Genomic DNA, 57671 nt, shown 5'->3' with positions numbered 1-57671 from the left:
CGATCACGCCTTTGGGCAGGTACAACGTCACGACAATGAACAGCGCGCCGAGGAAAAACAGCCAGTACTCGGGAAACGCCACGGTGAACCAGCTCTTCATCCCGTTGACTACACCAGCGCCGAGCAGCGGACCGATCAGCGTGCCGCGACCACCCAGCGCCACCCAAACGGCCGCTTCGATGGAGTTGGTCGGCGACATTTCACTCGGGTTGATAATCCCGACTTGCGGCACATACAGCGCGCCGGCCAAACCACACAACACCGCGCTCAACACCCAGACAAACAGCTTGAAACCACGTGGATCGTAGCCACAAAACATCAAGCGGTTTTCCGCATCCCGCAACGCGGTCAGCACCCGGCCGAACTTGCTTTGCGCCAGACGCCAACCGATGAACAAACTCGCCACCAGCAACAACACCGTGGCAAAAAACAACACCGCACGCGTCCCCGGTTCAGTGATGCCAAACCCGAGAATGGTGCGGAAGTTGGTAAAGCCGTTGTTGCCGCCAAACCCGGTTTCGTTGCGGAAAAACAGCAGCATCCCGGCGAAGGTCAGGGCCTGGGTCATGATCGAGAAATACACGCCTTTGATCCGCGAGCGGAAGGCGAAGAAACCGAACACCAGCGCCAGCAGGCCCGGCGCCAACACCACCAGACACATGGCCCAGAGGAAGCTGCTGGTGCCGCTCCAGTACCACGGCAATTCGGTCCACGACAGGAACGTCATGAACGCCGGCAAGCCATCGCCCGAGGCCTGGCGCATCAGGTACATGCCCATGGCGTAACCGCCGAGGGCGAAGAACAGACCGTGACCCAGCGACAAGAGGCCGGCGTAACCCCAGACCAGATCGAGGGCCAGGGCGACGATGGCGTAGCACAGGATTTTGCCCACCAGAGTTAGCGTATAAGCCGAGACATGAAAGGTGCTGTCCTCCGGTAACAACGACAGCAATGGCAACGCCAGCAGCAGAGCGAGGATTACCGCACCGACAGCAATCGTGACCTTGGGGCCGGCCTTTTGTGTGGCCGTGAGCAGCAGAGGCTGATTCATCAGTCGATCACCCGTCCTTTCAGTGCGAAGAGGCCTTGCGGACGTTTCTGGATGAACAGAATGATCAGCGCGAGGATCAGGATTTTGCCCAGCACCGCACCGATCTGCGGTTCGAGAATCTTGTTGGCTATCCCTAAGCCGAAGGCGGCCAATACGCTACCGGCCAATTGACCGACCCCGCCGAGCACCACCACCAGGAATGAGTCGATGATGTAACTCTGACCGAGGTCCGGGCCGACGTTGCCGATCTGGCTCAACGCCACACCGCCGAGGCCGGCGATGCCCGAGCCGAGGCCGAAAGCGAGCATGTCGACGCGCCCGGTCGGTACGCCGCAGCAGGCTGCCATGTTGCGGTTCTGGGTGACGGCGCGCACGTTGAGGCCCAGCCGCGTCTTGTTCAGCAGCAGCCAGGTCAGCACCACCACAAACAAGGCGAACGCGATGATCACGATGCGGTTGTACGGCAGCACCAGATTCGGCAACACCTGAATCCCGCCCGACAACCACGCCGGGTTGGCCACTTCAACGTTCTGCGCGCCGAACACCAGGCGCACCAACTGAATCAGCATCAGGCTGATGCCCCACGTCGCCAGCAGGGTTTCCAATGGGCGGCCGTAGAGGTGACGAATCACCGTGCGCTCCAGCGCCATACCAATCCCGGCGGTGACGAAAAACGCTACCGGCAAAGCAATCAGCGGGTAGAACTCAATGGCTTGCGGGGCGAAGCGCTGGAACATCAGCTGCACCACGTAAGTCGAGTAGGCGCCGAGCATCAGCATCTCGCCGTGAGCCATGTTGATCACGCCGAGCAGGCCGAAGGTGATCGCCAGTCCCAACGCCGCGAGTAGCAGGATCGAACCGAGGGACATACCACTGAACGCCTGCCCGAGCATCTCGCCGATCAGCAGTTTGCGTTTGACCTGGGCCAGGCTGGTTTCGGCGGCGGTGCGCACATTGGCATCGGCTTCGACGCCGGGTTCAAGCAACCCTTCGAGGCGGGTGCGGGCCAGCGGGTCGCCGGTTTCACCGAGCAGACGCACAGCGGCGAGGCGCACGGCCGGGTCGGTGTCGACCAGTTGCAGGTTGGCCAGCGCCAGGCTCAGGGCGGCGTGGACGGTTTCGTCTTTTTCGCCAGCCAGTTGCTGGTCGAGGAATTTCAACTGTGCCGGCTTGGCGCTTTTCTGCAATTGCTGCGCGGCGGCCAAGCGGATTTTGGCGTCGGCGGCGAGCAACTGGTGGCTGGCCAGCGCGGTATCGATCAGACCGCGCAGGCGATTGTTCAGGCGCAGGGTTTTTGGTTGGCCATCGACCGTCAATTCGCCTTGTTGCAGGGCGTTGATCAGTTCGATACGGGCCGGATCGGGCTGCGCGGCCCAGGTTTCCAAGAGTTTTGCTTGTTGCACGGGATTGGCCGCGACGAAGTCTTCGGCGTCGCCGGCGTGGGTGGCCATCGGCAATAACAGCGCGACGGCGAGGATCAAGCGGTAAAGGGCAGTGGGCATAACGAGTGTCCTGTATTGATCGTTCCCACGCTCCGCGTGGGAATGCAGCCCGGGACGCTCCGCGTCCCAAAGCGGACGCAGAGCGTCCGTTGAGGCATTCCCACGCAGAGCGTGGGAACGATCAGGCTAAGCGGGGTGAATCAGTTACTCTTCACCGCATAGTCCGGCTTCTTGTCGTTACCCTGAATGAACGGGCTCCACGGCTGGGCGCGGATCGGCCCTTCGGTCTGCCACACCACGTTGAACTGACCGTCGGCCTGAATCTCGCCGATCATCACCGGTTTGTGCAGGTGGTGGTTGGTCTTGTCCATGGTCAGGGTGTAACCGGACGGCGCGGCAAAGGTCTGGCCGGCCAGGGCTTCGCGGACTTTGTTGACGTCGGTGGACTTGGCTTTTTCCGCCGCTTGCGCCCACATATGGATACCGACATAGGTGGCCTCCATCGGGTCGTTGGTCACCGCTTTGTCAGCGCCCGGCAGGTTGTGTTTCTTGGCGTAGGCTTTCCAGTCGGCGACGAATTTCTTGTTCTGCGGGTTCTCGACCGACTCGAAGTAGTTCCACGCCGCGAGGTTGCCCACCAGCGGTTTGGTGTCGATGCCGCGCAGTTCTTCTTCGCCCACGGAGAACGCCACAACCGGAACGTCGGTGGCTTTCAGGCCCTGGTTGGCCAGCTCTTTATAGAACGGCACGTTGGAGTCGCCATTGACGGTGGAGATGACGGCGGTCTTGCCACCGGCAGAGAATTTTTTGATGTTGGCGACGATGGTTTGATAGTCGCTATGACCGAACGGGGTGTAGACCTCTTCGATGTCCTTGTCCGCCACACCTTTGGAGTGCAGGAACGAGCGCAGAATCTTGTTGGTGGTGCGCGGGTAAACGTAGTCGGTGCCGAGCAGGAAGTAACGCTTGGCGCTGCCGCCTTCTTCACTCATCAGGTATTCCACCGCCGGAATCGCCTGCTGGTTAGGCGCGGCGCCGGTGTAGAACACGTTCGGCGACATCTCTTCGCCTTCGTATTGCACTGGGTAGAACAGCAGACCGTTGAGCTCTTCGAACACCGGCAATACCGACTTACGCGACACCGACGTCCAGCAACCGAACACTACTGCCACCTTGTCCTGAGTCAGCAACTGCCGGCCCTTCTCGGCGAACAACGGCCAGTTCGATGCTGGGTCAACCACCACCGGTTCAAGCATCTTGCCGTTGACGCCGCCCTTGGCGTTGATTTCGTCGATGGTCATCAACGCCATGTCTTTGAGGGATGTTTCGGAGATCGCCATGGTCCCGGACAACGAATGCAGAATACCGACCTTGATGGTCTCGGCGGCCTGGACCGTCCAGGCCATGCCCATCGCGGCAATGCTTGCCGATAGTGTGAAAGCCTTGATCAAACTGCGACGCTTCATTGTGCGATCTCCATGAACGTTAAAGTTTTTTATGGTTGGCAGATGCGGACGACTGAAGGGTCTTTAGCAAGGGCTGTGCCCGGTCGGGGAAGGGCAAGGAAATGTCGTATTAGAGCGGTTGCGGGGTGTGGGCGACGCACCATGAAGGATCGCGTCTGGCGCGTTGGTGCGAGAAGATGCGCCACATTGGGGCGCAGGGCATTACGGACGCCGCAGATCAAATGTGGGAGCGGGCTTGCTCGCGAAAGCGGTGTGTCAGTCACAGTGATGTTGGATGTGCTGCCGTCTTCGCGAGCAAGCCCGCTCCCACAGGGACTACGCCGGGTCGACGTTATCTAGCGCCCGGTTCACCGCCAGCTCCGCCAGCATGATGACCTGCTGAATCGCCATCGCTGTATGGCGCTGCGGGCCGATCAGGTTGTTGGCGAAATCGCTGGCCAGGACACTCGCCGAGGCCAACGATTCACAAGCGTGGGCCAGCAGGCTTTCGGTGCCGGCATCCGGGGCAACCAGGAACAGGGTGCTGGGGCGGCGAGGTTTTTCGGTGTATTGATTTGGTGGATCGGGGACTAATTTCTTCATTTAAATTCTCTGTCCGTGCTGGGGCCACCATTTGCCGTTTCTCACACGGAAAGTGGTGGCAGCTATGTGCAGGGTGAGAAAACCGGGAACAGAGAACCGGCCGGACCGAAGTCCGCCCGCACACAGCCGCCATAGAGCATTGCAGGCAGCGAATAGCTGGCGGCAATTATGGTGATACTGACGGTAGATTCATACATCTCTGTTGCCGGGTTCTCACACCCGATCGCTGAGTGTTCAGCGACAGCCCAAGACTAGAGGGCCCGCGTCCGACGAACAACCTGAAAAACCCGTGGGAAACTTCCGTGTTTTGACACATCCGTTAAACATTCAAAGGCGCAACGCGGAGCGTCCCTGGCGGCATTCTCACGTCTGACACCAAATTCTCGTCCGACACGGATTACCGTAGGAGCTGTGTACATCTGGTAGAGAAGGGGTTAGCGGCGGCGCATCAGGCCGATGAAGAACAAGCCACCAATGGCGGCGGTGGCGACGCCGATGGGCAGGTCTTCCGGGGCGATCAGGGTGCGGGCGGCGACGTCGACCCAGACGAGGAAGAGGCTGCCAAGCAACACGCACACCGGCAGCAACCGTCGATGCTCGGCCCCAACCAAACGCCGGGCAATGTGCGGCACCATCAGCCCGACGAAGCCGATGGAGCCACTGATCGACACCAACACCCCCGTCATCAACGACGCAATCAAAAACACCCGCAACCGCACGGTGCGAGCATTCAGCCCGAGGGTCACAGCCGTCTGTTCGCCGGCCATCAACGCATTCAACGGCCGGGCCATCCCCAGCAACAACACCAGCCCCAGCAACACGCTGGACGCCGGCACCGCAAGCAATTCCCAACGCGCCAGCCCGAGGCCGCCGAGCATCCAGAACATCACCGCCGAACTGGCGCGATGGTCGCCCAGAAACAACAGCAAATTGGCGATCGCCATCATCACGAACGACACCGCCACGCCGCACAACAGCAGCCGATCACTGTCCAGCCGCCCATGACGGTTGGCGATCATCAGCACGATCAACATGCTCAACAACGCGCCGATAAACGCCGCAATCGGCAAGGTCAGCAAGCCTGCGATCTCACCAACATGCAACACCACGATCACTGCACCGAGGGTGGCGCCGGAGGTGACCCCGAGCAAGTGCGGATCAGCCAATGGATTGCGCGTCACCGCTTGCAGCACCGCGCCAATCAACGCCAGACCAGCGCCCACCAGCGCGCCGAGCAACATGCGCGGCACGCGGATCAGCCAGACGATGTGTTCCTGGCCGGCCGTCCAGTCCGGACCACCGAAACCAAAAATCTTGTGCAGCAATATTCGCCACACCACCTCCACCGGCACTCGCGCCGGGCCGAAACCCAGCGACACCACGCATGACACCAGCAACAGCGCACCGAGGGCGATCAGCAACAAGGCATAGCGACGATCGATCATTCGCCGTGGAAACCCTTGGCCAGGGTTTCGACCGCCAGCACGTTATCGATCCCGGGCGTGGCCTGTACGTACGGAATGACGATGAAGCGCTGGTTCTTGATCGCATCCACCGATTGCAGCGCCTGGTTATTGAGCAGGAATTGCTCCTTCTGCTCCGCGGTAACTTCGCCGTAATCGACGATCACGATCACCTGCGGATTGCGCTCGACCACGTTCTCCCAATTGACACGGGTCCAGCTCGCCTCGACGTCGTCGAGAATGTTGCGCCCGCCCGCTGCATCGATCAGCGCCTGAGGCATGCCGAGTCGCCCGGACGTCATGGCCCGGTCTTCACCGCTGTCGTATAGAAATACCCGAGGCTTGTCGGTCGGCAGATCCTTGCGGATGTCGGCGACTTGCGCCTGCATCTGGGCAATCACGGTATTGGCGCGATCCTGCACGTCGAAGATTTTTCCGAGGTTGCGCAGGTCGTTGTAGGTGTCTTCCAGGCTGGCCGGTGGGCGCTTCATGACGAAGGCGCAGGACTCGGTAAGTTCGTAGACGTTGATGCCCAGCGGTTGCAGGGTTTGCGGCGTGAGATCACCGCCCACGCGCATGCCGTAATCCCAACCGGCGAAGAAGAAGTCGACGTTGGCGTTGAGCAGGGTTTCCACCGACGGGTACTTGGCCGCCAGTTCCGGCAGGCCATCAAGGATGGTCTGCATCTGGGGCGTCACCGACTTCCAGCCGGTCACGCCGCTGTAGCCGGCCATCTGCGGTTTGAGACCGAGGGCGAGCATCATCTGGGTCATGTTGATGTCATGGCTGACCGCGTGTTTCGGCGCTTGCTTGAAGGTCACTTCGCGGTTGCAGCTCTGGACGGTCAGCGGGTATTTCGTGGCTTCGGCGAAGGCTTGGGCACTACCCAGCAATAGAGCAACGCAAAGCAGGGAAGGCAAAGTCATGGTTGGGTTATCCAGGTGATTCGTGGGTAGCCGTGCAAGGGATGGTCGTCGATCAGGGCGTCGACGCCGAACACGTTGTGCAAAAGTTGGGCGGTCAGGACTTCTTTGGGTGGGCCGCTGGCGACGATGCGCCCGTGATTGATCACATACAGTCGATCACAGAAGGCCGCCGCCAGATTGAGGTCATGGATGCTCGCCAGCGTGCCGATCTGCAGGCGTTTGACCAGTTGCAACAGCTCCAGCTGATAGCGTGGGTCGAGGTGATTGGTCGGCTCGTCGAGGATCAGCAATTGCGGTTGCTGGGCCAGGGCGCGGGCGAGGATTACCCGCTGTTTTTCACCACCGGAAAGGGTGGCGAAGGCGTGGTCTTCGAAGCCCTTGAGGCCGACCGATTCCAGGGCCTGGCTCGCGAAGTTTCGATCCTCGAGGGTATCGCCATCAAACAGGCCTTTGTGCGGCGTACGGCCCATGGCAACCACTTCATCCACGGTCAGGCCGAAGGCGTCGGGGAACTCCTGCAACACCACCGCGATGCGTTGCGCGCACCAGCGAGAGGATTGCTTCCAGACGTTGTTGTGGTCGAGTTTGACCTCACCGCTTTCCGGTTTGCTGAAACGATAGGCGCACCGCAACAGGCTGGTCTTGCCGCTGCCATTGGGGCCGATCAACCCGACGAACTCACCAGCAGCCACGTGCAATGATGCATCACGCAGCTGGAACTGGTGATGGCAATGGCCGTGGCCCAGGGGTGTCCAGGCGAGGTTGGTGAGGTTCAGCGAGGTCATTTCATTCCCAACGATCGTTCCCACGCTCCGCGTGGGAAGGCATCAATGGACGCTCTGCGTCCGCTTTTGGGACGCGGAGCGTCCCGGGCTGCATTCCCACGCAGAGCGTGGGAACGATCAAATCACACATACGACACAGGACTGGTAGGAGCGAGGCTTGCCCGCGAAGAGGCCCTATGCTTCAGAGATAATCGCCAGAAGTCTATAGATCCCTCTAAAACACGCATCTCACCTGCTTCATGATGAAGCTGAGGTGGATTCAGTTTGCCGGCTAAAGCGCGACAGCAGCAATCGATCCAACACCCAGACCACTCCCAGCGAAGCCCCCACCAACGGAAACATCACCGCCAGCCCGAACATGATGACTATCGCGGTTTTCCATTTCGGCAGGTCGTGACGCAACGGCGGTACACCGAACTTGCCCTGTGGCCGGCGTTTCCACCAGATGACCACACCGCTGACCGCACTGAGCAAAATCATCAGGCAGATCAGCAGCACGATGATCTGATTGAACGGGCCGAACATCTTGCCTTCGTGCAACATCACGCCGACTTCGGTGGCCCGGGCGACGTTGCTGTAATGCTGCCAGCGCACGTCGGCGAGGACGTCGCCGGTGTACTGGTCGACATGCAAGGTGGCGTCGTTGCGCGGGTCGTCGGCGAACACGGCGATAGTGAATACGCCGGTGGCCGTGGTGGGGAAGGTGATGCTGTAGCCGGGTTCGACCTTGCGCTGCACGGCGATGTTTTGCACGTCTTGCAGGCTGATGGTCGGCGCTGCCGGGCCGGCTTTGGTGCTGGTGTGGGCCATGTGTTCGGCGTGGTCGCCGGACATCGGCATCGGCGTATTTTCCATGGCCCACGGCACGGTCTGGCGCGTGGCGCTGTTGAGGCTGCGGGCCTCGACGTCGGATTTGGGCACGTCATTCCACATGGCTACCGGGAAGCGGTTCCAGAGGTCGGCGTATTGCTTGCCCCAGAACCCGGTCCAGGTCATGCCGCTGAGCAGCATCACCAGCAGCAATGCCGCGCCCCAGAACCCGGTCACCGCGTGCAGATCACGCCAGAGCACTCGGCCGCGACTGTTCAAGCGTGGCCAGAGAATCCCGGCGGACTGGCCGCGCGGCCACCACAAAAATACCCCGGAGACCACCAGCACCACGCCCCAACCGGCGGCCAGCTCTACCAACCGATCACCGACGGTGCCGATCATCAATTCGCCGTGAATCGAGCGCGCAATCGCTTGCAGATTCTTCTTCGCGTCTTGCTCGCCAAGGATGTCGCCGTGGTATGGATCGATGAACACGTTCAGTTCATGACCTTCATTGATCACCACAAATTGCGCACTGCGTTCGGCGTTGGCCGGCGGCAGGTACTGTTTGATCTGGCCCTGTGGATACGCCTCTTTCACCCGTTTGAGCAGGTCGTCTGCGGCGACTGTGTGATGAGCGGCGGGGACGTTCAGCAGGCTGCCGTACATCAACGGATCGAGTTGCGGTTTGAATAGGTAAATGATGCCGGTCAGGGCCAGCATCACCATGAATGGCGCGACGAACAGGCCGGCATAGAAATGCCAGCGCCAGGCCAGGTTGTAGAAATTCGGTTTGGGGTGTTTCATTTGTGTGCTCCGCCAGGCTTGGGTCTTTTAGTTGTTTGGTAATTGATCGCAGACAAGGGTTGAACACCGGACCCCCTGTGGGAGCGGGCTTGCTCGCGAAGACGGCGGCACAGCCGACATTGATGTCGCCTGACACAACGCTTTCGCGAGCAAGCCCGCTCCCACATGGCCGGTGTTGAGCCTGCTCGCGATGCTTTTAGAAGCTCATATCAACCTTGGTCCAGAGCGTGCGCCCCGGTTCGTTGATGGCTTGCGGATCATTGGTCGGGAAGCCGAAACCGGCGTTGCCGGCCAGGTTCAAGTGTTCGGCGTAAGCCTTGTTAAAGAGGTTGTCGACGCCGCTGCTGACCTTCCAGTTCTTGTTGATCCGGTACGCACCGTTGAGCGAGAACACGCCGAACCCAGAGCTCGTGTCGAAGTCTTTGCCGACCACGTTGCCCTTGTTCCGGTCGATGCGGTTCTGCGCGGCAACCACGCGCCACAAGGCGCCGGCGCTCCAGTTGTCTTCGCTGTAGGTCAGGCCGAAACGGGCATCGAGCGGTGGCATCTGCGGCAGGGCGCTGCCATCGCTGCTGTTCTTGCCCCAGGTGTAGGCCAGGGTCGCGTCGGCTTTCCAGTTGGCCGTTAGCTTGTAGGCCGCGCCGAGTTCGCCGCCCATGATGCGCGCGTCGATGTTCTCGGCTTGCGAGGTCATGCCCATCATCCCCGGCGTGTAGTTGAACAGGATGTAATCGCGCACTTGCCCGACGTAACCCGAGGCCCAGGCTTCGAGGTCTTCGGTCTTGTATTGCAGGCCAAAGTCGAGCTGAGTGGTTTTTTCCGGCTTGATCGAGTCGAAGGCATTCACCGAACCGGCGGGGCCGGACTTGGGCGAAAACAGCTCCCAGTAATCCGGGAAACGCTGGGCGTGACCGAGGCCCGCATACAGCGTGGTCGGGCTGTCGGCCAGGTCATGCTCGTAACGGATGAAACCGCTGGGCAGTGTGTCGGCGCGGGTGTCGTCGGCCGTCGGGTTGGGGCGGGCCATCATCCCGGAGCCGATGGTTTGCCGATAATCCTTGGCCGACGCGCGATCCAGTCGTGCCCCAGTGATCAGCCGATCACGGTCGGCGGCGTACCAGGTCAGTTCGCTGAACACACCGTAGTTGTGGAAGTCGGCGTCCTTGTTGCGCGGTACATCCTTGTAGGCGTCGACGCCCATTGCGCTGCGTTGGCGATGTTCGTTGGTCTGCGCATCCAGGCCACTGATCAGTTGCACATCGGCCCAGCGCCAAGTGGCTTTGATCCGCGCGCCGAGGGTTCGACGGTCGACATTGGAGGCCATGGGGCCGGCCATCATCCCGGTGCCGGACGGCGTGCGCAGGGTGTAGTTGTCCATCACGTGGTCGGCGTAGTTGTAGTAGACCTGCGCCTCGACCTTATCCAGCACTTCACCGATGTTTGACTGTTCGAAGCGCAGGCCCAGGCTTTCGCGCAAGAACTGCGAGCCGTCCATGCCGCGGCCGGCGTAACGGGCTTCGCCATCGCCCTTGCCGGCGGTCAGTTCCAGCAGCGTATCGGCGCTCGGGGTCCAGCCGACAGCGACGTCGCCGTTCCACTTGTCATAGCGCGAGGGCACGGTGTCGTTGTTGCCGTCCTTGTAGTCGTCAGAATGCGCGGTATTGCCGATCACGCGCACGTAACCCAGCGGCCCGCCTGCTGCGGCGTCCACCACTTTGTCGAAGCGGCCGTTGGAACCGGCCAGCACGCTGGCGTTCACCCGGGTGCCGAGTTCGCCGAAGCTTTCCGGCTCACGGTCGAACAGGACGGTGCCGGCCGATGCGCCGGGGCCCCAGAGCACGGTTTGCGGGCCTTTGATGACGGTGAGTTTGTCGTAGGTTTCTGGTGAAATGTACGAAGTTGGCGCGTCCATGCGGCCGGGGCAGGCGCCGAGCATCATGCTGCCGTTGGTGAGGATATTCAGTCGCGAGCCGAACATGCCGCGCAGCACCGGATCGCCATTGGTGCCGCCGTTGCGCACCAGCGCGAAGCCGGGGATGGTCTTCAGATAATCGCCACCGTCGCTGGCCGGGACCGGTTGGCGCGGGTCCTTGGGATTGGTGACGATGGTCAGTGGCGAACTTGGCGCGATGGCGGTGATCACCGTCGGGCTCAGTTCTTCGGTGTGGCCGGTGTGTTCATCGGCCAGCACCATCGGTGTCAGCAGCAAGCCGCAAAGAATGGCGGTGGCGTGCCTGAAGCGAACGCGAGATTCGTTCAGGGCAAAAGAAGCCTGGGCAGCGCCCAAACGTGTGTCAGCAGAAAACCTGGACATGACAATTTCCATCGAACAGTCGTAAACGACACGGCCGGCAGCCTGCGGCTGTCTTCTAAACCGTGTGAAATTGGAAGTGAGTGTTTACGCGACGATGGGCGGTGCGCGGGTGCGGGCGCCGGGGAAGAAGGTTTGCCGGGCGTGGCCCAGGCGGGTGGAGGGGGTGGTGAAGGTGGTGGCTTTGGGCGTGTCGAATGCAATGAAGGCCTGACCGCCAGTGAGCGCCGGGCAATTGAACAGTAGGCTGCAATAGCCGCATTTTTCCCAGAGTGCGTGATGGTCGGCTTTGGGTGGGCAGTGCTCGGCGGCGGGTTGCGCGCCATGCTCCATGGCCGGCATGTCCATCGACATGCTCATGCTCATGGACATTGAGGCGCGTTGATCCATCGGCATCGACTGAGAAATCAGCGGGCCGATAAAGATCATCAGCATGGCGAACAGGCTGATCCAGCTACCGCGCGTCAGGCTCATTGGCTGACGGCGGTGCACGGATGACCGGGTGCCAAGCGGGCGCATGGGCGTTTTCAACGTGGGCGATTACTGAGCGTGCATATGCTCTTGCATGCCGTCAGGCGCCTTTTTCTGCACCGCGACTTCGACCGTCACATCGCCGGATTTTTCGAAGTGCATCGTCAGCGCGAAGCGCTTGCCGTCGCTCAACAGGCTGCGGTCTTTCAGCTCCAGCAGCATTACGTGATAGGCCATCGGTGCGAAGGTGACTTCGCCGCCAGCCGGAATCTCGACGCTTGGCACTTGCTGCATTTTCATCAGGTCGTTTTGCTTCACGTGCTCGTGCAATTCGGCCTTTCCCGAAATTGGTGAGTCAACGCTCAGCAGTCGGTCGGCGGTTTTGCCGTTGTTGTGAATCACGAAATACGCCGCGACGTTGGGCGCGTTGGGCGGCAACTCTTGCGACCACGGATGGGCAATCTCAAGCTCGCCAGCCTTGTATTCGTGAGCATTGGCAAAACAGGCAGGCAGCAGCAACACAGCCAGAACGATGAGTTTGTTCAACATGGCAGTTCTCCAGAACGATTCAAAACGCAGGTCAATTGCGAGAAGGAATCACACCAGAGGGGACGCGCGGGGGTTGAGACTCGGCCATTGCTGGCGCGGTGTAGGGGTGTCGAGCGTGGCCGGCGGCAGGCTTCGATTGGCCTCGAAACGTGCGTAATACAACCGCGGCGTATGCCCCGGCAACGCCACCAATGGCGCAGAGCCCGAACAGCACCAGCAATGCTGCATGTTGGAATGATCGTCGCTCTGCGGAGCTTTCTGCTCGATATCGCCCAGGGAAATCGCTACCAGTTTAGTGCCGTTGGAAGAGCAGAAACTGCCCCACAACAATTGCTCTGCAGGTGATTTCGCCGTCTGCGCCATCGCTCCGGACATTGGCATGGCGAGCATGTTGAACAGCACTGCAAAGCAGGCGATCCAGGCAAATGCGAGCCGTTGTCGGGACATGAGGACAGATCCGGTTGAGTGGGCGATCAGGCGCGGCTATTTAGCCTGATCAGGGGCGATAAGTAAAAAGGCCGCGTGCGGTGTGGTGTCGCAGTGCTTCAGTCAGCAGATCGAGTAGCCGACGTGCGAGCTCAGACTCGCCGTTTTGAAAGAGTGTAGCGACTTCGATTCTTAATGCCTGAGCGAATTGAGCGTCGCGTTGGATTCTTGCCCGAATTGTGTGTTTGACATCTCTGAGCGCCACACGATTGAGGCTCCCATCGCCTGGGTCTTCCTCTTCGCAAGCCTTGAGGTAGTGCCACATATCGATAGGGGGCTGGATAAACTCGGTGATATCGAAACGAGTGAATTTTTCGGGCATTCGGCATTCCCCCGCTACGTAAGTGGTACCCGAAATATAGGAGTTGGGTTGTGAGCCCACAAGTCAGCCGATTTGGATGATGTTGTGCGTTACGTCCGATGGATATGTAGGGTGTTGCACATTTTCTGTAGCAGCTGCCGAAGGCTGCGTAGCAGTCGTGATCCCCATGCGCCACGATCAACCTGACGGACCGTGGTGTTTGATTTTACGACTGCTGCGCAGCCGAACGCAGGCTTCGCCAGCTGCTACAGGTTTTGTGTAAGGGCCGCTAATATCTCATCCACCGCCCCAAACTCCCGCTCCACCCCCGGCAACACTGGCCGCTTCAACACCAGCACCGGCACTCCGCGTTCCCGCGCCACTTCCAGTTTCGGCTCGGTGGCGGTGCTGCCGCTGTTCTTGCTGATCAGCACATCGATCTGCCGCCGTTCGAACAGCTCGCGTTCATCCTCGATCAGAAACGGCCCACGCGCGCCAATCACCTCGCAGCGCTCATTCCCGGGATAAGCGTCCAACGCACGCAACGTCCAGAATTGCTCCGGCGGGATTTCGTGCAGGTGCTGCAATGGCTCGCGACCAAGGGTAAACAGCGGTCGCCGGAACGGTTTCAACGCTTCGATCAATTCGGCCCAGCCGCTGACTTCGCGCCAGTCATCCCCGGCTTGTGGTTGCCAGGCCGGACGCCGCAGGGCCCAGCATGCAATGCCACTCAATTGCGCGGCGGTCGCGGCGTTCTGACTGATTTGGGCCGCGTAGGGATGGGTCGCATCCAGCAGCAGGTCAATGCCTTCATCGCGAATGAACTGCGCCAGACCTTCAGCGCCGCCATAGCCGCCAACCCGAACCTGGCAGTTCAGATCCGTCGGCACGCGACCGACACCGGCCAGGCTATAGATGTGTTCCGGGCCCAGCATCCGGGCGATGGCCAGGGCCTCCGTGACGCCGCCGAGCAACAACACGCGCTTCATGGAAAAACTCCTGCATGGCCGACAATCCCGCCCTGGCGATCGATGGCGAATACTTCGACCTGAACCTGCGCCGGCACCACGCTGCGGGCAAAGTCCAAGGCGTGCTGACACACCGCGTCGCCGAGCGCGATCCCGGCAGCGCTGGCCATGGCCAACGCCTGCTGACTGGTATTGGCTTCGCGGATCATCTGTTGCAACGTCTCATCGGCGCCAACCTCAGCCGCCCATTCGGCCAGTTGCGGCAGGTCGATGCTGGAATGCCGACTGTGCAAATCCATGTGCCCGGCGGCCAGTTTGCTGATCTTGCCGAACCCGCCGCACAGGCTGAGTTTATCCACAGGCACTTTACGCAAGTGCTTGAGCACCGCGCCAACGAAGTCGCCCATTTCGATCAGGGCGATTTCCGGCAAGTCGTAGACCCGGCGCATGGTGTCTTCGCTGGCGTTGCCGGTGCATGCGGCGATGTGCAGGAAACCGTTGGTTTTGGCGACGTCGATGCCCTGGTGGATCGAGGCGATGTAGGCCGCGCAGGAGAATGGCCGGACGATGCCGCTGGTGCCGAGGATCGACAGGCCGCCGAGAATTCCCAGTCGCGGGTTCATGGTTTTCAGTGCCAGGGCTTCGCCGTCCTCGACGTTCACCGTGACCTCGAAGCCGCCCTGATAATCCAGTTCTTCGGCCAGCAGCGTCAGGTGCTCGCTGATCATCTTGCGCGGCACCGGGTTGATCGCCGGTTCGCCGACGTTCAGCACCAGCCCGGGCCGTGTGACGGTGCCCACCCCACGACCGGCGCTGAAGCGAATGCCCGGCTCACTGTGCAGGCGCACCTGGGAAAAGAGCAGGGCGCCGTGGGTCACATCCGGGTCGTCGCCGGCGTCCTTGATCGTTCCGGCTTCGGCGCCGTCGTCTGTCAGCCGACAGAATTCCAGGCGCATTTGCACCCGTTTGCCTTTGGGCAGAATGATCTCGACGGCGTCCTCTTCCACGCCACTGAGCAGCAGGCGTGCCGCCGCGAGGCTGGTGGCGGTGGCGCAGCTGCCGGTGGTCAGGCCGCTGCGCAGCGGGGCGGGTTGTTCGGCGGTTTCGTCACGCATCGAGGGGCTTCGTCACGTCCAGCAACGTAATCGGCAGCGCCTGGCGCCAGGTATCGAACTCGCCCAGCGGTTGCGCCTGGGCGACATGAATGCGGGTCAATTCACCGCCATGCCGCTCGCGCCAGGCCATCAGGGTCACTTCACTTTGCAGGGTAACGGCGTTGGCCACCAGTCGACCGCCGGGTTTGAGTTGCGCCCAGCAAGTATCGAGCACGCCTTCGCGGGTGACGCCGCCACCGATGAAAATGGCGTCCGGGCGTTCCAGCCCATCCAGGGCTTGGGGCGCGCTGCCGCGAATCAATTGCAGGCCGGGGACGCCCAAGACATCGCGGTTGTGTTCGATCAACAACTGCCGACCTTCATCCGCTTCGATGGCCAGTGCCCGGCAACTCGGATGAGCACGCATCCACTCAATTCCAATCGAACCGCTGCCGGCGCCGACGTCCCACAGCAGTTCGCCGGGTGTCGGGGCGAGGCGCGCGAGGGTAATGGCGCGCACATCGCGTTTGGTCAGTTGGCCGTCGTGCTGGAAGGCGGAGTCCGGCAGGCCGGCGAGCCGGGACAGGCGTGGCGTGTTCGGTTCGGCGATGCATTCGATGGCGATCAGGTTCAGATCGGCGATCACCGGCTCATTCCAGTCGTTGGCAACACCCTCGATGCGTCGTTCGGCTTCGCCGCCCAGATGTTCCAGCACGGTGAGGCGACTCGGCCCGAAACCGCGCTCGCGCAGCAATGCAGCGAGCGCCGCCGGAGTCTGGCCGTCATTGCTCAATACCAGCAAGCGCACCCCACTGAACAGATGGGCGTTGAGTGCGGCGATGGGACGGGCGACCACCGACAGTGTCACCACATCCTGCAATGGCCAGCCCAGGCGAGCGGCCGCCAGTGACACGGAAGACGGGGCGGGCAGGATCAGCATTTCTGCGCCGGGCAGGTGTCGCGCAAGGCTGGCGCCGACGCCAAAGAACATCGGGTCGCCGCTGGCCAGCACACAAACCGGCTCGCCACGCAGTGCCAGTAACGGCTCAAGGGTAAACGGACTGGGCCACAACTGGCGTTCGCCGCGAATGCACACCGGCAGCAAATCCAGTTGGCGCTGGCCGCCGATGATCCGCGAGGCGGCCATCAGGGCGCGTCGGGCGTTTTTGCCCAAGCCCTTGAAGCCGTCTTCACCGATTCCCACAACCGTTAGCCAGGGTGTCATGCCGTTCCTTAATCCAGGGTTGATCTTCAAGGGCGGCATGATAACGCGGCTGCCGGTAGCTGACGCGGGTCGGTTGTCGGAGAATGTTTAACCGATAGCGGAAACTTAATGTTGTGCAAAAGCGGTTTGCTTAATGCGTGTTTTTGCTAGTTTGGGTCCAGCTTAAGTCGGGCTTAATGAAAGTTCTGATTTAACGACGAAGCATTTTATTTTTTAATGATTGCCAGGTTGGCAGGAAGAGATATGGATATCAATTCAAACACAGATAACATCCGCAGCAATGCAATCGCTGTGAACAATATGTTGTTCACAGGCATCGAGGGCCAGACTGCAGCCGACAACCATTTTGTAAAGAACTGCGTTCTACTCGCGCAGATCAAGGCGGACGAACTTTACAACAGCAGTACCCAGCCTGCTGAATGGTTTGAACACTTTGCCGGCATTCTCTGGTCATTTGGCTGGAGCCTTGAGGAACAGCCCGTCGTTCGGGTCCAGCGCGAATTTTCCGGAAGCGTGCAGGAGGCATGGCGGAAGTTGGCGGCGCCGTTGCTCACTCGTTCCCAGTTGGCACAAGTTGAAGCAGGACTTGCAGCGCTGGAAAACGATGCGGCGATCCTGAAAAAGTTTACCGCCCTGAGTGGCAAGACGTTCAGCTCGCATATCTTGCCGATCAGTTATAACGCCAGCGGCGAGTTGGTTGTGGTGCTCAGTCACATCCGGTTTATCAAGATGGTCCTCAATACCACCTATCTGTTTTGGCAGATCCATCAGCCGATGTCGCAACTGGATATTCGCGCCAGAAAACTGGTGATCAAGCGCCGGGCGATGGATGCCCATCGAGCGAGCGTTGAGCAGGCCCTTCGCGAGATCCCTTTCAAGCTTGAAGAATACGAACTCTGAACAGCGCCAGGCTGCTTAATGTGTAGCCATGGCGGATTCCGACCGGCAGGCATTTTCATGCGCTCGGGCAAAGCAGGCATAATGGCGACCTTTCGCCCACCACAGCACTGCCAGCCGGTCACCTCCTTTGAACGAACGCCCGATGTCCACCGCTTTACGCCCCTCGGCCTGCCCGGGGTTGCTGCGTATCGTCCAGGCACTGGATGGCGGCATTTGTCGGATCAAATTGAACGGCGGCTCGATCAGCACTGCCCAGGCTGAAGCGGTGGCCCGTGCGGCCGAACGGTTTGCCGGGGGCGTGATCGAGGCGACCAACCGCGCCAACCTGCAGATTCGCGGGATCGGCAGCGAGCAGACGGCACTGATCGACAGCCTGCTCGCCGTCGGATTGGGCCCGCGTACCGCCGCTGGCGACGATGTGCGCAACCTGATGCTCAGCCCGGCCGCCGGGATTGATCGGCATAGGCTGTTTGACACGCGCCCGCTGGCGGAACAGATTCTCGACACCCTGCAAAGCCACGAACGCTTTCACGAGCTCAGCGCCAAGTTTGCCGTGCAACTCGACGGCGGCGAGGCGTTGGCGATGCTCGAACATCCCCATGATCTGTGGTTGTCTGCTGCTGAGCGAGACGGCGAACGGTTGCTGGCATTCGGTCTGGCGGGTTGCCCCACGGACACTCCCGCAGGTTCAGTGTCACTTGAGCAAGGACACGCGTTGGTCGTTGCAGTGCTGGAGTTGTTTCTCGATTTGGCGCGGCCCGATCAAACACGGATGCGTCATGTTCTGGCCGAAATCCCGGCCGTGGATTTTCTCGCTCGCCTGGCCGAGCGTGTGCCCTTGAACCCGATCACCGATTGGCGGCGTTCATTGAGCCCGGACGCTCTGCACATCGGCGTTCATCCGCAGGCTGGAACCGAATATGTCTATATCGGTGCCGTACCTCCTTTGGGACGGCTCGATCCCGTCATGCTCAGAGGCGCGGCGCAACTGGCGCGCGAGTTCGGCGACGGGAGCCTGCGGTTCACCCCATGGCAAAGTCTGTTGCTACCCACTGTTGGAAAAGAACGGGCGCCCGAAGTCATTCGGCGCCTGGAGCAACTGGGCCTGCTGTGTGAACCCGATCAGCCCTTGTCACGGTTGATCGCCTGCACGGGTTCCGCTGGCTGCGGCAAAGGCCTGGCCAATACCAAGAGCGACGCGGTGCAACTGGCCGCGCTGTTGCAACGTCACGATCAAACGGTGCATGTGTGCGGTTGCCAGCGTTCCTGCGCTGCCGCCCATGTGGCGCCGGTCACGTTACTGGCCGTCACCCCCGGTCACTACGATCTCTATTTTCGCGATGCGGGGCAGCCGGGTTTCGGTGCCCTGCACGCACGCAATCTTACTATTGAAGCGGTCGGCGCCTTGCTCGACGCCCGCCCACGGAGTTCCCTTGATGCTTGATTACATCCGCGACGGTCAGGAGATCTATCGCAACTCCTTCGCGATCATTCGCGCCGAGGCCAACCTCGAGCGCATCCCGGCCGATCTGGAGAAACTCGCGGTGCGGGTGATCCACGCCTGCGGCATGGTCGAGGCCATCGACGGGCTGCAATTTTCCGAAGGTGCGGGCAAGGCCGGGCGTGATGCGCTGGCGGCTGGCGCGCCGATTCTGTGCGACGCGCGGATGGTCAGCGAAGGCGTGACCCGCGCGCGTTTGCCCGCCAACAACCCGGTGATTTGCACCCTGCGCGACGACAGCGTTCCGGAGCTTGCCCGTGAGTTGGGCAATACCCGTTCCGCCGCCGCGCTGGAACTGTGGCGCCCGCATCTGGAAGGCAGCGTGGTGGTGATCGGCAATGCGCCGACCGCGCTGTTTTATCTGCTGGAAATGCTCGACGCCGGCGCGCCGAAACCGGCGCTGATCCTCGGCTTCCCGGTGGGTTTTGTCGGCGCCGCCGAATCCAAGGCGATGCTCGCGGCGGACAGCCGTGGCGTGCCTTTCGTCATCATGCAAGGCCGGCTGGGCGGTAGTGCCATGGCCGCCGCCGCCGTCAACGCCCTCGCCACGGAGATCGAATGATGCAGCAACCTGGACGTTTGATTGGCCTGGGCGTCGGCCCCGGTGATCCGGAACTGATTACCGTCAAAGCCTTGCGCCTGCTGCGCGAATCGCCGGTGGTGGCGTACTTCGTCGCCAAGGGCAAAAAGGGCAACGCCTTCGGCATCATCGAAGCGCACCTGCAGGACGCGCAAACCCTGCTGCCGCTGGTTTACCCGGTGACCACTGAAGCGCTACCGGCGCCGTTGTCGTACGAACAAGTGATCAGCGATTTCTATGACACCGCTGGCGAACAACTCGCCGCGCATCTGGACGCTGGCCGTGACGTGGCGGTGATTTGCGAAGGCGATCCGTTCTTCTACGGCTCTTACATGTACCTGCACGATCGTCTGGCCGAACGCTATGAAGCCGAAGTCGTGCCGGGGGTCTGCTCGATGCTCGGCGGTGCGTCGGTACTCGGCGCACCGCTGGTGTATCGCAATCAGAGCCTGTCGGTGTTGTCGGGGGTGTTGCCCCACGAAGACCTCAAGCGGCGACTGGCCGGTGCCGATGCGGCGGTGATCATGAAACTGGGGCGCAACTTTCCCAAGGTCCGGCAGGTGCTCGAAGAACTCGGTCTGGCGCAGCGTGCGCTGTACGTCGAGCGCGCGACCATGGCCAATCAGAAAATCGTGCCGCTGGATCAGGTCGAGCCGATGTCCTCGCCGTATTTCTCGCTGATCATCGTTCCCGGTGAAAGGTGGCAAGGCTGATGGCCCATTCCGCTCCGGCGATTGTCATTCTCGGCAATGGCAGCCTCGCCACCGCGCGCAAAATTCAGCAGGTGTATCCGGATGCACTGATCCATGGATTGGCCGAACGGGTCGATGGCGCGGACCGTGTTTATCACGAGTTCGGCGCGACCCTGCGCGAGCTTTATCAACAGGACGCGCCAATCATCGCGCTGTGCGCCGCCGGGATTGTGATCCGCACCCTGGCGCCGTTGCTGCTGGAAAAAGGTGCTGAGCCACCGGTGCTGGCCGTGGCCGAGGACGGCAGCGCCGTGGTGCCGCTGCTCGGCGGCCTCGGTGGGGTGAATGTCATGGCGCGCGAGATTGCCGCCGGCCTCGACGTCGCGGCGGCGATCACCACCAGCGGTGAATTGCGTTTTGGCACCTGCCTGCTCAATCCACCCGACGGTTATGCCTTGGGCGATCTGGAGTTGGGCAAGCGCTTCGTCTCGGACTTGCTGGCCGGCGAACACGTGCGCATCGAAGGCGCTGCGCCCTGGCTGGCGCAAGCACAGTTGCCGCAAGATCCCGAGGCGCATTTGTCGATCCATGTCGGCAGCGCCGAACGGACGCCGGCCGCCAATGAACTGTTGATCTATCCGCGCAGTGTCTTGCTGGCGGTCAGCGCCAGTGTGGCGCAATTGCCCCAGGCGATTCGCGCGGCGCTGCGTCAGGCCCAAGTCGCCGTTCAATCGCTGGCGTGCTTGTTGGCGCCGGCCACCGAGATGGCCAGCCCGGCGTTGCGCGAGGCGGCGCTTGAGTTGGGTGTGCCGCTGCGTTTTGCGTCGGCTGCAGGCGATGCCAGCGAGTTGGCTCGCGAGGCTATTCCCGGCGCGACGATTATCCCGATCGACGAAAACCTGGCATTGGCAATCGCCGAACAGCCACTGAACGTTGTGCAGATCGGCCAGCCACGCGGTCGACTGGCCGTGATCGGCCTGGGCCCGGGTGCTGCCGAATTGATGGTGCCTGCGGTGAAGGCCGAACTGGCCAGAGCCACTGATGTGCTCGGTTATGAAACCTATGTGCGCATGGCCGGCCTGTTTCGGCCGGATCAAGTGCTGCACTGCACCGACAACCGCGAAGAGATGCAGCGTGCCCGTCACGCCTTCGAACTGGCGGCCCAGGGGCGGTCGGTGATCGTGGTCTCGTCCGGTGATCCCGGCGTGTTCGCCATGGCCGCCGCGGTGCTGGAAGCCTTGCACGAGTCGACTGACCCGGCCTGGCACAGCGTCGATCTGGAGATTCTGCCGGGGGTTTCCGCTTCGCTGGCGACGGCCGCTCAGGCCGGTGCGCCGTTGGGGCATGACTTCTGCGTGATGTCGCTGTCGGACAACCTCAAGCCGTGGTCGATCATCGAAAAGCGCTTGGACCTGGCCGCCGAAGCCGATCTGGCGCTGGCCTTTTACAATCCGATCTCCCGCTCGCGGCCATGGCAGCTGGGCCGTGCGCTGGAGATCGTCGCGCAGCACCGTACCCCTGAAACCCCGGTGGTGCTGGGGCGCGATATCGGTCGGCCCGGCCAAACGCTCCGTGTGATCACCTTGGGCGATCTGACACCCGAGCAGGTGGACATGCGCACGATGGTGCTGATCGGTTCCTCCACCACCTGCGCCTTTGCTCGTGTCGCGGGCGGTACATGGGTCTATACGCCGCGTTGGTACGGCACGAAGCCTGCTTCCTGATCCATAGCGGCCCCGCCCTGGGGCCGCTTATACCAAGACGCTGGCCGGACGGACTCTCTTCCTTTCTTTGTTTATCTAACGTTTAAGTACGTTCTTCATTTTGATAGTGGCATTTCCGATACTGCTGAAAGGTCTCGGCGAATTTTTGTGTGTCCGGTTTTTAATGGGTGCAGTGTATTCGTTATGCCTTTTTTATATGAGAGATTTTTACTGAATATTAATTTTATTCTTGAAATTAATTGATGTGCTTTTGTAGTTTGCAAAATGAATTTCGTTTTTTAAGGTTGTTTTGGGAGTGAATGATTTGGCTGGTTTGCTTCGGGTGTTATGTGCCATGCGAAGCAAATTATTTTTCCAATTACTTGATAAGTTTATACCACAAGGATGTAAATGCATGCGCCAGCTAGAGGGTGGACGAATTGACGGATTCAAGGATTTCTTCAATATTTTCAAATTGGGTGATCTTGAGTCTGCATTGCAAGAGTACAAAGATACGCCGCAGTATGATGCCGCGATCAGGTATTACAACGGATGCATCGTCTGCCTTGCCTCGGACAAGGAACTGGAGCCGGTGGGATTACTCAGGGATGTGCTGGTATCCCTGCAATCCAGATCGAGGCGGCGCCGCTCAACTGAGATCGAGGCTCAGCGTACAACCGAAATGCCTGAAGCGCTTGAGCTGATAGTCGACAAGCTGGACGACTATGCCCTGCGTGCAACGAATAGCCAGAACATATTGAAATCGGGCAGTAGCGAAATCCCCCGACAAATGCATTTCGTATGGCTGGGCGGCGGAATCGGGGCTATCCAGAAAGACTATATCAATATCTGGAAACAGGTGATGGTCCGCGAGGGGTTTACCCTCAATCTGTGGTTTGACCGGGATGCGCTGCTGGCGCATAAAACCAATCAAGTGATTGTCGCCGCAGCGAAAGCGGATGCTCTATCCTCCAGGAATGGACGAGCCGATAACAGTTTTGATCTTGCTGATGACTATGTAGCAAGGGCACGGGTGCTTAAGCAGCAAATGTTTGATCATATCAATGAGTTTCGAGCGGCGGGTAAAAGTGCCGATGAGGCGCGAATTGATCTGCTGGTCAAGGCTTACGGACAGAACGAACAATCACTTCGGGAGTTAAAATACAATAACGAGCGAAGTATAAGTCGTCTGGCCGATGAACACTTTTTGTTGCGCGATCTTCAGGATCCACCCAACGCTTTACCCTTAGCCGAAATTTATCATCGTGAAATCGCCCTTCGAATGAATCTGGCAGCCGCCTCGGATGTAGTGCGCTTTCCAGTGGAATATGTGGAGGGTGGAATTTACAGCGACGTGGATTATTTACCACCGTTTGCCGATAAGTTGGCCGGTATAGAAGTTAATAAGCTGAGTACGCCTGCACGACTCGGCGTTTTGCAATTACTGCTCAATCGCAACCCTCAATGGATGCCGGGACGAGACTCCGATCGATACAAGAGTTATATCGACAGCATTCCGCAGGAGCAAAGGGCTACGCTGGAAGCGTATGCCGGTAGTCAACCGTCGTTGAATGATGTCTTTGTGGCGCCGAAGTCTCTCAATGTCGAGGCCCACGGTGTTCGAGCGGCCATGATCAGAGAGGAACCCAATAACCCGGAGGAAATTGTTGATATAAGACTGAATAATTCTTTCTTGATGTCGCACCCGGGCTCGGAGGCGATGAAAGCGGTACTGGATCGCATACAACTCAGCTACGACATGATGGATACCGCTGAAGCACGACTCTTGAAAGAGGGGGGCTCCTTGGAGCCCGGTGAACTCAGCACAGTTGCTCAAAGCGTCATCGAACAAACCCTTGAGAACTTTTCGTTACCTGAGTCGGAGATGTATCGAGTTGGCAGGTATGCGCAAGCGGTTGTGCAGTATTACGAGGACGGAATCAGCCCCGAATCCGGTGCGACGATTTATATCTCCGGCCCCGCTGTGATGCGAGCGGGAATGACGACATTTGCGGCGGCACATTTCACCCCTGAAGGCGCAAAAAAATGGGCCGGGTTGATTAATTTGAACGAGGGGTTCAACAACGCTACAGAGGAAGAGCAGGATCACAGTTGGCAAGAAAACGCGGGGAGCGATCAATGGCTCGCCAAAGAACTCAGCGACTGGCAGCAAGGCAAACTCACCACTCGTTATCAGGGTAACGTCAATGAGCTGCTCAAGCGTCGAACTATTACATTTGAAAATGGCTGGCCGCTGATTGAAGGCCGTCATGTACTGCTGACCGATATTTTGCAGCATCTGGCCGATGAGCTGGGCGAGCCGTTCATGCGGACGATGAATCGTAGCCATAACGGTGCGGTGACCTTCGACAAGGCTGTACCCCTGAGCTTCGATGACCGCCAATCGATCCTCGCTCAAAGCCCCGATGCGCTGCCGCCTGCATCATTGAGCGATCCGCAGACACAACAGTTGCCTATCGATGAACTCTTGAGCCGACTCGCCAAGGGTAACCTCGAAGTCGCTCAGTTGAGCCCCTTGCAGCGTCTGCTGCTCGGCGCCTTGACCGGTGCGCAGGCATTGGATAATCGCAGCTTCGACACGGTTCGTCCGCAGCTGGATAACCTGGCCAACAGCTTCAGCGAACTAGGCGCGGCGGGCCGCTATGCAACGATCGAACACGCGCTGTATCAACGCCAGGCTCCCGGGTTTCTGGTTGGGCTTGTCAGCCCTCTCGATCATCCGCCAGCGCTTTCCGAAACCGCCCTGGGGCTGAAGAAAAACGCGCTTGAACAACCTTTGACGCTGCGCCAGTGGGGCAAGCAGGTCGCCCGAATCCAGCAGGTGGCGAAACTCGAATACCGTGACCAAATTGTCGAGCGCCTCGGTGTTGTCCTGGACGGTTTTGAAGCGGGCACCATCAAGCTGGTACCACAGGATTTACTGCTTCAGGGCGCCGGTGACAGGGTGGGTGGGCGTTGTTATCCACTGGCCCTGGTGATGGCGGCAGCCTTGTCGGAGGGGAAGGCCGCGGCCAACATTCTGCGCGAGCGATTCTACCTGGGGGTTATCGAGCCGCAAGGGAGTGATTCAGCGCTCTTTCTGCACAGCCTGGAGGCGTTGCGGGACGTGCCGATCAGCGAGGTGGGCAGCGCGCTGGGGCGTTCGGATCTGAGTCAGGTTGTGGATATTCTGCAAGCCAGAACAGCCACCAGTACGCTGATGCTCAACTCCGATAATCACGCCATGCTGGTGGCCAAAACCATTGAGGGCGAGCGCAGCACTTATCACTTTTACGATCCGAACTTCGGTATTTTCGAGTTCGATCAACCGGTCGCATTCAGACTGGCATTGGAGCAGTTTTTCCTCCGGCAAGAGATGGCCAGGCATTACGCGGCCTATGGCGATGCGGCGCGTCCGACCTTCGATCTGATCGAGCTGGAAGGCTCTCGGGTGTCGAGAGTGGCATTGCCTGGCTCAACTCCAGTCTCGCAACTGCTGCAACCCGGCACGTTGGCGGGACAGTCGCAACGCCCTGTCAGGCAGCGTCTGGCCAGTGCCCGCGGACAATCATTGATGAGTAACGCTCGTCTGGGCAGTTGTCTATTGGCGCTGGACAGTCACGGGTGGGGGCAACAGATCGCGCAAGTGACGACCCGCCTTCAGCAGCAGAATCAGTTGGCACCCCACCTTGTACCGTTGTTCGAAACCCTGGAGATCATGCCCGACGGGATGTACCGGATGAGCTTGGTCGACCCTGCAAACCCTGAGCACGTGGTACGAGTCTTCACTGATGACCTGAGACTCTTGCGCATAAAAAACTACCTCTCGGAACGTTTTGCTGCCTTGGCCAATAAATCATCCGTTCCGGGCGATCCTACCGATGTTGGTAGTGTCCATACCCTGAACGCCGGCTTCGCCATACAAGCGCTGATGAACGCGTTGAGGGAACAGGAAGGACCCGATCGGTCCCTGACCCTGGCTGTCCGGTTGCATGCCTATGTCAATTACGCGCAGTTGGTGCATGGCAATGTGGTCGATGTGGCGGGTCTGGTAGGCCTGGTTCGACAGGCACTGGTGGAAGAGAAACTGATTGCCCGTACTGTCGCTCCGGTGGTCAAAGCCGCTGTGGGGCCGAGTGTGGGCGAAGCGAGCGGAGGATTGCTGCAGCTGGCGAATGTCGGGTTCGACATCTACCAGTTGACGACCGCGCAAAACGATGTCGAGCGGGCGCAGTTTGGGACGCAACTGGCTTTCGACTCGGCCAGTCTTGTGTTGTCGGTAGGCGCTTATGCCGCCGGCGTCACAACAGCCGGGGCGTTCCTGGGTGGGGCCGCTGTGATGCTGGCCGGGTTGGCAGTGGGGTTGACGGCACTGGCTCAGGGTTTTGCCGCCATCGCCGAAGAAGCCAAACAGGTCGGGCTGTTTTTTGATGAAGTTGAAAAGGCTTATCGCCAAGCCTATCGATTCGACAGCGCTTTGGCCGCGTGGATACCGCGCTCGTCGTTGATTGTTCAGACGCTGGATCTGAACGCCGGCAAATTGCTGCTCGACAGCCCCAGGCTTTATCCGTTACGCGATCATTTCGGGGTGCCGACCTTTGATGGCGATTACGAGCGGGCGATCGATATTCGTCAAGAACTGGGCCTGCCCGGTCGCATAACCTTCACTCTGCCCGCCGGGCAGGCCATCGTGCTGCCTTGCACACCGCAAACCTGTTATGGCTACGAGTACAAGGCACTGCCTTTCGCTACGCTGCGCCATGACACCGGGTTCGACACGGCTCGGCGTCTGGAGAAAAAGAAAGCGGATGGCGGGCGGTTGTTTCTGTTTTCCTTCTATTCGTTTCCCAGTGAATACATCCTTTATCGCCTGTTCCCGGTCTATCGGCCAACAGTGATCAATGTGCTGCTCGATGCCGTCGAACGCTCGCTGGTAGTGCCTGTTCTTCCCCCGATCTGGCACGGGAAAGTCACTTATCAGATTCAAGGGGCCGGCAAGCACTGTGCATTGGTGCTCAATCCTGGGGCGAATCTGACACTCGAGTCGCCGAGCCTGCAGCTATCGAGTTGGGTGCTGGAGGCCTCTTGGGCCAGGGAGACCGATATTCGGCTGGAGCGTTTCGGGGCATTGTTTATCGGTGACGTTCAGGTGGAATTCGCAGGAAAAGGTCGTCACGAAATCCTGATCCGGATCACGGACAACCAAGTGTTTCAGGTTGAGCGCGGCAAACAGATCCTAACCCTTGTCGAGCAGGATGTGCCACCAGGCATGGATCGACAGACGCTGCAGGAGCATTTGAAGGTTCTGGCGCAAGAGCATCGTCTGGTGATGCCGTATACGCCGGTTCACCACTATCTGATTCCGTTCGAGAAACCGGACGAGCCACGGTATACCACGGCCTGGTACGACGCGAAGGAGGATCGTTTCCTGTATATCCGTAACGAGGAGGTACTGGCCGCCGATGAAGCACTGCTGGGGACGGTGGCAAGCGGCTACGCCTATTTCTACGAACCGCAGAATTACGAAATATGGCAAGTCGACGCGGTAACCGGGCTGCTCAGTCACCGTTATCGGTTGCTGCTCAAAAACACGGCAGCCACCATCACGAGCGTCGAGGCGGATGCGCAGGGGGTGATTCACGTCGTACAGGAAATCGCTCGCGAGAATCAGAGCAGCGATGTACTGGTCTACGTGATCCATGACGGGCAACTGCTGCTGAGTTCGGTCACCCGCGACATGGATCGGACGCTGGAATCGGTCTTCAGTGTCAGCGACACACTGACTGACTGGTCGCAGGTACTGGGCAGCTATTACCCCTTTACGCCAGTCACTGACGAAAGCACCTTTGTCACCGTCGACTGGCAGCCGGCCCCCTTTGTTTCGGTTTGCTGGAAGTTCGAAGCGAACACACGGGACATGGCCTGGGTTCGTGACAGTGACCACTTGATCATCCGTCCCTCCCCAAGACTTCATCATGGCCGCGGATGGGCCGACTCAATCAGCAACATGACTGATCTGACGCTGCTCACACCGATGGACGAGGGCGATGTATTTGTCATCTACGACAGGCAAAAACAGCTTCTATGCCGCAAGTCGCGCACCGTCGTGGAGGGCAAAGGACAGTGGTCCCATACGTGGGTGCAGCCCGAGAAGCTGGAAGATGTCGTGGCTGTTGAAGGTGGGTACGTGGCGCTGACGTCTGATGGTCTGTTCTTCAACGTGACTGGCCAGGGATACCTTGAGTTGGGAGGCTTGAGTGAACCGTGGCTCAAGGATCGTGTGCATTGGTGGTCCGCATTGGAACCGCTTGCCCGGAAACACGCGGCCGAGTGTATTGCCCTTGTCGACTTGACCAACTTCAGTGGCGACGCGAGTTTGTGCGCCTGGTACGTCGGTAATCGGTTGCTGCTGGCTGATCTTGGACATGGAAAGGAGGTGCGCTTACTGAGCGTAACCCCGGATAGCGAGGCGGCCTGGTTGTTCGATGTCTCGAGCGGCGAGGTCTATCGTCAGGCATTTATCGATCCGCAGAAACTGGAGCCTGCATTCGGTCAGGGGACGCGATTGCTCTTGGCGGACGCGTTACCCGCCGCGCTGCGTGAGTGGGCGCCCTGGCAGTTTGTCGAGCTGACGGTAGAAGTGGCGGGACTGCGAGGCACAACGTTCGACGGCGTGATGGTCGAGCTGCGTGATCAAGAACCGGCACGGATTACCGGTGTCACTCGTGAGTGGGTCATTGCTCAGGATGGCCGAATGCACGAGGGCTTCAAACAACTGGTGGACAGCCAGCCTCATACCTCGCTGCTGTCGGTGGAGGAACCCGGTAGCCTGATGTGGTTCGTCGCCGGGACCGAGCGTGTGATTCGGGTGGCAAAGGCTGCAATTCCGGAGTCATTTGAGCTGCTGGGAACGCAACAACAAACCAACGTGTTGCTTCATGAAGACAAGGACGGACTACTGCTGACCTATCCGGGTATGGGGCATGCGGGACCACTCAGTTATGTCCAGCGCGATGCCGAGGTATTGGTCATTGAAGGCCAGATGAAGATCGGCGATGTCCTGCCGCTGATACCGGACGATGTCACGACCTTGATCCTGCGCATGGGGCAAGGAGCGGTGAGTTACCAACTGTCAAAGGCGGCCTGGCTGAGGCTCGAATCGGTCATCCTCGACTGCCGGCATTCGCTGGGCAGCGCGGCGCCGATTCCCGGCAAGTTGATCTGGGAGCTGGATGCCCCTGAAAAGTTGTTGCTGAGCATCGTCCAGGAACACTTGGTGATCATTGATCCGGACAGCGGGCACAATGTGATCTTTCGTGAGGTGTATGCAACGGATGTCAACTTGCGAGGCGAAGTCTTGCTCGGGTTCGAAGGGCATCGACCTTATACCGTTTCAACATTGGTGCAGAGGTTGGTTGCTCGGCAGGGTACGCATGACAGTGCAACTCTTAAAGAGCTGCTGAGCGTGTCGATTGCTGAGTTGGAAACGAGTCTGGTGGTTTAATCACCGGCAGTTGTCTGCGATTACGTCCGGGCCGAAAAAAAGGCTGCAGGTTGATACAACCTGCAGCCTTTTTGCCTGTCGGGTCAGGGAACCAGATAGCCCTTCACCCCGGTAAAAATAATCTGTGCCGCCAGCGCACAAACGAACAACCCCATTAACCGGCTGACAATCTGCAGGCCCTGATCGCCAAGAATCCGTTCTATTCGGCTGGACAGATAAAGCACCACGCCGACGGTGAAACTGGCCAGCGCAATGCTGAGGATGGCCGTCAGCTTGTCATCCCAGTGGGGCTGACTTACGCCCATGACCAGCAGAGCTCCGATGGTACCGGGGCCGACCGTCAGGGGGATGGTCAGCGGGACGATGGTCACGTCCTGTTGCACGTTGTCGGTCTGCACCGCCGACTTGCCTTGAGCCATGCCGAGTGCCGAGATGAACAGCACGCTGCCGGCACCGATACGGAACGCGTCTACGGTAATGCCGAAGACACTGAATATGACCCGCCCGAACAGGTATAGCAAAACGCTGGAAACCAGCGTGGCGACCGCTACTTTCCAGGCCAGGCGTCGCTGCTCCTTGCGCGAATAACCGCGGGTCAGGCTGATGAAGCAGGACAACACGAAGAACGGGCTGTAGAGCACCAGCATCTTCAGGTAAACGCTGAACAACACGTGGAGCATGATTTCGGCTCGTAGCGGCAGATGGGCAGAACGGAGTCTATCAGTCGGTTTAATGTTTGGGGGGATGGCGTGAGGAAACGGGGGGTAAATGTAAGTTGTTGAGGTAGAAGTTTGTTAGTTGACGAAATGTTGATATTAACAAGTTACATGTTCTTGTTTGTCGTTTTTTCTTTCTTTGGTTATTGTTGTTTTGCGGGTTCAAGAGGAGCCTGTTTTAATTAATAAGGAATTGCTAATGAATGTTCATGATGTCGAAGATTGCACTGTAGCCGAATGTATTCATCGTTTGGAAAGTTATGAGCTGGACGGCGCTGAAGTTATGCGCCCTCGCAGTTTTTCGGTGCCGGTTGTCGATGAGCCCGGCAAAGGTTCCATCGTGGGTGAGGGCATCTTGTCCTTTACCGGCAACCTGAGTGAGCAAAATCGGGAAGATGTTCAACACGCCTTTCTATTCGCGAGTCTGGTCGCAAACAAAAAGTACCCGTACGAGTATCAGGGCAAGGAATGGTATTACCAGTTCCTGGAAGTCATGACCAATGCAGGCTGGCTGCCGACCAGTAAGTACTACAACGACATGAATATCAGCGGTAACACCGTACGGATGGATCAATTGGTGCTGGAGATCCTCAGCAGTGTGGTTGCCGGGCTTGCCGTGCCTGGCTCGGCCTCCGTCCTGATGCTGAAGGTGGCAGGCGATGCAATCACCGCATTGAAAAAGCGCGAAACCGCATTGACCCTGTATGAGCGCAACATGCTGGACCACGGTGTGGGTGGTATGGCGGCCGGCACCTGCACCGAAGTCAACGGTGAAGTCACCATGGCATTGGGTACTGTTCGTTTCATCCGCAAGAACACCGAAACGCAAGTGCTGTTCATGGGTTGGGACTCCCGTGAGGTGAAACTGTATCGTGGTGACTCAGTCTTCAGGAAAGTGCCTTCCATTGTCGAGCAAACCCGCGACACGATTCGTACAAAACTTGGCTTGAATGCGAAAACCAAGATCGAAGACTACGAGATCTGATCGAATGTTTTAAAAGGGCGGTCGCTTCTCGGTCGCCCTTTTTTCATTGAGGGTTTGCTATGGCTCAGTTATACAGCTTGTTAACGGTGGGTAACGCCGTTGTTGCTTTGTCGGATATTGAAAAAATATCGGCTTATGATGATGTCGTACATTCAAGTCTGCTGGCGCAATTGGTTGCCAACAAAAAAATCGAAAGAATGAAAGTCGAAAGCTGGTATGACGCTTATGTTGCGGTGCTGGATGATTTCTGGATCCGCAACTTGAAGTTTCGCCAGGACTTTTCTCTCAACGGGCTAAACGCCTCTTCAGCGCTTGAATGGGCCTCGGCCGCAATGGCAAATAGCGGTAGCGAAGATCATGCTCTTGGCGGTTTTTTGGCATATGCGGCGCAATTGCCGTGTTATGTCCCTGCCTTCCAGATATGGCCCGAGCAGCGTTGCGAAGAGGAGATGCAAGAACCTTGTTTACCGCTCAAGGCCGTGCGCCTGCTGGCGATTGTGGGGCAAAGCCCGACCTCGATCAGCAGCATTTATCTCGAATTCAAGACCCGGCAGGAGCTGACCCTGAATCCGTGGTCGCAGCGTTTTGAGGTCGAAGAAGTAGAAGGTCAGGTGTGCGTGCGATACGCACGGGCGAATCTGTCCGAAACCCTTTACGCGTTATCCCGCGAGGCGATTACCCACAAGCTCGGGAATCGATTGGCGGACAACGTGGCGCTGCTGGTCGAGAAGGTCGATATGGGGGAGTGATACGTCCTGCCCGATTGTTGAAACCACTTTCGGGCACCGGACTGCATCGTCAGAACGTCGAAGCCGTACGATTCTGCTGATCACGTTGGGCAACCCAGTGCTCGATCAGGTCGCGCAGTTGTGACAGCTCGACCGGTTTGGCCATGTGCCCGTCCATGCCCGCCTGGCGCGCGCGCTCTTTGTGCTCGGCGAGGATGTGTGCGGTCAACGCCACCACGGGGGTGCGAATCCGCTGGTTGCCGACTTCCCAGGCACGCAGTTGCTGAGTGGCAGAGAAACCGTCGAGGATCGGCATTTCACAGTCCATCAGCACCAGGTCGTAACGCTGGGCTTTCATCGCCAGCAGGGCTTCTTCGCCATTGCTGGCGGTGTCCGGTTGCAGATTGAGTTTGCCCAGCATGCCACGTATGACCTTGGTCGAGATGCTGTTGTCTTCGGCCACCAGAATGCGGAAATCGCTGGGCACCTTGACCGGAAGGGTAGGGCCGGTGGGCAGTTGCTGCGAAACGGAGGGGCCTTTATTGCGCTGGTTCAGCTCGTCCGCCAGCGTGGTCTTGAGTGTATAGCCGGCCACCGGTTTGGCGAGAATTCGCTTGATCCCGCAGTTGCGCGCGATGATTTTGCTCGGGGCGTTGCTGATGCCGGTGAGCATGATCAGCAGAATGTCATGGTTCAGGCTCGGGTCTTCCTTGATCTTGGCCGCGAGCTGCATGCCGGTCATGCCAGGCATGTTCTGATCCAGCAGGACCACGTCGAAGTAATCGCGCAAATGAGCCTTGGTGCGCAGCAGCGCCAAAGCCTCCTTGCCGGACGGCACGGCACTGACATTCAGGCCCCAGGCGCTGCACTGCTGCACCAGCACCTTGCGACAAGTGTCGTTGTCGTCCACGACCAATACGCGTGCGCCTTGCAGCGGACCGTCCAGGTCCGAGGTCGGATGTTCGAGACGGTCCGGGTCCAGCGGCAGGGTCAGCCACAACGTGCTGCCCTGGTTGGCGCCGCTCTTGATGCCGAACTCGCCTTGCATCAAACGGATCAGCTGACGGGCGATGACCAGTCCAAGATTGCCCCCCAGGCTGGTGGCCGAGAGGAAGTGTTTGCTGTGCAGTTCGGCATGCATCAACGCGTCGCGTTCTTCCGCCTCCATGGGCTGGCCGCTGTCTTGCACAGCGATGCGCAGCCGCGGTTTGGCGCTGCGTTCATCCAGGGCGACGACGATCAGGATCTCGCCTTCGTCGGTTTTCTTCAGGGCGTTTTCCAGCAGGCTCAACAGGGTCTGGCGCAGGCGCGTGGGATCTCCGCTGATGACGCGTGGCACCTGCGGCTGGATAAAGCTGATCAGCTCGACGTTCTGCTGTTCAGCCTTGGCGCGGAAGATGCTCAGGCAATCTTCGATCAGGGCGTTGAGGTCGAACTGCACGTCGTCCAGTTCGATCTGCCCGGACTCGAGTTTGGAGATGTCGAGAATTTCGTTGATCAGTGTCAGTAGCTCGTTGCCGGCGCTATGGATGGTCTGCACATAGTCGCGTTGCTTGACCGACAGCGGCGTGCCCAGCAGCAATTCGGTCATGCCCAGCACACCATTCATCGGTGTGCGGATTTCGTGGCTGATCTTCGCCAGAAATTCGGCCTTGGCATTGATTTCGGCGTTGCTGGCGGCCAGGTCGCGACTGACGCTGAAACGGTCTTCGGTGATGCTGCGCTGTCGCTCGCCCAAGGCAATACTCATCAACAGACCACTGATACAGATAAACACCAGCAGAATAATGATCAGGCTTTGTGGCGCGACCAGGGTCAGACCCTGCAGTGCCGGCAGAATAATCAATGTGCCGAGGTTGAACACCACCATGGCCGCCACGAACAGACGCGCCGGGCGATAACCTTTTTGCCAGTGATGGGCGCTGACGAACAACATGCTCAGACCGGCCAGAGCAACCAGCCCATACGTGATCAGGTTCAGCGGCAGTGTGTTGACGAACAGCAACAGCAGGCCGCACACCATGATGAACAGAATGTTCCCCAGCAGCAGCTTGTTCAACGGGTGAGGGCCGAGCGGGGCGAAGAAACGGTAGGCGAACATCAGGCCGCAAGGCGCGGTCATCAGCAAGGCGAGGTAGGCACCGGGTGTTTGCACGACGGACCAGTTCGGTAACCATGGCCGGGCCAGGTTCAGCAGCAACACCAGGCTGAGCATCAGCAGCCCTTCGCACGCTGCCAGCCAGAGGCTGCTGCGCGAGCGGGTGTAGAGGTAACGGGTCAGGTTGTGCAGGATCAGCATCCCGAGGCAGCCGAAGAGCAAGCCATAGATCAGCGTCTGGTACTGAGTGGCCGCGGTCATGACCGCCGATTGCAGCGTGATGTAAGGCCGGAACTGGTGTTCGGAGACCAGCCGCAGGTAGACGTCGAGGGTTCTGTCACTTTGTGGCAGCGGCAACATGAAGTCGCTGCTGGGAAGGGGAGGCTTAACCTGGAGCTGCGCGGTACCGGCATTCAATTGATCGATCAACTGGTCGCCGTCGAGCACATACAGATTGAGGTGCATCAGGTCCGGTGCGAACACTCGCAGCAACTGTTCATGCTTGCCGGGTGCGAGCTTGAAACGCAGCCATAGCGCGCCATCGGGTGCGGCCGCGGTGAGGTGATCAAGTTCAATGGGGCTGAATTGGTTGGTGTAGCGGCTGGAGCGGATGTCGCTCAGCTGCAGGTCGCCCTGTTCGTCGAGCAATACCGCCCATCCACTGCCTTGCGTGGCCTGGGCCGGGAGCATGCAGAGCAAGGTCAGCAGAGTGACGGCGAAGCCTATGGCAATCCTGAGCCAGCGCACGGCGAAATCCCTTCGTAGGTTAATGCCAAAGTATAACTATGCGCGGTGCCGGAATAGTCAGGCAAGGGCCGCAAGCCCTTGCCTGGCCGGATGGATGGCTTATTCCTGATTCTCGCCACGCTCGCGGGCAATGGCGCGGTAGCCAATGTCCTTACGGTAGAAGCAGCCTTCCCAGTCGATTTTAGCCGCCAGTTTGTAAGCCTGCTGCTGTGCTGCATCGACGCTGGTGCCCATGGCGGTTGCGCACAGTACCCGACCACCGGCGGTCACCACCTGACCGTCCTTGAGCGCAGTACCGGCATGGAAGACTTTGCCTTCCAGTGTCGCGGCTGCATCCAGGCCGTTGATGGCAACGCCTTTGGCGTAGTCACCCGGGTACCCGCCAGCGGCCAATACAATACCGACGCTCGGACGTGGATCCCATTGCGCTTCGACCTTGTCCAGCGCTTGCGCCAGGGCCGCTTCGACCAGCAACACCAGGCTCGACTGCAAACGCAGCATCACCGGTTGGGTCTCAGGATCGCCGAAACGGCAGTTGAACTCGATGACTTTTGGGTTACCAGCCTTGTCGATCATCAGGCCGGCATAGAGGAAGCCGGTGTAGACGTTCCCTTCCTCGGCCATGCCCCGCACGGTCGGCCAGATCACCAGGTCCATGACCCGCTGATGGACTTCGGCCGTGACGACCGGGGCCGGGGAGTAAGCGCCCATGCCGCCGGTGTTCGGGCCGGTATCGCCGTCGCCGACACGTTTGTGGTCCTGGCTGGTGGCCATCGGCAATACGTTCTTGCCGTCGACCATGACGATGAAGCTGGCTTCTTCGCCGTCCAGGAACTCTTCGATCACCACGCGTGAACCGGCGTCGCCAAAGGCGTTGCCGGCGAGCATGTCGCGCACCGCGTCTTCGGCTTCGCCCAAGGTCATGGCCACGATCACGCCTTTACCGGCGGCCAGGCCATCGGCCTTGATAACGATCGGTGCGCCTTTTTCACGCAGGTAAGCCAGGGCTGGCTCGATCTCGGTGAAGTTCTGGTAGTCGGCGGTCGGGATCTTGTGGCGCGCCAGGAAGTCTTTGGTAAAGGCTTTCGAACCTTCCAGCTGAGCAGCGCCAGCGGTCGGACCGAAGCAATCCAGGCCACGGGAGCGGAACAGATCGACGACACCGGCGACCAGCGGCACTTCCGGGCCGACGATGGTCAGGGACACGTTCTTCTCGGCAAAGTCCGCCAGCTGCTCAAGAGCCAGCACGTCGATGGCGACGTTCTCGCACTTGGCTTCAATGGCGGTGCCGGCGTTGCCCGGGGCAACGAAAACTTTCTGCACACGCGGATCCTGAGCCACTTTCCAGGCCAGGGCGTGTTCACGGCCACCGCTACCAATGATCAAAACATTCATTTCAAAAACCTCGGATGACGCTAATTCTGTTGAGCGCCGCGGAGGCGCTTTTCTGTGGGAGCTGGCCTGCCGGCGATGCAGACAACTCGGTTTATCAGCTAAACCGAGGGGATGCTATCGCTGGCAGGCCAGCTCCCACAGTTGATCGTGTAGTTAGTGACGGAAGTGGCGCATGCCAGTAAAGACCATGGCGATGCCGGCTTCATCAGCAGCAGCAATCACTTCGTTGTCACGCATCGAGCCACCTGGCTGGATCACCGCAGTGATACCGACCTTGGCCGCGTTGTCGATGCCGTCACGGAACGGGAAGAATGCATCCGATGCCATGACTGCGCCCTGCACTTGCAGGCCGGCGTGTTCTGCCTTGATCGCGGCGATACGCGCGGAGTTCACGCGGCTCATCTGTCCGGCGCCGACACCAATGGTCTGACGGTTCTTGGCGTAGACGATGGCGTTGGATTTAACGTACTTGGCGACTTTCCAGGCGAAGATCAGGTCGTGGATCTCTTGCTCGGTCGGGGCGCGTTTGGTCACGACTTTCAAGTCGTCGGCACCAATCATGCCGATGTCGCGGCTCTGCACCAGCAGACCACCGTTGACGCGCTTGTAGTCCCAGGCCGGAACGCGGTCGGCCGACCACTCGCCGCAGGCCAGCAGGCGTACGTTGGCTTTGGCGGCGACAATTGCGCGTGCTTCAGCGCTGACGCTCGGGGCAATGATCACTTCGACGAACTGACGCTCGACGATGGCTTTGGCAGTTTCTGCATCCAGTTCGCGGTTGAAGGCGATGATGCCGCCGAACGCCGATTCGGTGTCGGTGGCGTAGGCCAGTTCGTAGGCCTGACGGATGCCGCCTTCAGCGTCCGGGCTCACGGCCACGCCGCACGGGTTGGCATGCTTGACGATCACGCAGGCCGGTTTGACGAAGCTCTTCACACATTCCAGCGCGGCGTCGGTGTCGGCCACGTTGTTGTACGACAGCTCTTTGCCTTGCAGCTGGGTGGCGGTGGCGATGCCGACTTCCGCAGGCTTGGCTTCAACGTAGAACGCCGCGCTCTGGTGCGGGTTCTCGCCGTAGCGCATTTCCTGAGCCTTGATGAACTGGCTGTTGAAGGTGCGCGGGAATTCGCTGCGACCGGAGGTCGAGAGGGTTTCAGCCGCCTGGTTCACGGTGCCCATGTAGTTGGCGATCATGCCGTCGTAGGCGGCGGTGTGTTCGAAGGCCTTGAGCATCAGGTCGAAACGCTGAGCGTAGGTCAGGCCGCCGGCCTTGAGGCTTTCCAGGACGTTGGCGTAATCGCTGGCATTCACCACGATGGCCACGTCTTTGTGGTTCTTGGCTGCCGAACGGACCATGGTCGGGCCGCCGATGTCGATGTTTTCGATGGCGGTCGGCAGGTCGCAGCCTGGCTTGTTGATGGTGGCTTCGAACGGGTACAGGTTGACCGCAACCAGATCGATCGGCTTGATGCCGTGCTCATTCATGATGGCGTCGTCGATACCGCGACGACCGAGGATCCCGCCGTGGATTTTCGGGTGCAGGGTTTTCACCCGGCCGTCCATCATTTCTGCGAAACCGGTGTAGTCCGCGACTTCCACTGCGGCAACACCGTTGTCGCGCAGCAGCTTGAACGTTCCGCCGGTGGAGAGGATCTCGACGCCCAGGGCTTCAAGCTCCTTGGCGAATTCAAGGATCCCGGTCTTGTCGGAAACGCTGATCAAGGCGCGGCGGATCGGCAGGCGGGTAGTCTGGTCGGTCATTTCAATTTCCATCAAAAGCAAGGGAAGTCAGCAAAAAAGGCGACCGGTTTTACGCGGGCGCCTTTCTGGTTTGATTGAATGCTTACAGCAAATCGTACTGCTTGAGTTTCTTGCGCAGGGTGCCCCGGTTCAGCCCGAGCAGCTCACTGGCCTTGGTCTGGTTGCCCTTGACGTAGTTCATCACGCATTCGAGCAGGGGAGCCTCGACTTCGGAGAGCACCAGGTTGTACACATCCGTGACGGCAGCGCCCTCAAGGTGGGCGAAATAATTGTGCAGCGCCTTCTCGACATTCCCGCGAAGGGTCTGACCTTCTTCGCTCGGCGTATTGAGGTGCTGTTTCAAATTCACGTTGTCGCTCACGGGTGTTGTTCCACTCACTAAAGTCTCGGTCATCATCGTCATGCGGCCACCCCTTCTCCGTCCCCTGTCAGGCTCTTGTAACGTTCGGCGAAGAAGGCCCGAACGTAGGCGCATTGTGCTTCCGTATCTTCCAAACGATTGAAGTGGGCGCGGAACTCCCTGGCGCCCGGCAAGGTTGCGAGATACCAGCCCACATGCTTGCGAGCTATGCGCACGCCCATGACGTCGCCATAGAAGGCATGCAGCGCAGCCAGATGCTCAAGCAGAATACGTTCCACCTCGATCAGTTCCGGTGCCGGGAGTTTTTCGCCGGTACGCAGATAATGGTCGATTTCACGAAAAATCCATGGCTGCCCCTGGGCAGCCCGACCTACCAACAGGCCATCGGCACCGGTCGCGTCGAGCACGTACCGGGCCTTCTCGGGCGAATCGATATCGCCATTGGCAAACACCGGAATCGACACCGCCTGCTTGATCGCGGCAATGGTGTCGTACTCGGCTTCCCCGGTATACAGATCGGCACGGGTGCGGCCATGTACCGCCAACGCCGTAATGCCTGCCTGCTCGGCAATCTTCGCCACGGTCAGGCCATTCTTGTTCGCCCGGTCCCATCCGGTGCGGATCTTCAAGGTAACCGGCACATCGACCGCGGCCACTACGGCCTGCAGGATCTCGGTCACCAATGCTTCATCTTTCAACAGGGCGGAGCCGGCGGCCTTGTTGCAGACCTTTTTCGCCGGACAGCCCATGTTGATATCAATAATCTGTGCGCCCAGTTCGACGTTGGCCCGGGCTGCATCCGCCAGCATCTGCGCATCTCCGCCGGCGATCTGTACCGAGCGAGGCTCGGGATCGCCTTCGTGGATCATGCGCATCCGCGATTTGCGGGTGTTCCACAAGCTCATGTCGCTGGTGACCATTTCCGAGACTACAAGGCCCGCGCCCAGTCGCTTGCACAGCTGACGAAAGGGCTGATCGGTGACACCCGCCATGGGGGCGAGAATCAAGCCGTTGTGCAATGTATATGGACCGATGCGTACCGCCGACATAGGACTTCCCTGTTGTGGGGCCGGATCATGAGAGTTCGAAAAAGGGTTGGCATGATACCCGCTCTCGATGACTGGATAAAGGCTGAATTGGATAAAATCTGAACAGTTAATTCGTTATCGCCAGCGGTTTGGTTTGAACGTCAAAGTCAGAAAACCGTCGTCAAGCCTGTAACACTCGAGCGTTTCACTCGGGAGAATGGAAGCTCAGGCTGTAGTTCACCGCTTTGGGGCCTGGATCGAGAATGTCCAGCGCGATGTGGATCGGCGTTTGCGGCGGCATTTCCGCCATGCCTTCGAGATCGCCGTTGAGGTACTCGCCGGGCTTGAAGCGACGGCTGGCGATCAGGTGGCCGTTTAGGTCGGCAAAACGCAACTCCAACAGCGGGAAGGGCTGAGAGAAGGGCGCACGATTGTAGATGATGGCATCGACCACCAGCGCGCCGTTGAAGTCCGGGTGGCTGCGGACCACCAGGTTGCTGCTTTTGACTTTTGCGATGTCGACCTTGGACGGCACGGTGCAGCCGATCTGCGGGCACAGTTGCTGGAACCACGGACGGTACTGGTCCTGGCGTGCCAGTTCGTCAAAGTGGTAGGCGACGTATTGACCGGCGAGGCCGGCGGCGCCGAGCAGGATCAGCAGCAGCCAGAAAAAGCGCCGGCCCCAGGGGGAGCGACGTTTTTGCCAGTCCAGTTGCAACGGATCGTCGGTCAGATCCTCCAATACTTCCGCGCGCAGCGCCGGTTCGCTGCGTTCACGTCGCTTGCGCAGGGGTTCGACCGAGGGCAGGTCGTCGTCGACTTCATCGGGAGTCGCCGACAGGCTGCCAAAGGGGATCGGGGCGTCGAGCGGGTCGTGCAGGCGCAGCTGTTGGATCTCGGGCTCGTCGTCTAGATTTGCGGGCTCCAGCGACAGCGAAGGCTCGGTGCGCGAATGTTTGCCTGGTTCTATCGTGGGTTCTGGCGTGGGCGCGTCGGCGGTTTTTGCACGATCGGCGGCCGATTCACTGAAGAGGCTGTCGGACCAGGGCTCCTGGTCGTGCTCGGTGGTATCGCGGCGAGCGCTGAGGCTGTCTTCGCGGGGCCGAGTGAATTCCGTTGTTGGCTGGATTTCCCGCTGTTCAAGCCGGGCGAGCTCTTCGTCCAGATCCAGGCTGTCCAGATCCATTTCTGCAGCCGTCCATTGCTTTTGGCTGATGGCTCGCTGCACGGGCGGTTCGACGGGCGCCGGTGCAACCGGTTTGACCGTTTCCTTGCCGGCCCGCTGCTCGAGTAACTGCTTGGCGGCGTTGAACACCTGCAAACACGAGCCGCAACGAACCACTCCACGGGCCACGCTCAACTGAGCATGGCTGACGCGGAAGCTGGTTTGGCAATGCGGGCACTGGGTGACGAAGCTGTCGGTCATGCGGTAATCCGGTTTATGCAGGCGCTCATTCTAGCGCCGACGGCCAGTAATGCGTACCCAGCCGTCGCGATTGGCAATCGGGTCCAGATCGAAGTCCTGAGCGTAGGCAGCGGCGACTTCTTCACCTTGTTCGGCGAGGATGCCTGAAAGCGCCAAACGACCACCCTGCTTGACCAGGCTGGACAGCTGCGGCGCCAGCGAAACCAGCGGGCCGGCAAGAATGTTGGCCACCAGTACATCGGCCTGAACCTGCGGCAGGTCTTGCGGCAAATACAGCGGGAAGAGTTCGTCAGCAATGTTGTTGCGACCGGCATTGTCGCGGGAGGCTTCCAGCGCCTGCACGTCGATGTCGGTGCCGACGGCTTGCTTGGCGCCCAGCAACAGGGCGGCAATCGCCAGAATCCCCGAACCGCAACCGAAGTCGAGCACGTTGCACCCCTTCAGGTCCTGACCGTCGAGCCATTCCAGGCACAGCGCGGTGGTCGGGTGAGTGCCGGTGCCGAACGCCAGGCCCGGGTCCAGCAGCAGGTTTACTGCGTCCGGCTCCGGCGCGGCGTGCCAGCTCGGGACGATCCACAGGCGCTGACCGAAGCGCATCGGCTGGAAACCGTCCATCCAGCTGCGTTCCCAGTCCTGGTCTTCGATCACTTCGCTGTGATGCTCGGGTAGCGGGCTGCCGGTCAGCAACTCGAGGTGGGCCAGTACGCTGGCGGCTTCGGTGCCGCCTTCGAACAAGGCCAGCAAGTGAGTGTGCGACCACAGCGGGGTGGTATTGAGTTCCGGCTCGAAAATCGGCTGATCTTCGGCGTCCATGAAGGTCACCGATACGGCGCCCACTTCAAGGAAAGCGTCTTCGTAGGTTTCGGCTTGTTCTGGGCTGATGGCGAGACGGACTTGCAGCCAAGGCATGGCGGGCACCTTTGAAAAATATGGATTGCAGCCTGGCGGGCTGCGAGAAGCGCGTAAGTTTACGCGAGCGCGAAGGTTTTGTGGGAGTCCACTGTACCTGTGGGAGCGGGCTTGCTCGCGAAAGCGGTCTGTCAGTCACATCAGTGTTGGATGTGCCGCCTTCGCGGGCAAGCCTCGCTCCTACAAGGGCCGAGGCAATCCCCAGAAACAACAAAGCCGCTCGAAAGCGGCTTTGTTGGTATGGATCACAGCTTAATGCTTTTCGCCAGCCAGCTTGTGTTCCAGGTAGTGGATGTTGACTCCGCCTTCGCAGAAGCCAGCATCGCGGACCAGATCGCGGTGCAGCGGGATGTTGGTCTTGATCCCGTCGACAACGATTTCGTCCAGCGCATTGCGCATGCGCGCCATGGCTTCGTCACGGGTGGCGCCGTAGGTGATCAGCTTGCCGATCAACGAATCGTAGTTCGGCGGAACGGCATAGCCACTGTACAGGTGCGAATCGACGCGAACGCCGTTGCCGCCTGGCGCGTGGAAATGCTTGACCGTGCCTGGGCTAGGCATGAAGGTTTTCGGGTCTTCGGCGTTGATCCGGCATTCCAGCGCGTGACCGCGGATAACGACGTCATCCTGGGTGTACGACAGCTTGTTGCCAGCGGCGATGCTGAGCATCTCCTTGACGATGTCGATGCCGGTGACCATTTCCGATACCGGGTGCTCTACCTGGACACGAGTGTTCATCTCGATGAAGTAGAAGTGGCCGTTCTCGTACAGGAACTCGAAAGTGCCGGCGCCACGGTAGCCGATGTCGATGCAAGCCTTGACGCAGCGAGCGAGGACTTCAGCGCGTGCTTTCTCGTCGATGCCCGGTGCCGGCGCTTCTTCGAGAACCTTCTGGTGGCGACGTTGCAGCGAGCAATCGCGGTCACCCAGATGGATGGCGTGGCCCTGGCCGTCGGAAAGTACCTGAACTTCCACGTGACGTGGGTTGGTCAGGAATTTTTCCAGGTAGACCATCGGGTTGCCGAACGCTGCGCCCGCTTCGGAGCGGGTCAGTTTCGCCGAGGAGATCAGGTCTTCCTCTTTGTGCACCACGCGCATACCACGACCACCGCCGCCGCCAGCGGCTTTGATGATCACTGGATAACCAACTTCGCGACCAATGCCCAGAGCGGTTTCTTCGTCTTCCGGCAGCGGGCCGTCGGAACCCGGAACGGTTGGAACGCCGGCGGCGATCATGGCGTGCTTGGCCGATACCTTGTCGCCCATCAGGCGAATGGTTTCGGCTTTCGGGCCAATGAACGCGAAGCCGGAGTTCTCGACCTGTTCGGCAAAGTCGGCGTTTTCCGCAAGGAAACCGTAGCCTGGGTGGATGGCGGTAGCGCCAGTCACTTCAGCGGCGGCGATGATGGCCGGAATGTGCAGGTAAGAGTGCGCGGCCGAGGCCGGGCCGATGCAGACGGATTCGTCTGCCAGGCCCAGGTGCATCAGCTCTTTGTCGGCCTTGGAGTAAACGGCGACAGTCTTGATGCCCATCTCTTTGCAGGCACGCAGAATCCGCAGGGCGATCTCACCGCGGTTGGCGATCAGAACTTTTTCCAACTTCGCAGTCATCAAAGTTTCTCCGCGGTTCAAACGATGGTGAACAGCGGTTGGTCGTACTCAACCGGCTGGCCGTCTTCGACGAGGATGGATTCGATCACACCGCTGGCTTCAGCTTCGATGTGGTTCATCATCTTCATGGCTTCGACGATGCACAGGGTGTCGCCTTTCTTCACGGTCTGGCCGACTTCAACGAAGGACGGCGAGGACGGCGAGGATTTGCGATAGAAAGTACCGACCATAGGCGAGCGGGCAACGTTGCCGTTCAGCGCAGGCGCAGCCGGGGCTGCAGGAGCAGCGGCGGCAACCGGAGCAGCAGCGACAGGCGCAGGCGCCGGTGCCGGAGCATGCATAGGAGCGGGAGCGTAGTACTGCTGAGCCGGCGTCTTGCTGTGACGGCTGATGCGTACGGACTCTTCGCCTTCCTTGATCTCGAGCTCGTCGATACCGGACTCTTCCAGCAATTCGATCAGTTTCTTAACTTTACGGATATCCATGAATCATCAACTCCCAAGGGTCGGTCAGGGGGCGTTTAACGCTTGTTGTTCAAGCTGTTGCCTGTCTTTCAAGCTGCTCTAGGGCGGCCTCCAGGGCCAGTCGATAACCGCTGGCGCCAAGGCCGCAGATCACTCCCTCCGCAACGTCGGAGAAGTAAGAGTGATGGCGGAAAGGTTCGCGTTTGTGCACGTTAGACAAATGCACTTCGATGAATGGGATGCTCACTGCCAGCAGCGCGTCACGTAATGCGACACTTGTATGCGTAAAAGCTGCTGGATTGATCAGAATGAAGTCCACACCTTCGCCGCGAGCAGCGTGGATGCGATCGATCAATTCGTACTCGGCGTTGCTTTGCAGATAGAGCAAATGGTGGCCGGCATTGCGCGCCCGCTGTTCCAGATCCTGATTGATCTGCGCCAGCGTCGTTGCACCGTAGACGCCCGGTTCCCGGGTGCCGAGCAGGTTCAGGTTAGGGCCGTGTAAAACCAATAAGGTCGCCATCTGCTGCTCCTTTGTCATCTGTGTGCAATTGTCAGAACCCGGCGACTATGCCGCAAAGCCTTTGTGACTGTCCAGTTCTATGCAATAGCCAGCACGATGGCCGATGTTTACGCGAAATATATGACCGGGTAATTAAATCCGGTCATTTGCTTTCGCAACACGTTCGGCGAAGTTTTTCGCGCTGATCTCGCCAATCACCCGCACATCGACACGTTCGACGCCATCCTTGCCGAAAAACATCAGCGCTGGAGGACCGAATAGCTTGTAGCGGTCGAGCAGGGCGCGTTGTTCGGCGTTGCTGGCGGTGATGTCGAAACGGATCAATCGATAACCTTTGAGGCGTTCGACGACATTGGCATCGGTGAGCACTTCGTGTTCGATGACTTTGCAACTGATGCACCAGTCGGCGTACCAATCGAGCAGCAGCGGTGTAGCGGAGGACTTGGCTTCGGCGAGGACGCGGTCCAGTTCGGCTGGTGTGGTAATGGTTTGCCAGTTGCCGGCGATTGGCGGTTGACTGTTGCTGGCGACATTGCGCGGTTGGCCAATGGGGTTGAACGGATCGGTCTGGCCACTGAAGGCGCCGTACCAACAGGCCAGGGCATAAAACAGCAGGAACATCCCGAGCAATTGCCCCAGGCGTTTTCTTGGCGGTTTATAGACGAATTCCAGTGCGCCCATAAACAACCCGACGCCACCGGCGAGCAAGCCGATCAACAGCAAGGTGATCTGGCCCGGCAATACCCGGCTGAGCAAAGCAATCGCCAGCCCGAGCAGCAGCACCCCAATCGCGTTTTTCACGTAGATCAGCCAAGGTCCGCTCTTCGGCAGCCAGGCTGCGCCGCCGGTTGCCACCAGCAACAGCGGCGCACCCATGCCCAAGCCGAGCATGAACAATTTCAATCCGCCACCCAGAGCATCGCCGCTGGCGCTGATGTACAGCAGCGCGCCGGCCAGTGGTGCCGATACACACGGCGAAACCAGCAGGCTCGACACCACGCCCAGCACGGCCGCGCCCCACAATGAGCCGCCTTCGGTACGCCCGGCGATCCGGTCCAGGCGGCTGCTGATGGCATGGGGGAGTTTCAGTTCGAAGACGCCAAACATGGCCAGGGCAAATACCGCGAAAAACATCGCGAACGGCACCAGCACCCAAGCCGACTGCAAGCGCGCCTGAAGATTGAGCTGTGCGCCGAACATTCCCATCAAGGCCCCGAGCAGGGCGAAACAAGCGGCCATCGGCAATACGTAAGCCAGCGACAGGTTGAAGCCGCGTAACCCGCCAACCTGTCCGCGCAGGACCACCCCGGAGAGGATCGGCAGCATTGGTAGTACGCAGGGAGTGAAGGTCAGGCCAACACCTGCAAGAAAAAACAGCGCCAGTTCGCGCCAGCTCCAGGCTGTGGTCGCGGCGCCGCTGCCATCAATATTCAGGCGTTCTGTCTCAGGCGGATAACACAGGCCTTTGTCGGCGCAGCCTTGGTAGGTCACGGCCAGCGTAAAGGCGCGTGAGTCGGTGCGTGGCAGTTTTACATCGAGAATGCCGTGGTAAACCTCGACATCGCCGAAGAACTCATCGTGCTTTTGTTCGCCTTTGGGCAGTTGCGCCGCGCCGAGGCCAATGTCGGCCGGGTCGGCGCGAAACTGGAAACGATGGCGGTAGAGGTAATAACCCTCGGTGGCGACGAAGCGTAGCTTGATTGATTGCGGCGTACTTTCTACCAAACTCAACTTAAAAGCTTCGCGCACCGGCAGGAAGTCGGCGCTGTTGTTGATCGAGCCCAGGGTGGAACTGGGCCGACTGTCCAGCAACCCGGCGGCGGAGGCCGGCAGGGCGAGCACTAAAAACAGCAGGCAAAGCAAACGGCGCATGACAATCTCGCGTATCGGAATTGGGGGCATGATAGCGGACGCAGGCGTGTGTTGCCTCGCTCCTACGGCAATCCGCTGGAGTGGTTGCACAGGTTGATTGTTACAGGCGTGTAGTGGGTGTTGTCGGTATGTCGAAACAGCGTGCTGCTGTGATACTCATAGACTTCCTGATTGGTCGACACATTGATGACCGAGCCTTGGATATCGACCTTTATGGCTGGATCTCGGGTGACCAGAAACGGACCGGCAGTCCTGAGTTCAGACGCTATTTGTTCGTCGGATGGCAGTTCGCGATAGACATAGTATCGATAGCTGAACGGCACTGTTGCTCCGCCTCGATCATCCTTGACACCGTAGATGAAGCCATTTTCGCCAAGGGGTAGTTTGAGTACTACATCGGTCAGCACCGGGGTGCTGGGAGACATAAGCCATGTCCCGCCTATGTAAGCCAGGCATGCTGCCAGCAGGCAGGTGGTGACTATTGTGTATGCCGTTTTTTGAGTAGTTCCTGAACCGGGCATACCTGACTAATACCAATCCGTTAAGCGGTAATGCGATCTGTAGCAGCTGCCGAGCTTGCGAGGCTGCGTTCGGCTGCGCAGCAGTCGTGAATACGGCTGATGCGGTCTGCCTGACGTTCCGCGACTGCTTCGCAGCCGAACGCAGGCTTCGCCAGCTGCTACAAAGAGTGTGTCGCGGCTGAAAATGGCATTAGTCATACCTGGCTCCTTTTTCGATCCATTCCTGATCCGCAGGATCATCACCAAAAGTAGCCTCGTTCCACCAGCTTTTTCTAAACCCGAAATGCCTGCACCGCCGTATGCAGCTGTCCACCCAGCGCCAGTAAATGTTCGCCTTGGCTGCGCCCCTCGCCGATGCGTAGCAAGTTATCCCCACCCAATTGGTGAATCCGCTCACTGTGATCGCGGATTTCGCTGACAGCGCCGCTCTGCTGGGCAGTGACATCGGCGATGCGCACGGCGGTGTCGGAAATGGTCTGGATCGCCCCGACGATTTTATCCAGCGCCCCGTCGGCTGCCTGAGCCTGATTGGCCGTGGCTTCGGCGTGTTCGACCTGAGCGCGCATGCCTTCGACCGATTGCCGCGCGGCGGTTTGCAGGCCGGCGATCAGCGTCTGGATCTCGGCCGTGGCCCCGGCAGTGCGTTGCGCCAGTGAGCGAACCTCTTCGGCCACCACCGCAAATCCTCGGCCCATTTCTCCGGCGCGGGCCGCTTCGATGGCGGCGTTCAGGGCCAGCAGGTTGGTCTGGTCGGCAATCGAGCGGATCACCGTCAGCACACCGCCGATGGTCGCCGACTCCTCGGCCAGATGTTCGATCATCTGCGCGTTGCCTTGCACTTCACCCACCAACGCATGCAGCCCGGTGAGGCTCAGGCCGATAACTTTCTGACCGTGTTCCACCGCAAGTCCTGCATGACGACTGGCATCGGCAGCCTGGCTGGCATCACCGGCGACTTGTTGAATCGTCGCCTCGAGTTCACCCAGAGAGTCGCGGATCAACGCGGTGTCGCCGGCCTGATGCTCGGCGCCACTGTGCAGGTCATTGCTCAATTCGGCCAACGTTCGGCTGCTGCCGGCGACTTGCTCGGCGTTGAGGCGAATGGTGCCGACCAGGTCGACCAGATAGGCGCGCAAGCGATTGAGCGAGGCTTGAATGTCATGCAGCTCGCGGTTGGTCGCGCCCAGTTGAATGTCGCGGCTGAAGTCACCTTCGGCCCAGGTCGACAGCGCCGGGGCGAGTTTGGTCAGGGTTCGGGCCAGGCGCCGCTGCAAGGTATCGATGAGCAATGCGATCAGCAGGATCAGCCCAATCATCACCCCTTGCATCAACCGCACTTCGCTCTGGATCTGCCCGTGTTGGGCGCGCACCACGGGTTCCAGCCCGGCGATGGACTGCTGCACGGCGGCGATTTTCAAGTGCGTCGCGGTGCTGAGGTCGGCGCGTTTCTGGATCTGTTCGCGAGTGCGCGCCAGTTCCGAGGGGTAGCGGGTGAGCAGGCTGTTGAGTTCCCGCTTGAGGCCGACGCCGGCATCTTCGGCGACGGTTTTCTCGGTGTTCTCCAGCCCCATCATCGCGGCGAAATCATCGGTGTTCGATTCGGTGCTGGCGGTCACGCCAAGTAGCGGTAAAGCGTCCAGTTGCTCGGCTTGAGTGCGGATGTTAGCGACTTCTCGTTCGACATCGGCGGCCAGTTCACTGCGACCACTGCTGACCAGTTTATCCCGAGCCAGAGACAGTTTGCCCACGTGCTGGGAGGCGACCAGCAAGGGCGTCAAGTACGCCGCATTACCGCTGGCGTACTGGCTGAGTTGATCCAGGCTGGCGCCGAGTTCGCGTTCGGCTTGCAGCAGCAGCGCTTGCGGGTCGCCCGCGAGTTTGCCGGCGGCCAGCAGGTCGGTTTTGCTGAATTCAGCCAGGTTCGACAGGCTCGGACGCAAGGTGTCGGCCAATGCTGGTGGCAACTCATCGAGTTCCCTTTGCAAGGCGTCGATGGCCTGGCTGGCGCTGCTCAGGCGCAGGGCATCGCCGCTGGCCAGGTAATCCTCGACGTTGCGCACCACTTCATTTTGAAACTGCTGAGACAGCCCCAGATAACGCTCCATCAATAGATAGGGACGTTCCAGGGCTTTTTGCGACCACCAGAGGGTGGTGCCAAGGGCCACGCACACGGCGACCAGAAGGAGGGTATTGAGATTGGTCAACAGCTTCAGGCGCATCATGGTCTACCAACGGCAGAATGGTAAGTGCCTGAAGTTATTGCGTTTCTGTTACAGAGTTATGACCGAATGGGTCGATTCAGATGAAAAAGTGGCACTTTGCTTTGATTCTCGCGCGGCTTGTACGCGGTTGCGACCGGCGTCCTTGGCGCGGTACAGCGCCTCGTCCGCCTGGCTGGCCATCAGCAGGCTGTCGGAGTCTTCGCGCAATTCGACGACACCGGCGCTGAACGTGCACCAGAGGTCCTGCGGCTGAGCGGGGTAGTGAATTTCGGCAAAGCGCTGACGGATTTCATCGAGCACCTTGTAGGCCGATTCGATATCAGTGTCGGGCATGACGATGGCGAACTCTTCACCACCGTAGCGGCCAATGAAGTCGGTCTTGCGCAACCGTTGCTTGAGGAATAGCGCCAGGCTCTTGATCACCCGGTCGCCCATGGGATGGCCGTGGCTGTCGTTGACCCGTTTGAAGTGGTCGATGTCGAGCATCGCAAAGCTCAGCGGCTTGCTTTCGCGGCGGGCACGGAATGAACAGTCTTCGAGCAATTGCAGAATGTGAGTGTGGTTGTACAAACCGGTCAGGCTGTCACGCACCATCCGCGCTTTCAGATTGCGCGCCCGCGCCGCGCGGTTGCGCACGGTGGTGATCAGGTGTCGTGGCTTGATCGGTTTGGTCAGGAAGTCGTCGCCGCCCTCGCTCATGGCGTCGAGCTGTTTGTCCAGATCGTCTTCGGCTGACAGATAAATGATCGGCACGCTGACATAGCGGTCGTTATGCCGGATCACCTTGGCCAGTTCAGTACCGGTGCAGGCCGGCATGTACATGTCGAGGATGATCAGGTCCGGCTGGAAATCCGCCAGTTCGGCCATGGCCTGGATCGGTTCGATCAAGGTCCGTGTGACGATCCCGGCGCTATTGAGCAGGCGTTCGGTGTGCAAGGCCTGGGCGCGGGAGTCGTCGATGATCAGCACTTTATAAGGTTCGTACTGGGCAACGCAGGTCAGGACTTCGATCTTTTCCAGCAGGCTCGAGGCTTCGAGGGTGCCGGTGAGAAATTCCTGGCCGCCGGCACGCACGGCGGCGAGGCGGGTCGGGGTATCGGTTTCGTGCAAGCTGAAAAACAACAGCGGCAAGGGCTGATCGAGACCTTCCTGGGCTTCGGCCGCCAGTTTCAGGCCAATGCCGGCGCCGCTGAAGTCGACGTCCATGACAATCGCCGCCGGCAACCGCTCGACCATCGAGGAGCGGAACGCGGCGACACTGTCGAGGGATTGAGCGCTGAGCCCGAAGAATTCAAGTTGCTTGGCCAGCCGCTCGGCCCGGTCGTGATCCTGCAGCATCACGTAGATCGGTTTGCGCAGCGGCGGCAGAAAGGTGTGTTCGAACTGATCGCCATGGCGCAGGCCGGTGCGGGACAGGCGCTGCATCAGGCGATTGAGGTCAGTGATCAGTCCGCTGCTCAGGCGTCCGCGGTTGGCGTCCACCGCTTCCAGCGACTGGCCGATGTGGCGCGCCAGCTGGGTATGTTCCGGTTGTTCGAAACGTTCGGCAAAACGCAGCAGGCGCAGATTGGCTTCGCTCAACTCCGACAAGTCGGTGGTGGACCATTCGTTGCGCTGCAGGCGTTGCCATATCTCAAGAATCTGGCGTGCCTGATGAATGACCCGCTGGGCAAAGTGGTGCTTGAGGCGCTCACGGCTGGGGTCTTCTGGCTCGGTCATATCCTGACTACTAGTTAGGGTGCATGCTGAGATCGACTGGTGGCTCTATGCTAGCACCTCTTTTCGATTGCATGAGTGTCGTAGGTCAATAATCTGCAAAGCGACTTCATTCAGTTTCTGACCGACTGGTCGCATAGGCTCAGCGCTGTGCTTCATTTATAGTGGCAGCTCGACTGCAGTCATTGTGTGGCTCGCTGTGACGTGCAGGATTTAATGCGCGGCAAATGACGCACGATGGCGTAGGGTTGTGGTCGAACCGATGAACTCAAGTGATTGAAAGGATATCGCCATGCTGGACTGGAAGAACCGCACAGGCAGCGCGCCTGAGCGTGCCGCTGAACCAAAATCGGCCACCCGCAGTTATTTTGGCGGTCTGTTGTTCAGCCGGGCGCTGGCTACTCTGATTGTTCTTTACCTGTTGGTGGCGATCGCGCTGGGCTGGTACTGGAGCCAGGAGCCGGCGCTGTTCCCGGTTCAGCAGAATGCCCAAGTGGCGGCCGAGAAAGAAGGCAAGCAGATGGTGGTCGGGTACACCACGGTGGAAACCCTCAAGACCGTTGCCGGTACTTTGCTGACCAAGCCGGGTGGCTATATTTCCAACGACCGTTTCCCGCCGGGCCTGTGGATGGACAACATGCCGAGCTGGGAATATGGCGTGCTGGTCCAGGTCCGCGACCTGAGTCGTGCGCTGCGTAAAGACTTCGCCCGTTCCCAGTCGCAGTCCGCCGAAGACGCCGACCTGGCCAAGGCCGAGCCGCGTTTCAACTTCGACAACAAAAGCTGGGTGCTGCCATCCAGTGAGTCCGAGTACCAGGAGGGCATCAACTCCCTGAGCCGCTATCAGGCACGTCTGTCGGGTCCTGATCAGAAAAGTGCGCTGTTCTATGCCCGCGCCGACAACCTGAACAACTGGCTGGGTGATGTCGGAACCCGTTTGGGTTCGCTGTCGCAACGGCTGTCGGCCAGTGTTGGCCGGGTCAAGCTCAACACCGCGCTGAAAACCGAAGTCCCGGCGCTCGGTCAGGTGCCGCAGGTTGACGAAGAAGTCGTCGAGACCCCGTGGCTGCAGATCGATAACGTGTTCTACGAAGCCCGCGGTCAGGCCTGGGCGTTGTCCCACCTGCTGCGTGCCATCGAAGTCGATTTCGCCGATGTGCTGGCGAAGAAGAACGCCACGGTCAGCGTGCGCCAGATCATCCGTGAGCTGGAAGCTTCGCAAGAGCCGGTCTGGAGCCCAATGATCCTCAACGGCAGCGGCTTTGGTGTGCTGGCCAACCACTCGCTGGTCATGGCTAACTACATCTCCCGGGCCAACGCCGCGGTGATCGATTTGCGTCAATTGCTCAATCAGGGCTGAGTCATGGTCGATAGCTCCGTCGATGACATGCGTGAGGCCGCGCACCGTGCGGCCTCCGATGCCGAACAGATCGCCTGGGTCGACGAGCAGGACAACCTGCTCGGCGCTCTGGTCCGCTCCGAGCTGCGCGAACGCGAGCTGATCGGGCGTGGCACCTACATCATGCTGTTCAATTCCGCCGGTGAGTTGTGCGTACACCGGCGCACATTGAGCAAAGCGATCTACCCCGGTTACTGGGACGTAGCGGCCGGCGGCATGGTGTTGGCCACCGAAACTTACGCCGAATCGGCGGCCCGTGAGCTGGAAGAGGAATTGGGCGTGAGCGGTGTGGAACTAACCGCCCATGATCACTTTTTCTTCGAGGACACCGGCAACCGACTCTGGTGTTCGGCGTTTTCGGCGGTGTGGGATGGTCCGTTGATCCTGCAGCCGGAAGAGGTGCTGGAAGCGCGCTTCATCCCGATCGATCAGGTCATGCTGGAAATCACGCAGAAGCCTTATTGCCCGGACTCTCTGGCAGCTTTACAGCGCTATCTGAAGGCCCGGCAAACCGACGTCGCAAAGAAGGTATAAATTGGCGCCGATTGGCTCTTAGCAAGTCGGCTTTTTGCCGTTACACTGCGCGACCTTTTCAAACTGAACCGGTAATACAGCGATGTATAACGGTCCAGTAGCGCTGCCCCTGCCTGAGTGGGGCTTCGCGGTCGATGGCTCCCTCCCGGGTTGCCGCGACCAGTCTTTGTCCTCCCAAGAGGATTGCCGGTGGCCAAAAAAGCCGCATCCTTCGCCGCCCTTGGTGGCCTGGTATTTTCCACCGACGCAGGTCGTCATTGCCCGGATTGCAGTCAACCGGTGGATGCCTGCATCTGCAAACAAACCGTTATCCCGGCCGGCGACGGCATCGCTCGCGTGCGTCGCGAAAGCAAGGGCCGTGGCGGCAAGACGGTGACCACCATCACCGGTGTGCCGTTGGCCGAAGACGCGCTCAAGGATCTGGCCACTACGTTGAAGAAACGTTGCGGGACCGGTGGGGCGTTGAAAGACGGGATCATCGAAATCCAGGGCGATCATGTCGAGCTACTCTTGGCCGAGCTGATCAAACACGGTTTCAAAGCGAAGAAGTCCGGCGGCTAGCAGCCTCTGTGAAAACCACCCTCGGCTTGATCCGGCCCCGATTCAATTCTGGTCTGGCGTCGTCTACATGGTTTTCACAGAGCCTGTTCTGACCGGTTTCTAAACTCAGCGCTGAATGCGAGGTCTATGCCCCTTGCATGCAGGCTAATCGTCATTTTCATTCTTTAGACTGCGCCGGCCTGAACCCAGGCGACGCTCTATGACTTCTTTATAGGGGACTTCGATGTCCGTACGACGCACACGCAAAGACGATGGCAGCCAATGGACAGTTGCGGACAGCCGCAGTGTTTACGGGATTCGCCATTGGGGGGCCGGGTATTTCGCGATCAATGACGCCGGTCGCGTCGAAGTTCGTCCGAACGGTCCGACCAGTTCGCCTATCGACCTCTTCGAGCAAGTCGACCAGCTGCGCAAAAGCGGTTTGTCGTTGCCGTTGCTGGTGCGTTTCCCTGACATCCTGCAAGACCGTGTGCGTCAGCTGACCGGTGCGTTCGACGCCAATATCGAGCGCCTGGAATACCAGAGCAAGTACACCGCGCTGTACCCGATCAAGGTCAACCAGCAGGAAGCGGTGATCGAAAACATCATCGCCACCCAGGACGTATCGATCGGTCTGGAAGCCGGCTCCAAGCCTGAGTTGCTCGCTGTTCTGGCGTTGGCACCGAAGGGTGGCACCATCGTCTGCAACGGTTACAAGGACCGCGAGTTCATCCGTCTTGCGCTGATGGGCCAGAAGCTCGGTCATAACGTGTTCATCGTGATCGAGAAAGAATCCGAAGTCGGTCTGGTGATCGAAGAAGCAGCGGCGCTAAAGGTCAAGCCGCAGGTCGGCCTGCGCGTGCGTCTGTCGTCCCTGGCGTCGAGCAAGTGGGCAGACACCGGTGGCGAAAAATCCAAGTTCGGCCTGTCGGCGGCGCAACTGCTGTCGGTGGTCGAGCGTTTCCGTGCGGCCGGCCTGGATCAGGGCATTCGCCTGCTGCACTTCCATATGGGTTCGCAGATCGCCAACCTGGCGGACTACCAGCACGGTTTCAAGGAAGCGATCCGTTATTACGGCGAACTGCGCAATCTCGGCCTGCCGGTGGATCACATCGACGTCGGTGGCGGTTTGGGCGTGGACTACGACGGTACGCACTCGCGTAACGCCAGTTCGATCAACTACGACATGGACGATTACGCCGGTGTCGTGGTCGGGATGCTCAAGGAGTTCTGCGACGCGCAGAGCCTGCCGCACCCGAATATCTTCTCTGAAAGCGGTCGCTCCCTGACCGCTCACCACGCCATGCTGGTGGTTCAGGTCACCGACGTCGAGAAACACAATGACGACGTGCCGAAGATCGATAACAAGGACGAGCTGCCGGAAACCGTACAGTGGCTGGTTGACCTGCTCGGCCCGACCGACATCGAAATGGTCACCGAGACCTACTGGCGCGCCACGCACTACATGAGCGACGTGGCCACGCAATACGCCGATGGCAAGCTGACCCTGGCGCAAAAAGCCCTGGCCGAGCAATGCTACTTCGCCGTTTGCCGTCGCCTGCACAACTCGTTGAAGGCCCGTCAGCGTTCCCACCGTCAGGTGCTCGACGAGCTCAACGACAAGCTGGCTGACAAGTACATCTGCAACTTCTCGGTATTCCAGAGTCTGCCGGACACCTGGGCCATCGGCCAGGTCCTGCCGATTTTGCCGTTGCACCGTCTCGACGAAGAGCCGCTGCGCCGTGCGGTGCTGCAAGACCTGACCTGCGATTCCGACGGCAAGATCAAGCAATACGTCGACGAGCAGAGCATCGAGACCAGCCTGCCGGTTCACGGTTTGAACGACGGTGAAGACTATCTGCTGGGGATCTTCCTGGTGGGTGCCTACCAGGAAATTCTCGGCGACATGCATAACCTGTTCGGTGACACCGACTCGGTGAACATCTACCAGAACGCCGATGGCAGCGTGTACCACGCCGGTATCGAAACCCACGACACCATCGAAGACATGCTGCGTTACGTGCACTTGTCGCCGGAAGAGCTGATGACCCACTACCGCGACAAGTGCGCCAGTGCCCGCATCAGCGCCGCCGAGCGCACCCAGTTCCTCGATGCCTTGCGTCTGGGCCTGACCCGCTCGTCTTACCTGTCTTCTTGAGGTAAGGCTCCGTTCTCATCGGGTTGTCTGAAAATTCTCCGTACAGTGAGGAAATTTCAGATGACCTGGTGCGGGGCTTCTCTTTTTTCAAGTGAAATGAACCACAGACCGGGCTATCCAAGCGATGTGGTCTTCTTTTCACGTAGGTCATTTCCTAAGTTGTATTTCGGCACTCTACTCGGCCATGTCTCTCAGCGAGAATCCCCAGCCGCCCCTCCTGTAGAGAATCGCCGATGTTCGATCCAGTCAACGAGCCGTCATTTCGTCTGGATATAGCGGGTCTTCCCGACCCCTTTGAGGTCTTGGCCTTTACCGGTAGTGAAGCCATCAGCGAGCCCTTTGTGTTCGACGTGGATCTGCTGAACGATGACCCGACGCTGGACCTTGCGAGCCTGCTGTATCGTTCGGCCTTTTTGCACTTCGGGCCCCAGGGGCAGGGTATTCACGGGCAGCTGCTTGGCCTCGTTCAGCTTGGCCATGGCGGTCAGCCCGGGCTATGTCGTGTGCGTCTCGGCCCCAGGCTGGCGTGTCTGGGCCAGCGCTTCAATCAGCGAATCTTCAGCCAGCGCTCGGTGCCGGAGATTCTCGCTCAAGTACTCAAGGAGCACGGCATTGCCGGTAAGGGGCGTCGCTTCGACCTGAGCGGCGATTACCCGCCCCGTGATTTCTGCACGCAGTACCGGGAATCAGACCTGCAGTTTCTCCAGCGTCTGTGTGCCCAGGAACGCCTTCATTACCATTTCGAACACTGCGCACGCGCAGGACACTGTCTGGTTTTCGGTGATGGCCTGGGGCAGTTTAGTCGTGGCGAAGAGAGCGTCTTTGAGGGTGAGAACGAACGGCCAGGTGTGCATCAGTTCAAGCTTCAGGGCTGCGGGCAGATCGCCGAAGGCCAGACGAATCTGGCGACGCTGCGCAGCGGTCAACTGATGCCGCTGTCCGGCCACCCGTGTGAGGGCTGGAATCGTCTCTGGCTACTGACCCATGTCGAGCATCAAGGGGGGCAGGAGCCAGGGTTGCCCTATAGCAATCAACTGCGCGCCGTTGTGCAGGAAGTGCCTTTCGTGGCAGATCATTCGGTCATGAAACCCAGGATGCACAGCCTGCAACGGGCGTGGGTAGTCGAGGTCGATGAGTCTCAACCGGATCTGTCCAGACCGGTAGCGGTGCAGTTTGACTGGCTTTATCAGGGGGAAGGTGCAGCGCCCAGCCACTGCTGGTTGCCGTTGGCTCCCGAGTTGGGAGACGCGGGCAGTCTGCCGTTGTGCGAAGGGACGCAGGTGCTGGTGAGCTTCATCGAAGGCGATCCGGATCAACCTTTGATCAGCGGATTTCTCCCCGGCGCAGCGTCGAGCACAGAGCCAGTCATACCCGACCTGCAATCTGCCTTGATGACCGATGCGAACCTGGCGCTCGACGGCTTGCTGGGCATGCTGCAATCCAGCGAACCCTTGGTGCTCCTGTGCCTGCTGCCCGATGGCGGCAGTTTCAGTCATTGCTCGCAGTCCTTCTGCACCTGTCGGGCGGCGACGCAGTTTGGCCAGAGCGGTGCGGCATGATCGCCGCTCAGGCGCCCGACTCGACTGCGCAATGGTTGTTGCTCGATGTTCCGGGCGAGCCTCAGGCCGGTGCGAATTTGCGGCAACAGTTTGCTCATGCCCGATGGTTCCGCCTGTTCGAAGGCACTGAGTTTCACCCGTTGCGTGAGTACGGCCCGGTATTGGTCGACCTTCGCGAATGCCCGGCACTGACCGAGTTATGCCAAAGTGCGCCACACATCTGGAGCGGATTGCTGCTAGCCAGTGAAGCAACGCCATCGCAGTTGCTGGAGCATTTGCGGCGCATGCTCACGGTCACGCTGGGTCTGCATCACCGGGCCTTGTTGAGTTACTACAATCCACACACGGCGAGTTATTTTTTCGATGCCTGCGATGCGCAGGAGTTGAGTCGCTGGCTCGGTCCGATCGATCAGTTGCGCTGGTTCGGTGGCACCTGGGCCGACCGGGCGATAGGCTGTCAGGGCTGGCAGCAGTTGTTCAATCCGCAGCTTGCCGTCCGGCCGCTGGCCATTGAAGAAAACCTCAGCCTGCGTCAGCGAGACACCTTGCAAACCTGCCTGCTGGAACAACACGCCTGGCGCTGGAGCCGATCTACCGACACCAGCTACAACAGCTTGTGGGCTTACTTGCAGGAAGGGCTGGCGCTGGGTTTCAGCGAACGTGCGGTGCTCGATGACTGGTTATGGCTGCGCTTGCAGCATCCCGACGCAGTGGCCGGGCAGCCATTGTCGGGAGCCAGCCAGCAGGAGCGTCTCGATAGCTTGCGCAACCGGTGGCAAAA

Annotated in this window: 43 protein-coding genes and 2 pseudogenes (2 of these 45 only partly in view); 14 read left to right on the top strand and 31 right to left on the bottom strand. The window is 59.6% G+C overall.

Annotated features, from left to right (window positions below; genetic code table 11):
• The 16 genes and pseudogenes from urtC to cbiE form a co-directional block, all read right to left on the bottom strand.
• Nucleotides 1-1051: the 5' portion of an urea ABC transporter permease subunit UrtC gene (urtC, locus tag IB250_RS24240; protein WP_192345894.1), read on the bottom strand. It extends 29 nt beyond the left edge of the window; 1051 of the gene's 1080 nt are visible here — the first part of the coding sequence; it begins with the start codon at nt 1049-1051; its stop codon lies beyond the left edge, outside the window.
• Entirely contained in the window at nt 1051-2553 is a 1503-nt protein-coding gene (gene urtB / locus IB250_RS24235) for an urea ABC transporter permease subunit UrtB (protein ID WP_192345892.1), read from the bottom strand. The genes urtC and urtB overlap by 1 nt, the downstream gene beginning before the upstream one ends.
• Nucleotides 2554-2693: 140 nt before the next feature.
• Complete coding sequence (gene urtA / locus IB250_RS24230; RefSeq protein ID WP_007907378.1) at nt 2694-3959, bottom strand: urea ABC transporter substrate-binding protein; 1266 nt, start codon at nt 3957-3959, stop codon at nt 2694-2696.
• A 315-nt stretch (nt 3960-4274) separates the two neighbouring features.
• Nucleotides 4275-4523, bottom strand: a pseudogene (locus tag IB250_RS24225) (DUF6124 family protein); the annotation flags it as partial.
• A gap of 452 nt (nt 4524-4975) precedes the next feature.
• On the bottom strand, nt 4976-5986 hold the full coding sequence (locus tag IB250_RS24220) for a FecCD family ABC transporter permease (RefSeq protein WP_192345890.1): 1011 nt from the start codon (nt 5984-5986) through the stop codon (nt 4976-4978).
• Nucleotides 5983-6930 carry an ABC transporter substrate-binding protein gene (locus IB250_RS24215; RefSeq protein ID WP_192345888.1) on the bottom strand — a complete coding sequence of 316 codons (948 nt, stop codon included), beginning with the start codon at nt 6928-6930 and terminating at the stop codon, nt 5983-5985. Before IB250_RS24215 ends, IB250_RS24220 begins: the two co-directional genes overlap by 4 nt.
• The gene (locus tag IB250_RS24210) at nt 6927-7715 is read right to left on the bottom strand and encodes an ABC transporter ATP-binding protein (protein WP_192345886.1); all 789 of its coding nucleotides are present in this window, start codon (nt 7713-7715) and stop codon (nt 6927-6929) included. The genes IB250_RS24215 and IB250_RS24210 overlap by 4 nt, the downstream gene beginning before the upstream one ends.
• 237 nt (nt 7716-7952) lie before the next feature.
• The gene (locus IB250_RS24205) at nt 7953-9332 is read right to left on the bottom strand and encodes a PepSY-associated TM helix domain-containing protein (RefSeq protein WP_192345884.1); all 1380 of its coding nucleotides are present in this window, start codon (nt 9330-9332) and stop codon (nt 7953-7955) included.
• A gap of 196 nt (nt 9333-9528) precedes the next feature.
• Nucleotides 9529-11646, bottom strand: coding sequence for a TonB-dependent copper receptor (locus tag IB250_RS24200; protein ID WP_192345882.1), 2118 nt, complete (start codon nt 11644-11646; stop codon nt 9529-9531).
• An 84-nt stretch (nt 11647-11730) separates the two neighbouring features.
• Entirely contained in the window at nt 11731-12162 is a 432-nt protein-coding gene (locus IB250_RS24195) for a DUF2946 domain-containing protein (RefSeq protein WP_192345880.1), read from the bottom strand.
• Between the two features lie 21 nt (nt 12163-12183).
• Nucleotides 12184-12663: a copper chaperone PCu(A)C gene (locus IB250_RS24190; RefSeq protein ID WP_192345878.1), complete on the bottom strand. Its 480-nt coding sequence runs from the start codon at nt 12661-12663 to the stop codon at nt 12184-12186.
• A 48-nt stretch (nt 12664-12711) separates the two neighbouring features.
• The gene (locus IB250_RS24185; RefSeq protein ID WP_192345876.1) at nt 12712-13110 is read right to left on the bottom strand and encodes a DUF2946 domain-containing protein; all 399 of its coding nucleotides are present in this window, start codon (nt 13108-13110) and stop codon (nt 12712-12714) included.
• A 49-nt stretch (nt 13111-13159) separates the two neighbouring features.
• The gene (locus IB250_RS24180; protein WP_192345875.1) at nt 13160-13471 is read right to left on the bottom strand and encodes a hypothetical protein; all 312 of its coding nucleotides are present in this window, start codon (nt 13469-13471) and stop codon (nt 13160-13162) included.
• A 245-nt stretch (nt 13472-13716) separates the two neighbouring features.
• A complete protein-coding gene (locus tag IB250_RS24175; protein ID WP_192345873.1) occupies nt 13717-14439 on the bottom strand; it encodes a cobalt-precorrin-6A reductase in 723 nt (240 codons plus the stop codon).
• Complete coding sequence (locus IB250_RS24170) at nt 14436-15533, bottom strand: cobalt-precorrin-5B (C(1))-methyltransferase (RefSeq protein ID WP_192345871.1); 1098 nt, start codon at nt 15531-15533, stop codon at nt 14436-14438. Before IB250_RS24170 ends, IB250_RS24175 begins: the two co-directional genes overlap by 4 nt.
• Nucleotides 15526-16737, bottom strand: coding sequence for a precorrin-6y C5,15-methyltransferase (decarboxylating) subunit CbiE (gene cbiE, locus IB250_RS24165; protein ID WP_192345870.1), 1212 nt, complete (start codon nt 16735-16737; stop codon nt 15526-15528). The genes IB250_RS24170 and cbiE overlap by 8 nt, the downstream gene beginning before the upstream one ends.
• A gap of 243 nt (nt 16738-16980) precedes the next feature.
• On the opposite strand from cbiE, the gene IB250_RS24160 reads away from it, so the two are divergent.
• The 6 genes from IB250_RS24160 (at nt 16981) to IB250_RS24135 (ending at nt 29617) form a co-directional block, all read left to right on the top strand.
• Complete coding sequence (locus tag IB250_RS24160) at nt 16981-17637, top strand: hypothetical protein (protein WP_192345869.1); 657 nt, start codon at nt 16981-16983, stop codon at nt 17635-17637.
• Between the two features lie 142 nt (nt 17638-17779).
• A complete protein-coding gene (cobG, locus tag IB250_RS24155; RefSeq protein WP_192345868.1) occupies nt 17780-19081 on the top strand; it encodes a precorrin-3B synthase in 1302 nt (433 codons plus the stop codon).
• The gene (locus IB250_RS24150; RefSeq protein ID WP_007907400.1) at nt 19074-19700 is read left to right on the top strand and encodes a precorrin-8X methylmutase; all 627 of its coding nucleotides are present in this window, start codon (nt 19074-19076) and stop codon (nt 19698-19700) included. Before cobG ends, IB250_RS24150 begins: the two co-directional genes overlap by 8 nt.
• Nucleotides 19700-20431 carry a precorrin-2 C(20)-methyltransferase gene (locus IB250_RS24145; protein ID WP_192346064.1) on the top strand — a complete coding sequence of 244 codons (732 nt, stop codon included), beginning with the start codon at nt 19700-19702 and terminating at the stop codon, nt 20429-20431. Before IB250_RS24150 ends, IB250_RS24145 begins: the two co-directional genes overlap by 1 nt.
• Nucleotides 20431-22134 carry a precorrin-3B C(17)-methyltransferase gene (gene cobJ / locus IB250_RS24140; protein WP_192345867.1) on the top strand — a complete coding sequence of 568 codons (1704 nt, stop codon included), beginning with the start codon at nt 20431-20433 and terminating at the stop codon, nt 22132-22134. Before IB250_RS24145 ends, cobJ begins: the two co-directional genes overlap by 1 nt.
• A gap of 394 nt (nt 22135-22528) precedes the next feature.
• Nucleotides 22529-29617: a TcdA/TcdB pore-forming domain-containing protein gene (locus tag IB250_RS24135; RefSeq protein ID WP_192345866.1), complete on the top strand. Its 7089-nt coding sequence runs from the start codon at nt 22529-22531 to the stop codon at nt 29615-29617.
• Nucleotides 29618-29700: 83 nt separating this feature from the next.
• Here the strand turns inward: IB250_RS24135 and IB250_RS24130 are convergent, their stop codons facing one another.
• The gene (locus IB250_RS24130; protein WP_008069021.1) at nt 29701-30297 is read right to left on the bottom strand and encodes a MarC family protein; all 597 of its coding nucleotides are present in this window, start codon (nt 30295-30297) and stop codon (nt 29701-29703) included.
• Between the two features lie 235 nt (nt 30298-30532).
• Here IB250_RS24130 and IB250_RS24125 point away from each other — a divergent pair, with 235 nt between their 5' ends.
• Nucleotides 30533-31318: a hypothetical protein gene (locus IB250_RS24125; protein ID WP_192345865.1), complete on the top strand. Its 786-nt coding sequence runs from the start codon at nt 30533-30535 to the stop codon at nt 31316-31318.
• 59 nt (nt 31319-31377) lie between these two features.
• Nucleotides 31378-32067, top strand: coding sequence for a hypothetical protein (locus IB250_RS24120; RefSeq protein ID WP_192345863.1), 690 nt, complete (start codon nt 31378-31380; stop codon nt 32065-32067).
• A gap of 49 nt (nt 32068-32116) precedes the next feature.
• On the opposite strand, the gene IB250_RS24115 is transcribed toward IB250_RS24120, so the two are convergent.
• The 14 genes and pseudogenes from IB250_RS24115 to gcbA all read right to left on the bottom strand — a co-directional run bounded on the left by IB250_RS24115 (nt 32117) and on the right by gcbA (nt 50703).
• On the bottom strand, nt 32117-34891 hold the full coding sequence (locus tag IB250_RS24115; protein WP_192345860.1) for a hybrid sensor histidine kinase/response regulator: 2775 nt from the start codon (nt 34889-34891) through the stop codon (nt 32117-32119).
• 99 nt (nt 34892-34990) lie between these two features.
• Nucleotides 34991-36286, bottom strand: a complete 1296-nt coding sequence (gene purD / locus IB250_RS24110) for a phosphoribosylamine--glycine ligase (protein ID WP_123500880.1) — start codon at nt 36284-36286, stop codon at nt 34991-34993.
• Nucleotides 36287-36439: 153 nt separating this feature from the next.
• The gene (purH, locus tag IB250_RS24105) at nt 36440-38047 is read right to left on the bottom strand and encodes a bifunctional phosphoribosylaminoimidazolecarboxamide formyltransferase/IMP cyclohydrolase (protein WP_192345859.1); all 1608 of its coding nucleotides are present in this window, start codon (nt 38045-38047) and stop codon (nt 36440-36442) included.
• An 82-nt stretch (nt 38048-38129) separates the two neighbouring features.
• Nucleotides 38130-38450, bottom strand: coding sequence for a DNA-binding transcriptional regulator Fis (fis, locus tag IB250_RS24100; protein ID WP_030128251.1), 321 nt, complete (start codon nt 38448-38450; stop codon nt 38130-38132).
• Nucleotides 38447-39457, bottom strand: a complete 1011-nt coding sequence (gene dusB / locus IB250_RS24095; RefSeq protein ID WP_007907421.1) for a tRNA dihydrouridine synthase DusB — start codon at nt 39455-39457, stop codon at nt 38447-38449. Before dusB ends, fis begins: the two co-directional genes overlap by 4 nt.
• 184 nt (nt 39458-39641) lie before the next feature.
• Nucleotides 39642-40862 (bottom strand): DUF3426 domain-containing protein, encoded by a 1221-nt coding sequence (locus IB250_RS24090; protein ID WP_192345857.1) that lies wholly within the window; start codon nt 40860-40862, stop codon nt 39642-39644.
• 30 nt (nt 40863-40892) lie between these two features.
• Nucleotides 40893-41771, bottom strand: coding sequence for a 50S ribosomal protein L11 methyltransferase (prmA, locus tag IB250_RS24085; RefSeq protein WP_192345855.1), 879 nt, complete (start codon nt 41769-41771; stop codon nt 40893-40895).
• A 252-nt stretch (nt 41772-42023) separates the two neighbouring features.
• On the bottom strand, nt 42024-43382 hold the full coding sequence (gene accC, locus IB250_RS24080; RefSeq protein ID WP_008069032.1) for an acetyl-CoA carboxylase biotin carboxylase subunit: 1359 nt from the start codon (nt 43380-43382) through the stop codon (nt 42024-42026).
• A gap of 17 nt (nt 43383-43399) precedes the next feature.
• Nucleotides 43400-43867: an acetyl-CoA carboxylase biotin carboxyl carrier protein gene (gene accB / locus IB250_RS24075; RefSeq protein ID WP_008069033.1), complete on the bottom strand. Its 468-nt coding sequence runs from the start codon at nt 43865-43867 to the stop codon at nt 43400-43402.
• A gap of 49 nt (nt 43868-43916) precedes the next feature.
• Nucleotides 43917-44369 (bottom strand): type II 3-dehydroquinate dehydratase, encoded by a 453-nt coding sequence (gene aroQ, locus IB250_RS24070; protein ID WP_123500889.1) that lies wholly within the window; start codon nt 44367-44369, stop codon nt 43917-43919.
• Between the two features lie 132 nt (nt 44370-44501).
• The gene (locus IB250_RS24065; RefSeq protein WP_192345852.1) at nt 44502-46241 is read right to left on the bottom strand and encodes a protein-disulfide reductase DsbD; all 1740 of its coding nucleotides are present in this window, start codon (nt 46239-46241) and stop codon (nt 44502-44504) included.
• Nucleotides 46242-46303: 62 nt separating this feature from the next.
• The gene (locus IB250_RS24060) at nt 46304-46666 is read right to left on the bottom strand and encodes a hypothetical protein (RefSeq protein ID WP_225603800.1); all 363 of its coding nucleotides are present in this window, start codon (nt 46664-46666) and stop codon (nt 46304-46306) included.
• Between the two features lie 368 nt (nt 46667-47034).
• Nucleotides 47035-47541, bottom strand: a pseudogene (locus tag IB250_RS29110) (methyl-accepting chemotaxis protein); the annotation flags it as partial.
• Between the two features lie 1491 nt (nt 47542-49032).
• Complete coding sequence (gcbA, locus tag IB250_RS24050) at nt 49033-50703, bottom strand: diguanylate cyclase GcbA (RefSeq protein WP_192345848.1); 1671 nt, start codon at nt 50701-50703, stop codon at nt 49033-49035.
• Between the two features lie 289 nt (nt 50704-50992).
• On the opposite strand from gcbA, the gene IB250_RS24045 reads away from it, so the two are divergent.
• The 6 genes from IB250_RS24045 to IB250_RS24020 all read left to right on the top strand — a co-directional run.
• On the top strand, nt 50993-52060 hold the full coding sequence (locus tag IB250_RS24045) for a DUF2333 family protein (RefSeq protein WP_008011254.1): 1068 nt from the start codon (nt 50993-50995) through the stop codon (nt 52058-52060).
• A 3-nt stretch (nt 52061-52063) separates the two neighbouring features.
• Nucleotides 52064-52633 (top strand): NUDIX hydrolase, encoded by a 570-nt coding sequence (locus IB250_RS24040; protein ID WP_192345846.1) that lies wholly within the window; start codon nt 52064-52066, stop codon nt 52631-52633.
• A 189-nt stretch (nt 52634-52822) separates the two neighbouring features.
• Nucleotides 52823-53194, top strand: a complete 372-nt coding sequence (locus IB250_RS24035; RefSeq protein ID WP_007907444.1) for a translation initiation factor Sui1 — start codon at nt 52823-52825, stop codon at nt 53192-53194.
• 223 nt (nt 53195-53417) lie between these two features.
• Nucleotides 53418-55331 (top strand): arginine decarboxylase, encoded by a 1914-nt coding sequence (gene speA, locus IB250_RS24030; protein ID WP_192345844.1) that lies wholly within the window; start codon nt 53418-53420, stop codon nt 55329-55331.
• A gap of 233 nt (nt 55332-55564) precedes the next feature.
• Entirely contained in the window at nt 55565-56890 is a 1326-nt protein-coding gene (locus IB250_RS24025) for a type VI secretion system Vgr family protein (RefSeq protein ID WP_192345842.1), read from the top strand.
• Nucleotides 56887-57671: the 5' portion of a DUF4123 domain-containing protein gene (locus tag IB250_RS24020; RefSeq protein WP_192345840.1), read on the top strand. Its footprint extends 13 nt past the window's final position; 785 of the gene's 798 nt are visible here — the first part of the coding sequence; it begins with the start codon at nt 56887-56889; the stop codon falls past the right edge of the window. Before IB250_RS24025 ends, IB250_RS24020 begins: the two co-directional genes overlap by 4 nt.

It is taken from the genome of Pseudomonas sp. PDM09, assembly GCF_014852305.1.
GTDB lineage: Bacteria > Pseudomonadota > Gammaproteobacteria > Pseudomonadales > Pseudomonadaceae > Aquipseudomonas.
This window is presented reverse-complemented; position numbering and strand designations above follow the sequence as displayed.

Bases quoted from the DNA above. Each gene is read 5' to 3' on its own strand.
- urtB (WP_192345892.1), bottom strand. From the start codon at position 2,553: ATGCCCACTGCCCTTTACCGCTTGATCCTCGCCGTCGCGCTGTTATTG.
- IB250_RS24120 (WP_192345863.1), top strand. From the start codon at position 31,378: ATGGCTCAGTTATACAGCTTGTTAACGGTGGGTAACGCCGTTGTTGCT.
- IB250_RS24175 (WP_192345873.1), bottom strand. From the start codon at position 14,439: ATGAAGCGCGTGTTGTTGCTCGGCGGCGTCACGGAGGCCCTGGCCATC.
- cobJ (WP_192345867.1), top strand. From the start codon at position 20,431: ATGGCCCATTCCGCTCCGGCGATTGTCATTCTCGGCAATGGCAGCCTC.
- IB250_RS24195 (WP_192345880.1), bottom strand. From the start codon at position 12,162: ATGCGCCCGCTTGGCACCCGGTCATCCGTGCACCGCCGTCAGCCAATG.
- IB250_RS24170 (WP_192345871.1), bottom strand. From the start codon at position 15,533: ATGCGTGACGAAACCGCCGAACAACCCGCCCCGCTGCGCAGCGGCCTG.
- IB250_RS24205 (WP_192345884.1), bottom strand. From the start codon at position 9,332: ATGAAACACCCCAAACCGAATTTCTACAACCTGGCCTGGCGCTGGCAT.
- IB250_RS24065 (WP_192345852.1), bottom strand. From the start codon at position 46,241: ATGCGCCGTTTGCTTTGCCTGCTGTTTTTAGTGCTCGCCCTGCCGGCC.
- speA (WP_192345844.1), top strand. From the start codon at position 53,418: ATGTCCGTACGACGCACACGCAAAGACGATGGCAGCCAATGGACAGTT.
- IB250_RS24210 (WP_192345886.1), bottom strand. From the start codon at position 7,715: ATGACCTCGCTGAACCTCACCAACCTCGCCTGGACACCCCTGGGCCAC.
- accC (WP_008069032.1), bottom strand. From the start codon at position 43,382: ATGACTGCGAAGTTGGAAAAAGTTCTGATCGCCAACCGCGGTGAGATC.
- cbiE (WP_192345870.1), bottom strand. From the start codon at position 16,737: ATGACACCCTGGCTAACGGTTGTGGGAATCGGTGAAGACGGCTTCAAG.
- IB250_RS24090 (WP_192345857.1), bottom strand. From the start codon at position 40,862: ATGACCGACAGCTTCGTCACCCAGTGCCCGCATTGCCAAACCAGCTTC.
- IB250_RS24130 (WP_008069021.1), bottom strand. From the start codon at position 30,297: ATGCTCCACGTGTTGTTCAGCGTTTACCTGAAGATGCTGGTGCTCTAC.
- IB250_RS24045 (WP_008011254.1), top strand. From the start codon at position 50,993: ATGCTGGACTGGAAGAACCGCACAGGCAGCGCGCCTGAGCGTGCCGCT.
- accB (WP_008069033.1), bottom strand. From the start codon at position 43,867: ATGGATATCCGTAAAGTTAAGAAACTGATCGAATTGCTGGAAGAGTCC.
- IB250_RS24185 (WP_192345876.1), bottom strand. From the start codon at position 13,110: ATGTCCCGACAACGGCTCGCATTTGCCTGGATCGCCTGCTTTGCAGTG.
- IB250_RS24060 (WP_225603800.1), bottom strand. From the start codon at position 46,666: ATGTCTCCCAGCACCCCGGTGCTGACCGATGTAGTACTCAAACTACCC.
- purD (WP_123500880.1), bottom strand. From the start codon at position 36,286: ATGAATGTTTTGATCATTGGTAGCGGTGGCCGTGAACACGCCCTGGCC.
- IB250_RS24200 (WP_192345882.1), bottom strand. From the start codon at position 11,646: ATGTCCAGGTTTTCTGCTGACACACGTTTGGGCGCTGCCCAGGCTTCT.
- IB250_RS24025 (WP_192345842.1), top strand. From the start codon at position 55,565: ATGTTCGATCCAGTCAACGAGCCGTCATTTCGTCTGGATATAGCGGGT.
- IB250_RS24125 (WP_192345865.1), top strand. From the start codon at position 30,533: ATGAATGTTCATGATGTCGAAGATTGCACTGTAGCCGAATGTATTCAT.
- IB250_RS24180 (WP_192345875.1), bottom strand. From the start codon at position 13,471: ATGCCCGAAAAATTCACTCGTTTCGATATCACCGAGTTTATCCAGCCC.
- IB250_RS24150 (WP_007907400.1), top strand. From the start codon at position 19,074: ATGCTTGATTACATCCGCGACGGTCAGGAGATCTATCGCAACTCCTTC.
- IB250_RS24190 (WP_192345878.1), bottom strand. From the start codon at position 12,663: ATGTTGAACAAACTCATCGTTCTGGCTGTGTTGCTGCTGCCTGCCTGT.
- IB250_RS24145 (WP_192346064.1), top strand. From the start codon at position 19,700: ATGCAGCAACCTGGACGTTTGATTGGCCTGGGCGTCGGCCCCGGTGAT.
- aroQ (WP_123500889.1), bottom strand. From the start codon at position 44,369: ATGGCGACCTTATTGGTTTTACACGGCCCTAACCTGAACCTGCTCGGC.
- dusB (WP_007907421.1), bottom strand. From the start codon at position 39,457: ATGTCGGCGGTACGCATCGGTCCATATACATTGCACAACGGCTTGATT.
- urtA (WP_007907378.1), bottom strand. From the start codon at position 3,959: ATGAAGCGTCGCAGTTTGATCAAGGCTTTCACACTATCGGCAAGCATT.
- purH (WP_192345859.1), bottom strand. From the start codon at position 38,047: ATGACCGACCAGACTACCCGCCTGCCGATCCGCCGCGCCTTGATCAGC.
- IB250_RS24160 (WP_192345869.1), top strand. From the start codon at position 16,981: ATGGATATCAATTCAAACACAGATAACATCCGCAGCAATGCAATCGCT.
- cobG (WP_192345868.1), top strand. From the start codon at position 17,780: ATGTCCACCGCTTTACGCCCCTCGGCCTGCCCGGGGTTGCTGCGTATC.
- IB250_RS24135 (WP_192345866.1), top strand. From the start codon at position 22,529: ATGCGCCAGCTAGAGGGTGGACGAATTGACGGATTCAAGGATTTCTTC.
- IB250_RS24220 (WP_192345890.1), bottom strand. From the start codon at position 5,986: ATGATCGATCGTCGCTATGCCTTGTTGCTGATCGCCCTCGGTGCGCTG.
- IB250_RS24215 (WP_192345888.1), bottom strand. From the start codon at position 6,930: ATGACTTTGCCTTCCCTGCTTTGCGTTGCTCTATTGCTGGGTAGTGCC.
- IB250_RS24040 (WP_192345846.1), top strand. From the start codon at position 52,064: ATGGTCGATAGCTCCGTCGATGACATGCGTGAGGCCGCGCACCGTGCG.
- gcbA (WP_192345848.1), bottom strand. From the start codon at position 50,703: ATGACCGAGCCAGAAGACCCCAGCCGTGAGCGCCTCAAGCACCACTTT.
- prmA (WP_192345855.1), bottom strand. From the start codon at position 41,771: ATGCCTTGGCTGCAAGTCCGTCTCGCCATCAGCCCAGAACAAGCCGAA.
- fis (WP_030128251.1), bottom strand. From the start codon at position 38,450: ATGACGATGATGACCGAGACTTTAGTGAGTGGAACAACACCCGTGAGC.